Below are 57,671 nucleotides of genomic sequence, written 5' to 3' on the forward strand. Positions count from 1 at the left end.
CGCGGGGCATCAGGCGCAGGCTGTTCAAGCAGCGCTGCCGCCACCCGCCCCAGCAGCGCACCCGGCAACACGTCCTGGCCTTCCTGCACGACAATGTCCAGCACGCCGTCACACGGGGCACAGACCTCCACCATGACCTTGTCGGTTTCCAGCTCGACCACCGGTTCGTGCTGGCGCACCGGGGCGCCGGCAGCCTTGAGCCAGGTACGCAGTACCGCCTTTGTGCCTTCCTGTTGCAACGGCGCGATGACGTCCTGTGCCGGGGTGTTGAGGGTCAAGTCAGTCATGTCAGAACCCCACCATTTCGTCGATCTTCGCGCGAATTTTTGCGACCGACGGCAAGGCATGCTCCATCAGCAACGGGTGATGCGGGCTGGGAATGTCCGGCATGGTCAGGCGCGCCACCGGGGCGTCCAGGTCCATGAACGTCTGCTCGGCGACCACGGCAATGATCTCGGCGCCAAAGCCTGCGGTGCCCAGGTCTTCATGGACCACCAGGCAGCGATGGGTACGCGACACCGACGCCAGCACCGTTTCACGGTCCCAGGGCATCAAGGTCCGCAGGTCGATGACCTCGACCGAACGGCCTTCGGCGGCCTGCTCGCAGCGCTCGACCATCGCGCCCCAGGTCACCAGGGTCAGGTCGTTGCCCTGGGTGACGCAGCGGGCCTGACCGAACGGCAGCACATAGTCGTCGCCGGGGTAGCTGCGCCGGGCGCTGGCGGCGTCGAGCATGGCGCGGTGCTCAAAGAAAATCACCGGATCGTTGCCCCGCAGCGCGGTGCGCAGCAGCCCGACCGCGTCTTCGGCATTGGACGGCACCGCGACTTTCCAGCCCGGCGAATGCACGAACTGCACCTCGTTGGTCTGGCTGTGCCACGGGTCGCCGCATTTGAAGAAACCGCCCGGAATTCGCACCACCATCGGCGCGGCAAAGCGGTTATTGGTGCGCCAGCGCATGGTGCCGCAGTCGTTGATCTGCTCCATGGCCGGGTCGGCGTATTTGCGAAACTGGATTTCCGGCACCGGCATCAAGCCGCCCAGCGCCATGCCCACCGCCCGGCCGATGATGCCTTCTTCGGACAGGCTGGTGTCGAACACCCGCTCGGCACCGTACTTGTCCTGCAACCCCAGCGTCACCGCATGCACCCCGCCCTTGGGGCCGACGTCTTCGCCGAATACCACTACCCGCGGGTTGATGCTCAGCTCATGATCAAGCGTCCGGCGAATCGCCGCGACCATGTTCAGACGCGGGCCTTGCGGCTCGGCTTGCAGGGTGTCGGCCGGCGCCCGGTAGCCATCGCTCCACTGCCCGCCGCGCTGCTGCAGCGTACCTTCGAAAAATACGTTTTCGGTCACGCGCTGCGGATCGCTGACCGGGCGTGCCTCGGCCTGCTCGCAGGCCTGCTTCACGGCCTCGGCAGCCTGGTCTTCAAGCGTTTGCCACTGCGCCTCGCTGAAGCGGGTCGGCACCAGAAATTCATGCAACCGCGGCAGCGGGTCACGGGCCCACTCGGCGTCCACCTGTTCGGTCGACTTGTAGGCCTGGGTGTCCTGAAAGCTATGCCCTTGCAGGCGCGGCACGGTCAGGCGCAACAGGCACGGTCCCCGGCGCTGGCGCACATGGTCGACGGCGCGGGCGATCAGGGCGGCGCTGTGCTGCGGGTCGCAGCCGTCGCCAGAGATCACTTCCAGGCCCTGGAAACTGGCCAGGTTTCTGGCGATGTCAGCGCCCGGGGTCTGCAAGGTCGAGGGCACGGAGATGCCGAAGCCATTGTCTTCGATGTAGAACAGCATCGGCAGCTGTTGCGTGGTGGCCATGGTCAGCGCCGACCAGAAGCCGTTGGTGGCCACCGACCCGTCACCGCCCAGCACCACGCTGATGGCCCGGGCACGATCAGCCTGCGCCATCACCCGCGTGCGGTAGTTCAGGGCCTGGGCCCAGCCGGCCGTGGGCGTGTACTGCGCACCAACGCCGCCGCACATGGGCAGCGCGGTGACGCCACCGGGGTTGGGGTAATTGAACACCACGCCGATGTCGCGGCCGTCGGAATAGCCACCGGCGCGGGCCATGGACGACCCCAGCGCATCGACCAGGTCAACCCCCAGCGCCAGCAACAGCGGACGTGAACGGTAGTAACCACAGGCGGCATCGTGCGGGTCGGTCAGGTGCAGACCCAACAGGATCTGCGCCATGTCATGACCACGGGCCGAAAACTGATAGAGCACCTTTTTCTGCGGCACCAGCGTGCCCTCTTCCAGCGCGTCGAGCTGGCGCGAGACCATCATCAGGTACGCGGCGCGTTGCCAGTCCACCGAGACATCGTGGGGTGCGACCGGCGTGGCCTGGGCAGGTGTGGCACGGGCAGGTGTGCGTTGGATCACCGTCATTTTATTGTTATCCCTTACGGTTGAGCGGCATGGCGCAAATGAGTGCTTGCTGTGCTCAAAGCGTAAGGACGCCAAGGGAGAATGTGCTTCCTATTTCTTGAGCCTTTGGCCAGAATCGAGCACGTTCATTCTCCGAATAAAAACAAATGAAGAAAGATCGCCTCGACACCTACAGCATCCGCATTCTCGACGCCCTGCAAGCCGACGCCCGCCTCTCGGTGCAAGACTTGTCCGAGCGCATCGGCCTGTCCTCGACCCCGACCTGGAAGCGCCTGAAAAACCTCGAACAGGACGGCTATATCAAACGCTACACCGCCATCGTCGACCGCCAGCAGGTCGGGCTGGGCAACTGCGTACTGGCCGAGGTCAACCTGTCCAAGCACGTCGAAAATGTTGTCGAAGCCTTCGAAGAAGCAGTGCGCAATTGCCCGGCGATCATCGAGTGCAACAGCACCACCGGCCAGGCCGACTACATCATGAAGGTGCTGACCACCGACATCGCCCATTACGACGAATTTCTGCACAAGGTGATTTTCAAGCTGCCAGGCGTGAGCGAAATCCGCTCGGCGGTGGTGATACGCGAAGTCAAGGCCAACACCCCGGTACCGCTGGGGCACCTCAACTGAAGCCGGCACGACGTCAACCTGAACACTGAACGTGCGGCGACGATCCGCCAATGAGGCCAGTTAGACAGGCACATCGGCTGCGCCTGTACGGCCGCCATCGCCAGCAGAGCTGCCTCCCACAGGTCTTGTGCCAGGCCCGAAATCCAGGACGATAGCCACTGGTGCCAGGCCCGAGACCCTGGACGACATCAATCCTGTGGGAGGCGGCTTGCTGCGGGCGGCGATCCGACGATGAGGCCAGCAAGGCCCATACACAACTGGTGCCAGGCCCGAGACCCTGGACGACATCAATCCTGTGGGAGGCGGCTTGCTGCGGGCGGCGATCCGACGATGAGGCCAGCAAGGCCCATACACCTGCTGCGCCTGTCCCAYAGCCATCGCCAGCAGAGCTGCCTCCCACAGGTCTTGTGCCAGGTCCGAAATCCAGGACGATAGCCAACTGGTGCCAGGCCCGAGACCCTGGACGACATCAATCCTGTGGGAGGCGGCTNTGCCTCCCACAGGTCTTGTGCCAGGTCCGAAATCCAGGACGATAGCCAACTGGTGCCAGGCCCGAGACCCTGGACGACATCAATCCTGTGGGAGGCGGYTTGCTGCGGGCGGCGATCCGGCGATGAGGCCAGCAAGGCCCATACACCTGCTGCGCCTGTCCCATAGCCATAGCCATAGCCATAGCCAGCAGAGCCTCCCACAGCATTCGCGACCGTTGGTCGCTCTACAAGGCCGTGTGGCGCCTGGCTACGCAGCATGACGACGTGGGAGCGACCAGCGGTCGCGAAAGGGCCGGCCGGCGATCTGCTGGAGCCTGGAACCCGCCGACACTGCCAGCCGCTTGCATCACCGCTCTTTTTTTGCGAAAAAGCCGCCTCTCTTATCAACCCGAGCCCGACCATGACCGACACCCTGGAAATCACCGACCTGCACGAAGGCGACGGCAAGGCCGTGGTCAAAGGCGCCTTGATCACCACCCACTACACCGGCTGGCTGGACGACGGCAGCGTATTCGATTCCTCGGCCGGGCGCGGCAAGGCGTTCCAGTGCGTGATCGGCACCGGGCGGGTGATCAAGGGCTGGGACCAGGGCCTGATGGGCATGCGCGTCGGCGGCAAACGCAAGCTGCAGGTGCCGGCCGCCCTCGGTTATGGCGAGCGCCAGGTCGGCAGCATCCCGCCCAACGCCAACCTGACATTCGAGATCGAACTGCTCGAAGTGCTGACCCGCGACGATTGACAGTCGCCAGCACAAAAAATACAAATAACTGATGTTAAACACCAACCAAATAACAATTTTTCATAATTAGCTTAGTCCTAAAAAGACTTTCACAGCTATTTCTCATAACGGTAAGGTCATTCCCAGACCCGACCCCTTTCCTGGCGGAGGCCCTTCTCACCTGGCCATCAAGGCCCTGCCCAGGAAAGTCCCGCATGTTCCTCCGTTCCCTGCTTGCCACACTGATTGTCGGCACACTGTCGGTCGCCACCCAGGCCGCCGAGCTGGCGCCGCTGAAAGTCGCCAACCAGAAGTCATCCTACAAACTGCTGCTGGAAGCGGCCGGAGAACTCAAGGATGTGCCGTATCGCATCGAGTTCTCCGAATTTGCCGCCGCCGCACCCTTGGGTGAAGCCCTCAATGCCGGGGCCGTGGATGTCGGCGGTCTGGGAGATGCGCCCTATGTATTTGCCCTGGGCGCCGGTGCGCCGCTCAAGGTGATCAGCATCACCCACGCCGACGGGCGTTTCTCCACCTCGATCCTGGTGCCCAAGGATTCGCCGCTGCAAACCGCCGCCGACCTCAAGGGCAAGCGCGTGGTAACCAATCGTGGCTCGATCGGTCATTTCCTGGTGATCAAGGCGCTGCGTGATGCCGGCCTGAAAAGCTCGGATGTCACCTTCGTCAACCTGCTGCCCACCGACGCACGCAGTGCGCTGGAAAGCGGCAATGCCGATGCCTGGTCGACCTGGGACCCGTACACCACCATCGCCATCACCCAGAACGGCGCACGAATCCTGCGCAAGGGCGATGACCTGCTGACCAACCACCTGTACACCGCCGCCACGGCTCAGGCAATCCGTGACAAACGCGTACAGCTCGATGATTTCGTGCAACGCCTGGACCGCGCCTGGGCCTGGGTCAACCAGCACCCGCGCGAATATGCCCAAGCCCAGGCAAGGGTCACCGGCCTGCCACTGGAAGTGCACCTGGCCAGTGCCGAAAGCACCGACTTCGAAAAAGTCGCCATCACCGCCCCGGTGATCGCCAACCTGCAGCAGACCGCCAACATTTATCTGGAAGAAGGCATTCTCAACCGTCCGGTGGATGTGTCCCAAGGCTTCGACGCCACGTTCAACGCCGTTCGCGGCCTGGCCACGCAGGTGGCAGCCATCCCCGCCACAGCCTCCGAGGAGCACCCTCAATGAGCCTTTTCCAGCCCGGCCGCCTGGGCAGCCTTGATCTGGCCAACCGTGTGGTCATGGCACCGCTGGGCCGCGCCCGTTCAGATGTAGAGAACCGCCAGCCGCTGCCACGTACCGTCACCTATTATCGCCAGCGCGCCAGTGCCGGGCTGATCATCAGTGAAGCCACCCATGTTGCGCCAGAAAGCGTCAGCCGCCCGGGCGGCTCGGCGATTCATGACGCCGCGCACGTGCAGGCCTGGCAACCGGTGACCGAAGCGGTGCACACCGCTGGCGGGCGCATTTTCCAACAGCTGTTTCATCTGGGGCGCAAGGCGCATCAGTCACGCGTGCCCGATAACGCATTGCCCGTCGCACCGTCGGCCATCGCCGCTCGTGGCGAGGTGCCGACACCCGAGGGCCCGCAGCCGTTTCCGGTGCCAAGGGCGCTGCAGCGTGAAGAAATCGCCCAACGGGTCGACGATTTTCGCCGCGCGGCACGCCATGCCGGTCAGGCCGGTTTTGACGGGGTGGAAATTCATGCGGCCAACGGTTACCTGATCGACCAGTTCCTGCGCTCGGCCAGCAACCAGCGTGAAGACGACTACGGTGGCAGCGTGGAAAACCGGGCGCGCTTTCTGCTGGAAATCGTCGATGCCGCTGTCGAGGAACTGGGCACCGGGCGGGTCGGGGTGCGCGTGTCGCCGCACTTCACCGGCGACGGCAGCGGTGACCGCGATCCGGCGGCGCTGTACGCCTACGTAGCCGACCAGCTCCAGGCCAGAGGCATTGCCTACCTGCACCTGATCGAGCCAGACAGCCTGCCTGAGCCTCAACGCCTGGCGCCAGACCTGCGCCAGCGCTTCAAGGGTGCGCTGATCCTGGCTGGCGAATTCGACCGCGCCGGCGCGCTGCGGGCGATCGAACAAGGCCGGGCGGACTTCATTGCCTTTGGCCGGCTGTTCATCGCCAACCCCGATCTGGTCGAGCGCCTGCAACGACAGGCCCCGCTCAATGCGCCGGATGAAGCCAGTTTTTATGTGGGTGGCGAGGCGGGATATATCGATTACCCGTTTTTAAGCGCCTAGGGCTGCAAGACCGTAGGACCACGCCTGCATCGGGTTTCATATTCTTCAAGGAAAACGCTCCATGAATGCATTCGCTGGTTTGCAGTCAGGCCCGTGCTCGCCTGCTGTTTGCGGCCTGTTGCTGTGCGGCCTGGCCAGTGCGGTCCAGGCGGCGCAGTCCGACACGGTGCTGGGCACGGTGTCGGTGATCTCCACCGGCACCCGCGGCAACACTCTGACCGTGGCCGAAAGCCCCTCGCCGATCGATATCATCAGCGGCGAGCAGATTCGCAAGACCGGCAAGGCCAGCCTGCGTGAGGCGCTGGGCAGCATCGTCCCCTCGTTCAGTGCGCCGGCGCAGGCCGGCGGCGGTACGTCCTCGTCGGTACGGCCGGTGTCGATCCGCGGCCTGTCGGGCGATCACCTGCTGGTGCTGGTCAACGGCAAGCGTCGACACAACACCGCCGTGTACAACAACTTTGCCCGTATCGCCAGCGGCAGTGTGCCGGTGGACCTTGACCTGATTCCCACCTCGGCCATCGAGCGTATCGAACTGCTGCGCGACGGCGCTTCGGCGCAATATGGCTCGGACGCCATTGCCGGGGTGTTGAACATCATCCTCAAGCGCCAGGACAACGGCGGCAGCGCCAGCGTCACGGTCGGCCAGCAGCAAGACAAACCTGGCGACCTGACCCAGACCACCCTCAACGGCGGTTTTGCCCTGGGCGCCAACGGCGGCTTCTTCAACACCTCGCTGGACGTGCGCCTGCAAGGCCCGTCCTACACCGCAGGCGATGCACAAGGTCCGTGGTACTACCCGGTGGCGGGAGGCCAGTCGGTGCCATTCGGCACCGCAGGCAGCCAGCCCGATCCGCGCGAAGGTTCGGTCGACCGCCTGCTGGAAAAAGGCTATGGACGCTCCAACCGCGATGCGGTCTATAACGCCTCGTACAACGCCGAACTGCCGATCCACGACAACCTGACGCTCTATTCGTTTTCCACCTACAGCGACCGCCGCATCGTCGACACCCGTGGCAGCTACCGCGCCACCAGTCTGTCGTCGATCCCCGAGATCTACCCCGATGGCTTCCATGCCCAACGGCTGATAGACGAACAGGACTTTCAGCTGGCCTTCGGCGGCAAGGGTGAGGTGGCCGGCTGGGACGCCGACCTGAGCACCACCTACGGTAAGGACGATGTGCGCCTGGGCGCGCAGAACACGCTTAATGCCTCAATCGGCCCGGCCAGCAAGACCTCGTTCTACCTGGGTGCGCTGGCGTTCGAGCAATGGACCAGCAACCTGGATTTTACCCGCGCCTTCGATATCGGCCTGGCCAGGCCGCTGCAGTTTTCGACCGGTGTCGAACACCGCTGGGAAAAGTATGTACAGACCGCGGGCGAACCGGACGCTTACCGTGATGGCGGCTATGCCTACCCGGCCGGCCATCCACGGGCCGGGCAGCGCCCTACGGCAGGCTTGCAGTCGTTCACCGGCACCTCGGTGGCTGATGCCGGGTCGCTGGATCGCGACAGCTATGCGTTCTATTTCGATGCCGGCACGAACCTGACCGAGCGGCTGTACACCAGCGCCGCGTTTCGCTTCGAACACTACGACGACAGCTCGGGCAACACGGCCAGCGGCAAGCTGTCGACCCGCTACGAACTGGCGCCGGGGCTGGCCTTGCGCGGCACGTTCAATACCGGCTTTCGGGCGCCATCGCTGGCGCAACAGACCTTTTCGGTGACCCAGAACACCAGCGTGCGCCTGGCCGACGGCACCACCGAATCATTGCTGGCCCGCTACCTGCCGCCCGGCAGCGTCGCCGCCCAGGCATTGGGGGCACAGGACCTGGAGCCGGAGAAATCCACCAACTTCAGCGTCGGCGTGTCGTGGGAGCCGACAAAAGAGGCGCGCATCACCCTGGACGCCTACCGTATCGAGATCAAGGATCGCATCGTCAAGAGCGAGATCATCCGCGACACCGGCACCTCGACCCGCGTGCGCAGCACCCTGGCCTCGCTGGGCATCAACGATTTGTATTCGGCGCAGTACAACATGAACGGCGTCGACACCCGCACCGACGGGGTCGACCTGGTCAGCGAACTGAACAAGGATTACGGCCGTTTCGGCCAGGTGCGCTGGTCGGCGCTGTACAGCTACAACCGCACCACGATCCGCGACATCCAGCGCAACGGTACGGTCAACAGCCTGCTGGGCAGCGACTACGTGATTTTCGGCCACCAGGCGCAGACCGACCTGACCTCCGGCACGCCGCGCGACAAGCTGGTGCTGGGCGGCAACTGGCGGCTGGGTGATTTCATCACCGACCTGCGCACCACCCGCTATGGCAAGTACACCGAGGCCGGCACCACGGCGGCGGCTGACCAGACGTTCGGCGCCAAGTGGATCACCGACCTGGATGTGACGTACCTGCTGACCGACAACCTGTCGCTGTCGGTGGGCTCCAACAACCTGTTCGGCATTCGCCCCGACAAACAGGACCCGACCCCGTCGCTGACCGGGCTGGGCAGCGCCAACCCCAGCGAAATCAACAACCCCGACAGCTACGGCAACTTCAGCCCCTACGGCCTCAACGGCGCCTTCTATTACGCCCGGGTTTCGTATGACTGGTAGTTCTGTGCAGGAGCGCGCTTGCCGGAATGCCGGACCACCGCGACCGAGCGCAAAGCGCTCGCAAAATCTGCGAAACGCTGAAAATTTACGGCTGTAAATCTGTGAAACGCCGCAAATTTACGGCTGTAAATCTGTGAACGCCGCAAATTTACGGCTGCTAATGCAGCCGGTCGCGGTGGTCCGGCATTCCGGCAGAGCGCGCTCCTACAAGCGGTAAATTCAATATTCAATTAAATCAATAAGTTATTTTTTATTAGTGCGCTTTGCGCGAACGGTATAACAGGAGATCTACACCATGCCCGCACACAACATTGTTTCGATCACCCAGACCCTCAGTGTCAAGCCGCTGGAGCCCACCGTGGGCGCCGAAATCAGCGGTGTCGACCTGAGCCGGCCGTTGAGTGTCCAGCAACGCGATGAAATCCATGCCTTGATCCTGCGCCACAAAGTGCTGTTCTTTCGCGACCAGCACATCACCAGCGAACAGCAGATCGCCTTCGCCGCCCAGTTCGGCGAGCTGTACGAGCACCCGACTACCCGCAAGCAGGACAACGGCAAACCGCAGGCGCACCTGATCCTGGCCACAGAAGCGCGCGAAGCCTATGGCAATGCGCCCAAGGGCCGATGGCACACCGACACCAGCTGGCTGCTCAAGCCGACCTGGGGCGCGGTGCTGCGGGCGGTGTCATTGCCGGCGCTGGGCGGCGATACCGTGTGGGCCGACAGCGGCCTGGTCTATCGCAGCCTGCCCGATGAACTCAAGGCGCGCATCGACAGCCTGTTCGTGACCCATAACTTCAAGCCGGCGCTGGACAAGGTCGGTTACCCCTACCCGATCCTTGCCCACCCGCTGGTGCGCACGCACCCCGAGACTTTCGAGGACGCGTTGTTCATCAACTTTTCGATGTCGCCGCAGGTCATCGGCTGGTCGGTAGAAGAAAGCCGCTCGCTGGTGGCCGAACTGCTCAAGCACTTCAGCAACCCCGAATACCACGTGCGCTTCAAGTGGACACCGGGCACCGTCGCCTTCTGGGACAACCGCGCCCTGCTGCACTACCCGGTCTACAACTACGGCGAATTCGAGCGGGTCATGGAACGGGTGCTGATCGCCGACAACGACATTCCGCACCGTGTGCGCCAGCCTGCTGCGCCTGCGCTCGAAGGCAGCCCTGCATGAGCCGGCAACTGCACCTGGCGCTGTTCGTCAGCCATGCCGGCTCGCACCTGGCCGGCTGGCGCTTGCCCGAGGCCCAGGCCGGCCATCCGCTGGCCATCGACGACTACCGGCGCCTGGCCGAAAAGGCCGAGGCCGCCCGGCTGGACCTGCTGTTTGTCGCCGACAAGCTGGCGCTGGACGATATTCACGGTGGCTCGTTCGACGCCGCCGTGAACGGGCGCCCCAACGGCTCGCCGGAACCGCTGGCGCTGCTGTCGGCGCTCAGTGTACTGACGTCGCGCATCGGCCTGGGGGCAACGGTCTCCACCAGTTATCACCAGCCCTATCATGTGGCCCGCCAGTTCGCGACCCTTGATCACTTCAGTGGCGGCCGTGCGGCGTGGAATGCGGTGACCTCGGTCAACGATGGCGAAGCACGCAATTTCGGCCTCGACCAGCACCTGGGGCATGCCGAACGCTACGCCCGCGCGGGCGAGTTTCTCGACGTGGTGCGCGGGCTGTGGGACACCTGGGAAGCCGACGCGATCGTAGCCGACAAGGCCAGCGGGCGTTATGCCGATGCCGGCAAGCTGCACTACCTCGACCATCACGGCGCCGCGTTCAAGGTGCGCGGCCCGCTGAACCTGCCGCGCCCGCCGCAGGGCCATCCGGTGCTGATCCAGGCCGGAGTGTCTCCGGCTTTCCAGGCGCTGGCCGCACGCAATGCCGAGGTGATTTTTCCGGTGCAGTCGACCCTGGAAAAAGGCCAGGCCTTCTACCGCACCTTCAAGCAGCAGGTGGTCGAAGCCGGGCGTCAGCCCGACGACGTCAAGGTCATGCCCGGTCTCTACCCCATCGTCGCCGACACTGACGAGCAAGCCCATGAACTGGCTGCCCGACTGGACGAACTGATCCTGCCCGTGACCGGCCTGGCGTTCATGTCGGCCAGCATGAACTACGACCTGGCGCAGCACGACCCCAAGGGCCCGGTGCCGGACATCCGCGCGCGCATTCGCGGCAGCAAGGGCCGCTTCGACGCGGTGATCGGCAATGCCATCGAAGCCGGCTGGAGCCTGGAACAACTGGGCCGCTGGTACGCCTCCAGCCTGGCCTTCGCCAAGATGATCGGTTCACCGGTGACCATTGCCGACCAGATGCAGGCCTGGCTGGAACAGGGCGCGGCCGATGGCTTCGTGATCATGGCGCCGTACATGCCCGGCGGCGCCGAACGCTTTCTCGAGCAGGTGGTGCCCGAACTGCAGCGCCGCGGGCTGTTTCGTACCCAATACCAGGGCCGCACGCTACGTGAGCACCTGGGGCTGGTCGTGCCGGCCAACCGGCACACCGCGGCCCGCGCCACCGCATTGCCGCTCGTTGAACCGGCCTTAAAAGACCGGATCAGTGATCGGTCTCAGGCCTGAGGGCTTGTTTCCAGCAACTCAATGAAACTGGCCAGGCTGCGCGACACCGTGCCCTTGCGCCACACCAGCCAGGTCTGCAGATAACGAAACTGCGTCGACAGCGGCCAGACGCTGACAGTGCTGCAGCCAGGCATGCTTTCGAGCATGCTGCGCGGCATCAGCGCCAGGCCGGCGCCAGCGCTGACGCAGGCGAGCATGCCGTGATACGACTCCATTTCGGAGATCTTGCCCGGCACCGCCGCGTTATGGCTGAACCAGCTTTCGAAATGGTGGCGGTACGAGCAGTTGGCGCGAAAGGCATAGATGGGTTCGCCGTTGACGTCGCTGCCGCTGTCAATGGGCGCGTGGTTGAGCGGCGCGATCACCACCATTTCCTCTTCGAACACCGCCACCCCTTCCAGCGCCGGGTGCAGCACCGGGCCGTCGACGAAGGCCGCCGCCAGGTGCCCGGCCAGCACGCCGTCAATCATGGTGCCGGACGAACCGGTCGACAGCGCCAGCTCGACCTTGGGGTACGCCTGGTTATAGGCCGCCAGCACGGCCGGGATGCGCACTGCAGCGGTGCTTTCCAGCGACCCCAGGGCCAGCGGTCCACGCGGCTCGTCACCGGCCACGGCCTGGCGCGCCTCGCTCACCAGGTCGAGGATGCGCCGGGTGTAATCGAGAAAATTCCAGCCCGCCGGCGACAGGCGCAGGCGATGTTTTTCCCGAATGAACAGTTCGACGCCCAGGTCCTCTTCCAACTGCTTGATGCGCGTGGTGAGGTTGGACGGCACCCGATGGATGTGCTGGGCGGCGGCGCTGATGCTGCCGTGCTCGGCGACGGCCTTGAAGATTTCCAGTTGGACCAGATCCACATCATTCTCCAAACGTGAACGTATCGCTCAGTATTATTCAGTTTTCAAGACTCTAGCATGGCCCTAACCTGATCGCACTTTCCTGACACCACGATGCAGAGGCGGCCATGACCAGCGTTTCCAGCCAGACCCACGCGATTTCGATCAACCCCGCCAACGGCGAGCAGATCGGCGTCTACCCGTATGAAACCGACACGGCCCTGGACGCGGCACTGGCGCGGGCAGCCGCCGGCTTTAGTGCCTGGAAGCGCACACCCCTGGCACAGCGTGTCGAACTGATCCAGGCGCTGGCCCGCGTACTGCGCAGCAAGGCCACCGACATGGCGCGCATGGCGAGCCTGGAAATGGGCAAGCCGTCGACCCAGGCCCGTGGCGAGGTCGAGAAATGCGCGCAGTTGTGCGAGTGGTACGCCGAGCATGGCCCGACCATGCTCGCCCCGGAACCGACCCAGGTACCCGGCGGCAAGGCGCGTATCGAGTACCGGCCGCTGGGCCCGGTGCTGGCGGTGATGCCGTGGAACTTCCCGTTCTGGCAGGTGCTGCGCGGCGCGGTGCCGACCTTGCTGGCCGGCAACACCTATGTGCTCAAGCATGCGCCGAACATCATGGGCTGCGCCTACTTGCTGCGTGATGCCTTGCAGGAAGCCGGCTTTGCCGAAGGCGTGTTCGAGGTGATCAACGTCACCCCCGAGGGCGTCTCCAGGGCCATTGCCGATAACCGTATTGCCGCCGTAACCCTGACCGGCAGCGTACGGGCCGGGATCGCCATCGGCTCGCAGGCCGGGGCCGCCCTGAAAAAATGCGTGCTGGAACTGGGTGGCTCTGATCCGTTCATCGTGCTGAATGACGCCGACCTGGACGCGGCGGTCAAGGCGGCGGTGATCGGCCGTTACCAGAACACCGGCCAGGTGTGCGCAGCGGCCAAGCGCCTGATTGTCGAACAGGGGGTGGCCGAAGAATTCACCCGGCGCTTCGTCGAGGCCACCCGGCAACTGGTGGTGGGCGATCCGCTGAGTGAGGCTACCTACATCGGCCCGATGGCGCGGTTCGACCTGCGTGACGAGCTGGATCAACAAGTGCAGGCCACCCTGGGCGAAGGCGCCACCCTGCTGCTGGGCGGTGCCAAGGCCGAAGGCAACGGTAACTTCTATGCGCCGACCGTGCTGGGCGATGTCACCGACCAGATGACCTCGTTCCGCCAGGAACTGTTTGGCCCGGTGGCCTCGATCATCACGGCCCGCGATGCCGAACATGCCTTGGCGCTGGCCAACGACAGCGAATTCGGCCTGACCGCAACGATCTATACCGGTGATGTGGCGCGTGCCGAGCAAATGACCGAGCAGCTGGAAACCGGCGGCGTGTTCATCAACGGCTACAGTGCTTCCGACCCACGGGTGACCTTTGGCGGGGTGAAAAAAAGCGGGTTCGGCCGCGAGCTGTCGCACTTCGGCGTGCGCGAGTTCTGCAATGCCCAGACCGTGTGGCTGGATCGCAACTGATCCTGAAGAATCAATAGTCCTGAAAAACACCGGTCCGGGAACGCCTATGATCGGCGTGGGACCCCCTCTGTAGGAGCGCGCTCTGCCCGCGACCGAGTGCGCAGCGCTCGCAGAAATCTGTGAAGCGCTGCAAATCTACGACTGCTGGCGCAGCCGGTCGCGGTGGTCCGGCATTCCGGCAAGCGCGCGCCTACACCGGTCCCATGTGTGCTGCGCGACAGCGCTCCGCCTTGACGCGGTGCCATTAACAAGGGGTTTGTACAGGCGCTCCGGCTTCACACCACGGCCGGCTCGCCAATGGCGTAATAATGCCCGCCCGCAATGTAGTGCAGGCTGCGCCATTGCGGGTCGGCGTGTTCGAACTGCCAATGACCGTCGCTGAACACCCGATCGTCCGCCCAGGCGGCGACCACTTCACCGATGAACAGGTCGTAGGTCTGCTGGTTGTGCGGCTCGGGAAGCACTTTGCAGATCAGCCAGGCCGAGCAACCGGCCACCAAGGGCGTCTCGAACCCGTCCATATGCACTAATTCGACGCCGCAACGGGCCAGTTTGTCCGGTTCATCGGCCAGGCTCTGGCTGCCCACCGCCTGGGTCAGTTGCAGTTGCGCCAGGTTCGGCACCTGCAACGCGAAATACCCGCTGCCTTTGACCAGGCAACGGGTATGGGCAATCTTGTCCAGCACCACAGTGACTTTCGGCGGAGAAAAATCCAGGGCGCAGGCCCAGGCAGCGGCCATGACATTATCGACACCGGCATGGGTGGCCGAGACCAGTACGGTCGGGCCGTGATTAAGCAGGCGGTAGGCTTTTTCCAGCTCGACGGGGCGAATGTGCGGGTTCATCGATTCTCTCTTGGCAAATAGGCTGTGCAGCCAGGGGCAGACCTGCAAGACTGCCACAGTCTGGCCCTTGCGGTCTTAACGAGACGGGTCATCATGAGTCAACCTGCGCCGTCCCCCTTTGTGATCGCCCTGCTGCTGGCCGCCGGCAGCAGTCGCCGGTTTGGCAGTGACAAGCGCCAGGCGCGCCTGCCATGCGGGCGCACGGTGTTGCAGGCCAGCCTTGATACCGCCTTGACGGCCTTCGAAGAAGTACGCGTGGTGCTGCGTGCCACGGATGGGACCGAAGCCTTGGGCCTGCCCGCCACGGTGCAAACGGTGCGCAGTGAACAGGCCGAGTCCGGCATGGGCCATAGCCTGGCCAGCGGCATCCGCTCGCTGGCTGACACCCAAGCCCAGGCAGTGGCCATCCTGCTGGCCGACATGCCGTGGCTGCGCACCGAGACGCTGCTGCACCTGGCGGACCGGGCCGCCCCGCAACGCATCGTCATGCCGGTGTTCGAAGGCCAGCAAGGTCACCCGGTGATTATAGGCCGGGCTTTCTGGCCGCTGCTGGAAGGCCTGACCGGCGATCAGGGTGCCAGGGCGGTGATCAAGGCGCATCCAGAAGCGTGTATACGGATCACCAGCGACGACCCCGGCACCCTGCTGGATGCCGACACCCCCGCCGCATTGGCACAAGCCTTGGCTCATTGAAACCAGGGCCGTTTTCTTGAGGTGCTGCCTCAAATACACCCTTTGACCGGGATGAATCACCCTGTGGGAGGATCGTTTCGCGACCGTAGGTCGACCTCATCAAACATAAAATAACTTATTGATTTTTCTGGCTATAAAATTCCTCTGCCCGCGACCGAGTGCGCAGCGCTCGCAGAAATCTGTGAAACGCCACAATTTTACGACTGCTACGCAGCCGGTCGCGGGCAAGCGCGCTCCTACACCGGGTCCATGTTTGTTGCGCGACAGCGCGCGCCATTAGAGCTGTCGGCGGTCGATGCCATTGGCGGTGCGCAGGACATCGGCCATCACCGCCAGGGCGATTTCGGCCGGGGTCTTGCTGCCCAGATTGAGCCCGATAGGCGCCTGAATGCGCGCCAGCGTCGCCTCGTCCAGATGGCCGATGCGTACCAGGCGCTCCAGGCGCTTGCGACTGGTCTGGCGTGAACCCATGGCACCGATGTAGAACGCCTCGGTGCGCACCGCTTCAAGCAAGGTCAGGTCATCCAGGCGTGGGTCATGGGTCAGGGCTACCACGGCCGTGGACGCATGGCAGCCGCCTTCGGCAATGAACACCGCCGGCAATACCGGACAGACTTCGACGCCGGCCAGTGAAAAGCCTGCCAACACCTCGGGACGCGGGTCACACAGGATGACTTCATACCCCAACGCCAAGGCAAAGCTGGCACAGAACTCAGCCACCGGCGACAGCCCGGCCAGCAACAGACGCTGCACCGCACCGATGCGGATGCTCGCCGTCCCCGCCTCGACCTGCACCCGGGCCTGGCCCATTTCTCCGGCTTGCAGCCGCGGCGCCACCGCGCCCAGGCCGACCACACGCCGCAGCAGGCCGCGCCCGCTCAACGCCTGCTCGACCTGCGCCAGATGCGCCTGAATCTCGGCGCCAGGGGCCAGGTACTCGACCAATACATCCAGCACCCCGCCGCAGGGCAAGGCCAGGTTCGGTGCCAGGCCGCCAACGCCGTAGCGCACCTGCTGGGTTACCGGTTCAAAGCGGCCCAGCGCCAGGCGTTCAAGAAAGTCTTCCTCGATACAGCCACCCGACAGTGAGCCACGGTGCTCGCCGGTGGACAGCGCCACCAGCATCGCCCCCGGCCCGCGCGGGGCGGAGCCGTAGGTCGAAAGCACCGTGCACAACCACACCGGTTTGCCTGCCGCCAGCCAGTCGCGGGCTTGTTGCACGACCTGCAAGTCGAGCTGTTTCATCGCGTTCAAACCCCGGCCATGAGTTTTTCCTTGGTGATCGGCAGGTCACGAATGCGCTTGCCGGTGGCGTGGTACACCGCGTTGGCCACCGCCGCCGCCAGCCCGGTGATGCCGATCTCGCCAATGCCTCGCGCACCGAACTCGTTGAGGTTCAGGTCCGGGTAATCAAGCAGAATCACGTCGATGTCCGGCTGGTCGGCGTGCACCGGCACCACGTATTCGGCGTAATTGTCGTTGACCGGCAAACCGCTGCGCGGGTCGTACTCGGTGGCCTCGAACAGTGCCATGCCGATGGCCATGACAATCGCACCCTCGACCTGGTTACGCGCCGCCAGCGGATTGACCACCTTGCCAACGTCGATGGCACTGACCACCCGCGCCACGCGCAGGCGCGAAATGCCCGGGTCCCAGCGCACCTCGACAAAATGCGCGCCGAACGAGCGGAACGAATAATCCTTGGCATTGGCCTGTTCGCTGTGGTGCGTGCCGTCGGCCCGCGCCAGGCGTTGCTGTTCCAGCACCTGGGCAAAACTCACGCGGCGCTCGCCCTTGACCAGGTGGCCATCACGCACCTCCAGGCTTTCGGGTTTTTCACCGGCAAAGAAGCCTTTCTCGGTGACCGCATAGCTGCGCAGCTTTTCCAGCGCCTGGCGCGTCGCGCCTGCCAGTGCCGGCATGATGCTGGCGGTCACCCAACTGCCGCCGGACACAGGGCCCGGTACGAAGGACGAGTTGCCCAGTTGCACCTCGACCTTGTCCAGCGCCAGGCCGGTCAGTTCACTGACGGTCTGGGCGACGATGGTGTAGGTGCCGGTGCCGATGTCCTGCACGCCGCACTGCACCAGTGCCGTACCGTCGGCGCGCAGGCTGACCCGCGCTTCGGTCGGCACCTGGAAGGCTTCCCAGTTACAGGCACCGATGCCGTAGCCGATGATCTCGTCGCCGTCGCGCATCGCGCCCACTTCAGGCTGGCGCTGCGCCCAGCCAAAGCGCTTGGCGGCCTGCTCGATGGCCTCGGGCAAATGATTGCTCGACCATGGCAGGTCGCTGCTTTCATCACGTTCGGCCAGGTTCAACTGGCGGAAGGCCAAAGGGTCCATTTTTGCCGCCAACGCCATCTCATCAATGGCCGACTCCAGCGCAAACAGGCCCGGTGCCGCACCCGGTGCGCGCATCGAGGTCGGCGTGCCGCGATTGAGTGGGCTGGTGTGGTGGCTGACCAGCACGTTGGGGCAGCTGTAGAGACTCTTGGTCACGCTGCCGCAGGTTTCGATGTAGGTGTCCACAGTCGAGGTGCCGTTGTACGACTCATGGCTGAGCGACACCAGCTTGCCCTTGGCATCGGTGGCCAGGCGCAGGCGCTGTCGGGTTTCCGGACGATGGCCGACGGTGCTGAACATTTGCGCACGCGGCAGCATCAGTTGCACCGGGCGCCCGGTCACCCTGGCGGCGGCACAGGCTGCGACCGAATGCGGCCACGGCCAGAGCTTGCCGCCAAACCCCGAACCAATGAACGGCGCACGCACCTCGACCTGCTCGGGTGTCAGGTCAAAGACATTGGCCAGAAAGTTGCGGTGGTTGACCACGCCTTGGGTGCTTTCCTCGACATACAGCTTGCCGTCCTGCCAGCGCGCCGTGGTGGCGTGCATTTCCATCGGGTTATGGGTTTCGACCGGCGTGGTGTAGGTCACATCAATGCGCTGGGCGGCGGCCTTGAAGGCCTCGTCCGGCTTGCCGCGCTGATGGGTGCCGTCGGCTTCCTTGGCGCCGTTGGTTTTCAGCGCCTGCGCCAGTGACCTCACCGGCTCACTGGCCTCGTAGCGCACCTTGACCTGACGGGCGGCGGCGCGGGCCTGCTCGAAAGTGTCGGCCACCACCAGGGCCACGAACTGGCCGGGGTAATAGACGCGGTCGTCCTCGAACGGCAAGCGGTGCTCGTCGGCCTTGCTGGCACTCAAGATGCTATCGAAGCTCATGGCGGTTTCCGGCGTGCGGTGCAGGCGCGGGATATTGCCGTGGTGCAGGACCTCGACCACGCCGGGCATGGCGCGCGCAGGCGCGTCGTCAATCGCCAGGATACGACCGCTGGCAATGGTGCTGAACACGCCGTAGGCGAACAGCAGGCCGTCCTGCGGGTAGTCGGCGGCATAGCGCGCCTGGCCGCTGACTTTAAGGCGGCCGTCGACGCGTTTCTGGGCTTTACCGATGATGGACTGGCTCATGACAGCTCCTTGGCCGTGAGATCACGGAGGTTGCGAACGATGACCTGCTGGCCAAGCGGAATCTTGAAAGCGTTGTGTTCGTAGGCCTTGGCGCCCTGCATGGCGGTTTGCGCCACGCGCTCGAACAGTTGCAGCGACGCCGGCTGGCCGATCAGGGCCTTTTCGGCCTCCACGGCGCGCCACGGCTTGGTGCCGACGCCCCCCAGGGCGACACGGGCATCGACGATACGCTTGCCGTCAAGCACAACCACCACGGCGCTGGAGGCCAAAGCGAACTGGTACGAGGTACGGTCGCGCAGTTTCAGGTAGGCCGAGCGACTGCCGGCCAGTGGCGCATCCAGGGTCACATGGGTGATCAACTCACCCGGTTGCAACGCATGTTCGCGCCACGGGGTATCGCCCGGCAGCAGATGAAAGTCATTGAATGCAATGTCGCGGCTGCCTTGCCGACCCTGGACCGTCACTTGCGCACCCAGCGCGGCCATGGCCACGCACATGTCCGAGGGGTGACTGGCAATGCACTGCTCGCTGGTGCCCAGCACCGCATGCACGCTGCGGTTCAGCCCGTCGATGGCCGCACAGCCCGAGCCCGGCTCGCGTTTGTTGCAGGCCGAAATGCCGTCGCGAAAGTAGTTGCAGCGCACGCGCTGCATCAGGTTACCGCCGGTGGTGGCCTTGTTGCGCAAGGCGGTGCTGGCCCCTTGCAGAATGGCCTGGGCCAGCACCGGATAGTGCTCGCGCACTCGCGCATGGTTGGCCAGTTCGGTGTTGCTGACCAGCGTGCCGATGCGCAGGCGACCGTCGTCCAGCAGTTCGACTTTCTTGAGGTCCAGACGATTGATGTCCACCACCTGCGCCGGCTGCATCACATCCAGCTTGACCAGGTCCAGCAGCGTGGTGCCGCCGGCCAGGTAGACGCTCTGCTCGGTGGCGACGTTGACCGCCTGGGCCGGCGAGGTGGCGCGGGCGTATTCGAATGTGCGCATCAGACCACCCTCCCCAACTTGCCCCGGGCCGACTGCACGGCCGACAGGATGTTCTTGTAGGCGCCGCAGCGGCAGATATTGCCGCTCATGGCTTCACGCACGCTGGCATCATCGGCAGGAATGTTCGGGTCGTTGAGAATCGCCACCGCGCTCATGATCTGCCCGGACGTGCAATAACCGCACTGGTAGGCATCGTGCTCCCAGAAGGCTTCCTGCACCGGGTGCAACTGGCCGTCTTTGGCCAGGCCTTCGATGGTGGTGATTTCGTCACCGTCGTGCTGCACGGCAATGGACAGGCACGCGTTGATCGCCACGCCATTGACCAGCAAGGTGCAGGCACCGCACTGACCATGGTCACAGCCTTTCTTGGTGCCGGTCAGTTGCAGGCGGTCGCGCAGCACGTCGAGCAGGATGGCATTGGCCGGCACGTTCAGGCGATGGCTCTGGCCATTGACCTTGAGCACGATGGCCTGCTCACCCGCTGCCGGCTTCTCGCTGGCGGGGGCGGCAGGCGAGGCCTGGGCTGCCTGGGCATTGTTCTGTTCCGGCACCCAGGTGCCGATGCTGGCAGCGGCCAGGCCCGAGGCGCCGACTTGCAGGAAGCGGCGGCGGGAAGCTTGCAGGTGGGTGGCCTGTTGGTCAGGCGTGGAGGAAGGCTGTGGCGTGCCGTGTGGCGTAGCATCTTTCATCAGGATCACCGTTCAAGGGTGCGCTCACGGGGCGCATGGGGTCATGACGGGCTGCGATGCATGTCGCAGCCTCTCCAGTAACCGGTCCCTTGAGTCGACCCGAGTGGGGTGAATAGATTCAGCGCAATGTGCCGATGCCCTGCCAAGTGGTTTGAACCGTGCCGAAAAACGGCCTTTGCATTGATTACGCCTGGCGATTTCAGGAGGTATGAATAACGGCTCGACGCATCCTATGGGGTGGTATTAATCGCACCTTTCGTCGTGGCCGATCGCTTGACCGTCACGATCAGAATGCCGCCCAGAATCGCCATCAAGCCGACGATCAGCGCGCCGGTCAGTTGCTCGCCCATGAACAGCACTGACATCAGCAAGCCCACCACCGGCACGCCGAGCATGGCGGTGGACATGCTGGTGCTGGTCAGCCACATGCTGGCGGCATTGACCGCGCAAAAACAGAACGCGGTGGCCAGCGGCCCCATGAACAGCATGATCTGCCACAGCGTCCAGGAGCCGTCACCCGTGAACGCCCCTTCCACGCCATAGGCCAGTCCCACCAGCGGCACGGTGGCGGTCAGCATCTGCCACGGCGCCAGCTGGTAGGCGCTGGCCTCGGGACGCGAATGACGCAAGTGCAGGATGCACAGCGCCCAGCACACCGAAGCGCCGATCAACATGAGGTTGGCCTTGAGCAACGCCGTGTTGCCCCAGTCCAGGGTCAGGGGGTTGAACAGCACGCCGACCCCGATGCCGCCCAGCAAGGTGCCGGCCACCTGGCGCTTTGAAAGCCGTTCACCGAAGAAGGTCACGGCAATGGGCGTGACCCACAGCGGCGTGGTGTAGGCCAACACTGCCGAACGCCCGGCCGGAACCTCGGTCATCGCCATTGCCCCCAGCACAGTGAAGGTCAGCATTTGCAGCAGGCCGACACTGAGCATCAACGGCAGGTCGCGCCGAGTGGGCACGCGCAGCGTGCCGGTGGCCAGTTGCAAGGCAAACAGGCACAGGGCACCGGCGGCAAAGCGCAGGGCCGAGAACCAGATGGGGGTAATGTGCTGCAGGCCGGTCTTCATCACCGGCCAGTTGGCGCCCCAGATCAGGATGGCCAGTACCAGCAGGGTCACGCCCTTGACCTGCGGCGAGGCCCACAGGCGGCCGGTGGCTAGGGTCAAGGTCGCGGTGCGGGTGGCGTTGAGCATGGTGTCCCCTGAAAGGCCGAAAGCGGTCAGGGGAAATTTTATTCAAGGCCGTGCAGAATTTTTTTCCTGCTTTATCTGGGATTGGCGCCATTACAAGCATTACTCTCTGCAAAAATACGGTATTACAGAGGTTTATTCTCTTGAAAAAGCTTGATCGCACTGACATCAACCTGCTGGAGAGCCTGCAACGCGACGCCAGCATCACCAATGCCGAGCTGGGCCGCTCGGTGAACCTGTCGCCCACGCCCTGCTTCAACCGGGTCAAGTCGATGCAGGAAGCCGGGCTGATCAAGGGCCAGGTCACCCTGCTCGACCCCAAGGTGCTGGGCCTGGACCTGAACGTGTTCATTCATGTGAGCCTGGAGAAACAGGACGAAGGTGCCTTGCAGCGCTTCGAAGCCGCCGTGGCCGGACGCCCGGAAGTGATGGAGTGCTACCTGATGACGGGCGATGCCGACTACCTGTTGCGCGTTCTAGTGCCGAACATTCACGCGCTGGAGCGCTTCATTCTCGAGCACCTGACCAAGGTCCCGGGCGTGGCCAATATCCGCTCCAGCTTTGCCCTCAAGCAGGTGCTGTACAAGACCGCCCTGCCCTTGCCGCCTGACGGGCTGACGCTGGCGCGTCAGGGGCTGTTGCCGTAAGCCGGTATATGTGGTGCGCTTGCCGGAATGCGGGAATGCGGGAATGCCGGACCATCGTGACCGGCTGCGTTGGCCGTTGTAGATTTGTGGCGTTTGCGAAATTTTACGACTGCTGCGCAGCCGGTCGCGGGCAAGCGCGCTCCTACTGGGGGCACCGTGGGGGCGGAGCGGGTGTGTTGGCTGAAACGGCACCAATCCCTAGATGATGTTGAAGGCGATCAGCATCACCACCAGGTAACGCAAGCCCTTGGCCAGGGCCACGATCAGGGTAAAGCGCCACAAAGGCTCGCCCATCACCCCGGCCACCACGGTCAGGGCGTCACCGATTACCGGCACCCAGCTCAGCAAAAGCGACCAGTAGCCATAGCGGGCATAGTGCCGACGGCCCTGCGCCAGGCGCTGTTCGCTGACCGGGAACCAGCGCTTGTGACGCAGCCGTTCGACCGAGCGGCCCATCAGCCAGTTGAGCATCGCACCCAGCACATTGCCCAGGGTCGCGACCAGCCACAGCAGCCAGGCCAGGTAATGCCCGGACACCAGCATCCCGACCAACACCGCTTCCGATTGCATGGGCAGCAAGGTGGCGGCGCCGAAGGCGGCGAAAAAAAGGCCCAGGTAGCTGGTGAGTTCGAACATGCGCAAAGACTGGCCAGATGTGGGAAGACCGGCATCGTAGCGCTAAAGGCCATCATCTGCCGCACCCCGTAACCGCTTGTAATAAGCGCGCGAAATCATACACAAGGCAACCGCAGTCAAAATGACTCAAGCAAGTCATTCCGACCCCTCGCCGCTCAGTGTCTTTATGACACCTACCCCCCGAAGCCCTTGATTCACGGGCCCTGACGCCCTGGCACGGAAGTTGACTCTCTCATGGCAACTGTCCACTGCCCAGGAGCGTTTCCATGTTCACTGACTCACAACGCGCGATCATCAAGGCCACTGTCCCGCTGCTGGAATCGGGCGGTGAAGCCTTGACCACCCACTTCTACACAATGATGCTCGACGAATACCCCGACGTGCGTCCGCTGTTCAACCCGGCCAACCAGGCCAGCGGTGCCCAGCCGCGCGCCCTGGCCAATGCGGTGCTGATGTACGCCCGGCACATTGATCGGCTGGAAGCCCTCGGCCCGCTGGTGGGGCAGATCGTCAACAAGCACGTGGCCTTGCAGATCCTGCCCGAGCACTACCCGATCGTCGGCACCTGCCTGCTGCGCGCCATTCGTGAAGTGCTGGGGGCCGACATCGCCACCGATGACGTGATTGCCGCCTGGGGCGAGGCCTACGGGCAACTGGCCGGGATCCTCATCGGTGCCGAAGAAGCCGCCTACAAACAGAACGAAATCGCCCCCGGCGGCTGGCGCGGTGCGCGGGTCTTCAAGGTGGCGCGCAAGCAGCAGGAAAGCGCGCAGATCACCTCGTTCTACTTCGAGCCCGAAGATGGCAGCGCGGTGGTCGACTACGCACCGGGCCAATACCTGGGGATCAAGCTGACTATCGATGGCCAGGAAGTGCGCCGCAACTACTCGCTGTCGGCCCAGGCCAACGGCCACAGCTACCGGATCAGCGTCAAGCGCGAAGGCCAGGGCGCCGTGTCGACCTACCTGCACGACCGCGTGCAGGTCGGCGACCGCGTCGAGCTGTTCCCGCCGGCCGGGGACTTCACCTTGCAAGCTTCACCCCGTCCATTGGTGCTGATCAGCGCTGGCGTCGGCATTACCCCGACCCTGGCGATGCTGGAAGCCGCCCTGCCGACCGGCCGGCCGATCACCTTTATCCACAGCGCCCGTGACGGCAGCGCTCATGCATTTCGTCCCTGGCTGGAAAGCTTGCAGCGTGAGTACCCGCAACTGGCCTGCCACGTCTGCTACAGCCAGCCGGCCAGCGACGACCGCTTCGACGCCCAGGGCCGCTTGAACCAGGACATGCTGGGCCACTGGCTGCCGGAAAACCGCGACGTGGATGCCTACTTCCTGGGCCCGGTCGGGTTCATGGCCAACGTCAAGCGCGACCTCAAGGCGCTGGGCGTGCCTGAAGCGCAGAGCCACTACGAGTTCTTCGGGCCGGCGGGGACATTGCCCGAGTAAGCGGACAAGGCAATGACTGACTGACCCTCGGCAGGAGGCGCACGCCTGACCGTTCAGCGTTGTGCCAGGTAGTCCTGCCGTTTCAAATGCCGCACCAGCACCCTGCCTTCCGGGCCAAGGGTGGTGCCGAAGGTCACCCACTCGCCCCCCTTGAGCCGGACGTCCAGCGCGTAATGCAAATGACCGACCGGCGCACCGGGCAGCAGCTCGATCTGAAGGTCCGCAAGGCGGGGTTCGTACTTGCGCAAAGTGGCGAGCATGGTGGTCATCAGGGTGTGGGCCGAGGCCGGCAATCCTTGCAGTACCTGGCCCATGTCGGGCAAGCCGTAGTCCGGCAAGTGCGCCAGGGTGCCGGCGCGGCTGTTGAGGATACGGCGCAGATTATCCAGCACCGACAGCACCGGCTGGTGCGGCTCGGCGACGTGATGCAGGTCCAGTTCGCCATCGAAATTCTGCAGCAGCGTTTCATACAGCGATGGGTTGAGCTCGGCCATTGTTCACCCCTCGCCCAGAGGCCGCAGGTCGAGACGATTGTCCTGCAGCTCGATGACCCGGGCCCGCTCCGGGTCCAGCTCATCGCGGGTCAGCACCAAGCGCCAACTGTTGTCCTGCCTGTCGGGCTCACGGAACAGCCCCACCACTGCCACGAACTGCGCCTGCGGATGCAGCGGCCTGCTTATCTGCACGCCCTCCTCGGGGCGGATGACCACAGCGTGCTCGTCAAGCACGTCAGAACGCAATCGGACCGCGCCCTGGCGGGTCACGTTGTCGTAGTCGGTTCTCTGCACGGTCTTGTCGTCGCGCAACTGGTAGACACGCACCAGGGTCGGCACCGACAAGGCGTTCATGTCCGCCGCATCGAGGTTCATGCCCGCCCGAGCACTGAGGTCCAGATGCAGGGTCCTGACCTGTTTATGGAATATCGCCCGGCTGACCGAGGCGGTGCTTTCGCTCACGCTCTGAAACAACCCGCAGCCGCTCAGCGACAGCCCCAGCGTGGTCATCATCAGGACCTTGGAAACGGTATTCGACATGCTCTGCCTCTCGGTTGTCGGGGTTGGGGCGCAGCCCCTGATAGCGCCCCAGTTCGATGGTAAGGGTGGAAGGTGCGTGCCGGAGACTGACAGGCATGACCGCCGTCATGCCCAGCTTCAAGGGCGCCTCGCCCAGTAGCGCCCTGGGCAGGCTGTCCGGCGGCAGCACCAATTGCAGCTTCACGTTGCAGCGCCACCCCAGGTACACCCGCAGCAGCACGCCTAAATCGTTGTGCAATTGAGCACCGGGCAACCAGCCCAAGGCCTCGTGACGGTCTTGCGTGAACAGTCGCAGCCGCAACTGACTGTTGGCATCGCGTCCCACCGGCCCCAGCGGCACACCTTGCGCCAGGCTGACCGGGCGCTGGCTGCACAGGCGGGCCGGCTGCGCCAGCACGACATTGTGTGGCCAATGCGGGGTGATCTGCGCCCGCGTGCCAGGCGCCAGCAAGGTCACCAGCGCGGTGATGCCTTCGGCGTTGCGCGTCGGCAGGCGCATCACGCTCAACAATGCCAGAAACCGCGACATGGGCGTGGCGATCTGCCGGGCAGTGCCTGGAATGCCCAGGCCGATCAGCCCGAGCAGGCATTGCGAGGTGGCATCACGACCGCCGGCTTCAAAGGCCGCCGGGTACGAATACTTGCGCCAGATACGGTAGAACTGGGTAAAGATCCGGTGATTGAAAATGTCCAGAAAGGCTTCCAGCGCCTCATGGCCTTCACGGCGCTGGGCAATGTCGTCCAGGTAGCAGGTTGGCAAGGGCGAATCGACCCCGTACAGACCCAGCAACCGGGTGCGTACCGTGGCCGGACGATGGGGATGGGCGTCGTCGAATTCGACGGCCTTGAGTTCGCTGGCCGGAAACCCCATGCCCGGATCGGGCCGGAAACGCACCGGGTCATCGCCCGGATGCGCCGTGCTGCCCAAGGGCGGCTGGTCCGGCAAGGCGTGCTCAAGCACTTGGCAAAAACGATACAGGCTGGCCTCGGCCACCCGGCCTTGCAAGGCTTGCAGCACACCTGCCGCTTTCAGCCGGGAATACGCTGATTGTGGTTCTCGTTCCATCGCAGGCACTTTCCGGTGGGTTGCAGGATCAGCGTGAGCTGGTTGAACAGATGAATGTCGGCATACAGGGCGAAAAACCGGTTGAGCATTTCACCGAACAGCCGGATATCGCCCTCGCCACAGAAGCCGTTGGCGTCCAGAGTGATTTCGATGTCCACCCCGCGCAGCAGGAAGCCTTTTTCAAAGCGCTGGATCAGGTGATGGCCGACCTCGACGATGGCCTCCAGACGCCGGCGATTGAGTTCGCTGCCGGTCCATTCGTACAGCGCCAGGGTGCCGCGCAGCACTTCGGCGCTGTCGAGCATGGGCAAGAAATTGGTGCCCAGGTGGCTGAGCACCCGCCAGTGAAAGCGATCCCGGTCGGGCGGGTAGCACGGCATGCTGGGCGCGCACAGGTTGCGCACCCGCAAACCGCTGCCCTGCACCAGGGTGTCGAGCACCGTGCTTTGCAGCGCCTTGCGCGGCAACTGGCCGTGGGTGCCGGTCAGGCGCAGCGACAGGCTCTGCTGCCCCTGCACCCGGTCGCTGTCGAACCCCTCGCCGCCCAGAATCAGCCAGGTGTCGTGCAGGCCATTGGCGGCGCGCTTGAGGCGGGTATGGAAATAACGCTCGGGGGCTTCGTCACGCAGCATGCCGCCCTTGTGGCGAAAGCTGCTGAACGGCACATAGTCCAGCCGCTCGGTGCTTTTCGAGGCCGTGACATGATCGACCGAATAGATCTCGGTATGCCCGTCCTGCAGACGCATCGGGCGCAGCAGGTAGTCGGTCTGCAAGGGATCGATCATCAGCGGATCGGCCTCCAGGGCGAACAGGTTGATCACCGGCACCGCATGCAGGCGAATGTGCTCGGCGCCCGGCACCAGCCCTTCAGGCCAGGCTTCGCGTAGCACCACGTCGAGTTCGAACCACGCGGTGCCCGGCGCGAGACTCAAGCGTTCCAGCCCGCAGAGGGTCACGAACATGAACTTGTCGCGAAAGGTGAAGTACTCCAGTAGCAACTGATACCCGCTGAAGGCGCTGTCGCCCTTGGGCCATAACCGGTCCTGCTCGGCAAACCCCCTGGGTACGAAGTGCGCTTCAAGGGCCTGGCGCTCGGTGTGCCCCGGCAAGCGTACATACAGCGCCTGGGCGTGACAGGTCAGGGCCAGGTGCAAGGCACTGGCCAGCGGCAGGTCGGCGCCCAGGTACAGGGCAATGTCGCTCAGGTCGGTCGTGGGCCAGTCGGTCAGGGGCCCGCAGGCAAAGCGCAGGCGCAGCACATGGCGCCCATCGGGCTCATACCCGACCCGCACGGCCTCCAGTACCAACGGGCGCAGCATCACGTCTTGCGTGGTGGTGTAGCGACAACGGGTGCGCTGCGCGCCGATCGGTTGCGACAGCACCTCAAGGCCCTTGCCGATAAGGTCGTTGCCCTTGAGGTGTTGCAGGTCCGGGAGCAGTTCGACAATGGCCAGCGAAGGAATGGTGCGCAGGTAATGCGGCCACAGCAGGCTGACCAGCCCTTCGGTGAGTTCCGGCAGGTCATCGTCAAGCTTCTCGCGCAGGCGCCCCATCAAAAAGGCGAAGCCTTCGAACAGGCGCTCGACAAAAGGATCGTCGGCGCCCGGCTTGTCGAGGTTCAATTGCGCGGCACGGTCGGGGAAGGCTTGCGCGAACTCCTTGCCGGCTTCACGCAGGTAACGCATCTCGGCGTCGAAATAACGCAGTGTCAGGTTTTCATTCATGTCCAGTGATCCATTGAGGCGGTGTTGAGCAACCGGGGCGACAAACAGGCAACCTCACCCACACAGCACCGCCGCACGCACCGGGTCCAGGGCCACCAGCGCGGCCAGCAGGGTTTCGCTGCGGCGGGCCAGCTCGGGCTTGTCTGCATCGCCGCGCTGGGTCTTGAGGCGTAGCAGGCGCAACAGCCGGGCCTTGACCTCGAAATCCAGCGCAGGCTCCCAGTCGGCCAGGGCCTGCCGTCGCGCCGTGGTGTCCAGCTCGGTCAGCAGGTAAATGGCCAGGTCGTTCTTGCCGTATTGCTCGGCCACCCGCGCCATCAACAGGCGCAGCAGCCAGCGCTGACGCCCTGCGTGAAGGTCCGGGCGCGCGGCCAGCCAGGCCAGGGTCTGTTCGACACCCTCGCTGTCGGCCCGGGCCAGGGCCTCACCTTCCAGCGCCAGGACCGGGTCGTCGGCAAGCACAGCGGTCGTTGCGGCACTGGCCGGCCAGGACGGGGCCGTGCTGGCACCGAACTCGCGGTTGATCCACTCCACCGTGGCCGGGTCGGCAAACGGGCTGCCATCGTTCCAGCACAGGTCCTGGAGCCCAGGCAAACGCGCCAGGAAGATTTCGAAGTCGCGCTTGATGATGGCGGCCCAGCCCTCCTGCGGTGCGGGCTGGTGGCTCAGCGCCTGATAGAGGTAGCACTGCAGGTCCAGCCAGAAGTGATTCACGCCCTCGGCATACATGCGCTCGGCCTGCTCAAGCAGTTCAGGCCAGTTCTGTTGCAGGTACAGGCCCTTGAGCTGCGCCCGGTATTCGCTGCGCGGCGGCGCCAGGCGCGTCTTGCCGCTGGCATCGTGCGGGGGTACATGGTGCAGCGTGTCCCAGCGCAGGCTCTTGATCAGGCGATGCGCGGCCAGCCAGCCCAGCGGCTGCTCGCGCAGGTACGCCGCCAGTTGGCGACCGCTGTCGAGCACGTCGCGCCCGGACTTGATGGCGGCCGCAGCCTGAGGCAGCGCCTGCCCGCCCGCCTCGGGCGCGGCTTTGTTTTGCAGCGCCTGCGCCTGCGCCCCGCCCGCCTGCGTCAGCCGGGCAGACAGCGCGCCATACAGGCCGCCCAAGGCCGGACGCTGTTCCACCGGCCAGGCAAGCACTGCCTGCGCAAGCCAGGCCAGCGCCGCCACCGTGCGCTCGGCCTCGGCCATCACCACGTCCGGGTACAGCGCCAGGCTGTCGAGCACCCGGGCGCTGGTCAGCCACTCCACGGCCATGCGCCGGCCATTGCCACGCACAGGCAAGACCTGATCGGGGTAGTGCTCGACCAGCGCTGCCAGCAGTCCCAGTCCGGCGGCCAGCCCTGCCTCGCCCTGCATCTGCAAGCGGGCCCAGGCGTAATAGCTGGCCACGCGCAGGTCCTTGCAGCGCTGCTTGAGCAGTTTTTCCGCCAACAGCAACACCTGCGGCGCATCGGCGGCAGACAACTTGTTGACCTCCTCGCGCAGGCGCTGGAAATCATCGTCACACGCAGGGTCTTCACCGGCCGGCGCGGCAGCGTCGATGGGCAACAGCCAGTCGGCCCAGTGCGCGGCCTGCTCACGGCCCAGGGCCACGGCATCGCGCTCGCCCAGACAGCGTTCGATCAGCACGGGCAGGCTCACAGGTCGGCCCCGGCGGTGGCGAGAAAAACCTGCCTCGGCAACTTGAAGCCGCGCAGCTTGAGCAGTGTCAGCGGCCCTTCGCCCAGTTCGGTGCGCAGGTGCCAGGTCAGGCCCAATCCGTCCGGCGCCTTGAGGATCAGCTGGTAGCGGCTGGCGCTGTCGTCCAGGGTCGTCACCTGCGCCTGCTCCAGCAGGCGGATCAGGCCCCAGGAGCCCTGATGATCGGCCAGCAGTCGCTCGCCGCTGACCGCGCCGATCCAGCGCACGCTGACGCCCGGGTGATCGCTGCGGCCCGGCCAGATGAAGCGCTGGCCTGTTTCGCGCTGGTTGAAGTACTCGTGGGGCGTGCCATTGAGCGTGAAAGTGGTCTGCACCACATGGCGGGTGGCCTTGCCTTGCAGCTCGAAGTTCAAGCCCAGGCCGCCGTCGGTGTACAGCACGTCGCTCAGGTGGCTGAGCTGGTTGATGGCCTTGAGAAACGCCGGGTTGAAGCGCAGCCCCTGGCCGTGGGTGGGGTCCACCACCCAGCGGCTGCCTTCCTTGCGCAGCACCCCGCCCAGTTCGCGTTGCAGGAACTGCTCGATGCGCCCGGAGTCGGCCCGGATCATCTGCCCCAGTTGCGCCAGCGAAGCGTCGCTGCCGGTGGCGGCGAACGGGTAGCGGCCGTTGAAGCTGTTGTCCCAGTCGCTGACGATTGCCCGCTGCCACTGGCGGTTCAGGCCCGCCGCCGAGGGTTGTAGCACCTGCTGCCAGGCCTGCTCCAGCGGCTGCACGAACAGCGCCTGGCCGGCGCCGGCCCACTGCCCGCCCAGGCTGGCGGCGATCAGGCTGCCGTAGGCCTGGGTGTCGGTCAGGTCGATGCCGTTGCCCTGGAACACCGTCTGCGCCAGCGCCCGGGTCATGCCCTGCGGGTCGGGGGCGTGGCTGATCTGTTGCAGTTTCAGGCGCACCCGCGTGACCCGGGTCAGAAACGCCTGCAGGGTCAACCGGTCATTGCCGGCCTGGCCTTCGGCCTCCTTGCCAAGCAAGGCCAGCCACGGCCCGAACGTCGCCTCCAGCGGGGTGGCAAAACCGGGTACTGACGGCTCGATCAGGGCCGCCGTGTCCTGGCCGATCAACTGCTGCGCCGATTGCAGCAAGGCATCGCCCAGTGCCGGCGCGCGGGTCCCGGCCTGCGCCTGCCAGGCCAGTGTGTTGCCCAGGGCGATCAGCGGCGACTGGCGCACGTCGCTCATCAGGGTCAACTGGTCGATGACCTCGGCCAGGCTACCCGCCGGCTGCCAGCGCAGGCTGTTGAGCATGCCCAGCCAGGCATCGCTGTAGTCCTCGAAATAGCGCCGGGTCAGTTGCGCGGCCAGCGCCTCGGGGCTCAGCTCGGCGGCGATGTCGCCGGGCCTGTCGCTCAGCACCCAGTCGATCTGCTCGCGGCGCGCCCGGGCGATGCTCTCGATCGCCTCGCGCACCTGACCGTCCCAGGCCTGACGGGTAAACACCCCCGGCACTTCGGCGCGGGTGGTAAACAGCGAGCGGGCCTCGGTGTCGCCAACCAGCTCATCCAGGCCCAACGGCGGGTACTGCGTATCGGCGGCGTCCAGCACCTGGCGGTACAGGCTGGCCTGGGCGTTGCGCTGGCCGAGCTGGCCCAGCAGCACGCGGCGCACCTGCGCCACCTGGCGGGCGTCGACCTCGATGCCCCACTGCGGGTGCGCCGCCAGTTGCTCGGCATAGAACCCCAGCAGCCCCGGCGCCAGCGCCCGCCACAGCCCCTCGGCCACCCCGTCCGGCGGCGGTTGCTGACCCAGCACCCGGGCCAGAAACACCGGGTCGGCCTTGTCCGGACGGGCCATCATCAGCTGCGCCTTCAAGTGTTCATACGCCTGCGGCGCCTGCCGGGCGCGCTCAGGGCTGTCGGCGGGCAGTGCCGCAAAGGCCTGAAGTTCGCGTTGCAGGCGGGCCGCCGCCGGGTCACGCAACAAGCGGTTGTTGGCCTCGACATAACGCGGCCACAGCGCCTCAAGCAACGCAGCATTCTGGCTCAGGCCCAGGCGCTGGTACCAGGGCACGCCGTTTCTGGCGCGGGCGTCGAGCCGGCCCAGTTCGCACATCAGCTCGTTGAGGGCCAACAGGTGTTCATCGTCGGTGCCGGGGTGCTCGACAGCGGCCAGGGCGGTGTGTACCTGGGCGATCTGGGCGCGGTTGGTGGTGTAGGACAGCAAGAGGCCAGCGGTGCAGAGGGCGGCGAGGCTCAGAAGGGCCAGGCGGGCCATGCGCGGTGCGGCCCAACCCGTGTGTTGACCCCGCGCCCGGCTATCGCTCAACACACCGGCCCAGGCCTGGTCCAGGTACAGCCCGTGGGGCTGGAGCGTTGAATGCTCCACAGCGTGCGGCAGGCTGAACCACACCCCGCGCAGCGGCAGGGCACGGGCGAACGCACCGAACAGTGGCGCCAGCGTTTGCGGCCAGCGCACAAGCCCTTCGGCCTGCAGATCACGTGACAGGCGCAGGAGGAAGTCATGTTCCATCTGCGTGTGCATCTGATTCAGACCCTGCACGCGAAGGGGCACGAGCAGGCCCTGCAAAGCCGCCTCAAGATCGGCCCAGGCAGCCTGCTCCGGCAACATGAAGCCCACCGGCTCGACCGGGCGACCGGCTTGCGCCCAGGCGCTGTCGCCAACCTGCCACAGGTACAAAGGCGCCTGCCAGCGCAAGGTCCGCATCAGCCCTTGCAAGTGCCGGGTACCGGCGTTCATGGCCTGCAGGTCACCTATTTGTGTCGCAGGCAAGGCCCAGACCATGGCGTCCAGCGGCCGCCTGCGCCGCAGCTTCAACAAGGCTTGAGGGATGGGCTCCAACGCCTCGCTGCCGGCCGGCCCGGCCCACACCATGAGCGTACCGTTTGCTTCCAGCCACTGCTGTTGAACAAGGCCGGGCACCAGTGCCGCCACCTGCTGTTCGTCGCCAACCACCCATAACAGACGCACCTTGCGCGTCCAGAACGGACCGTAATACTCACGCAGATGCGCCTTGATCGCAGCAAAGCGATCCGGGGGCGGCATTGGCGTCAGGCCGTTGGGCTCGTGATGAACCTGGGCATGCTGCTGATAAGCCTGGCGTCCTGTCTGTCTGGCGGCTATCGAGTGGCCGACCGTCACCAGCACGGGTACCACACCGGCGAGCGAGGCCCCCAGCAGCCAGATCATTTGCTGCTCGCTGCCGGCGCTGATACCCAGCCATTCAGGGGCATACCAAAGGACGGCACAGGTGGCGACACTGAGCAGTATCAGCAGGCCAGGCCCGGGGCCAAAACCGGTCAATCGTGGAAGCGGCATTTCAGACTCCTGAGGATTCAAGCGTGATGACCGGGGTCAGCGCGGTGCACCAGAGCCCGTCATCCGGGGCGCCGGTGCCGCTGAAGATCAATTGCGGGCCGGTCCCTTGATCGATGTGTTGAGCGGCACAGGCAATGGCCAGCCAGGGTGCAGCCTGCCCGGTGCAGCCGAGGCCAGCATCCAGGTCACAGAGCGAATCCTTGTGCCTGGCGAGCAGGTCAAGGTCGCTCAGTACCCTGATGAGCATGGATGAAGCGTTCGGCGCGCCTTGCTCCTTGGCACCTGCGCACCAGACCTGTGCGACCTCGGTAACAGCCGTTGCCCCCCAATCCAGGGCCTGGCGGGCAGCACGGCAGCCAGATTCGGCGTTGGCCGGGGTCGCCTGTTCAGGCCGATGCAGGCGGGCCAGCGGTGCAAGACCGGGCGGCGAAGTTCGATGGCCCAGCAGCAGCCCGACCGCCACTTCGGCCGAACCGTCCAGCGGCTGCGGGGCGAGACGCAACGCAACCACCAGCCACAACGTCTGCTCGGCAGGCCGCCGGTCAAGCCACTCATCCACAGCCTCCAGCCCCATGCCCGTCACCGCCACGGGGGCATGGCGAATACCGCAGGCATGCCACGCCTGCTGCCAGGCTTGCTGCAATGACGGCTCGGGCAAACCGCTGTCGAAGGTCAGTAACAAGGCCAGCGGCGTTTGCTCGGGCCATGCCCGCAAGGCCGGTGCCAGATCGGCAAGCACCTGCGTCAATGCCTGCTGCAACACATCCGCAGGGCGGGCAGTCGCACGGCCCAACCGGCTATGCCGCACCGCCCTCTCACCGGCACGAGACGCTTGCGCCTTGAGTGCACGGGTTCTGCCCAGCAGCGCTCCTAGCTGCGCCGTACCCATCACGTCCGCCGGCTCGCGCAAGGCGGTGTGCACGCTCGCGGCCATCACCTCCAGGCAACGCTGGCCGCGCTCGATCCGTTGTCGCCGATCAGTCTCGCGTGCCTGGTCCCAGCCATCGGCCGTACGCTGTTCAGCCATGAACAGCAAGGCCCGCACAGAACCCAGCACACTCCACAGCAACAACGGACCACCCAGCGCCAGGCCCCAACCGCGTGCCGTAAGGGACGGCCATGCGCGCCCGGCAAACATCAGCAGCAGGCCCACGCCGAGCAGCAGCAACACCCCCAGCAGGGCCAGCCACAGCCACAAGCGCGGCGGGCTGGAGCGCGGGGCCAGAGGCGGCAATTGATCGAGTCGAACCGGCATGGCTAGCTCGCCCCGGCCGCAGGCAGCGATGAAATCAGCGCGCACCCACAGGCACACCGATGGCCTTCGAACGCGACGGGCAAGCCGTGATCCTTAAATGTCGGATGCCCTTCGGCAATCACCGTGGGGCCGTGGACCGGAATCGGGCACACGACCGGATCGCCTTGCCGGGCCACGCCGATACCGGAAAATTTCATGACGTCGGAGCCGGACAGGACCGTGCCGCCACTGCTGGTGGTGTCGCCGATGCGGATGATGCCGCGCATGGTTTATCCTTTATCGAGTTAACTGACGGCCGCGCTTGAAATACGGATACTTGCCAACTGACATTCTGGATGCCTGGCACTCTCGATTTCAGACCAAGACACTTCAAAAACATGTAAGCCAAGCCCGCACTCAAGCGACTTTAAAATCGGACATCGGAAAGTGGCTTGCCCGTGACCGGATCCAGGCCCTTTTCCCTGGCCAGTTTATGAATCAATGCTTCACTGGGTTTTTCCGGTGGGATATTGGCCAGCCGGGCTTCCAGCCATTCATTGATTTCGGGGACTTTGGGATTGGCGTAGGAGTAGTTGGCGAGGATGCGCCAGATTTTTTCGTATCGATCGGCTCGCTCTTGGTCTTCCTGAAGACGAAGATAATACGGCTCGTTGGTAGGTGATTGATCACGAAAACTCCTGTACAGAGTTGACGCAGAATTACTGTTGCCGGCAGCGACACCAAGCTGAAAAACCTCCATTGCCTCTTGGTGTTTTTTATTTATTCTTAAGTCAACCCCGAGGGTAAAAGCTGCCTCTCCTTGGCCCTGCTCAGCTGCACACAGGTACATCTGCAAGCCAATTTTCGGAGCGATATTTATTGGGTCTAATTTGTCGCCTACCAGATACTGAGCATCAGCATTACCTGTATCGGCCGCTTTCCGAAAAAAGCGCAAAGACATTTCTTGATCTGCTCGAAGTCCAGCTAATCCATCCTTAAGAAACATACCAATTAAGTAATAGCCGGTAGCCACGCCCGCATCGATCAGGTTTTGACTAAGCCTTAAGTGCTCTTCGCCATTGAGTTCAAAGTGGCCATGGATCGTGCCGTATTGCAGATTGATATTGGCTTTGTGATGATCATGCTCGGCCGCGATACGGTATAGCCGCTCAATCTCGGTATTAATCTTCGAATCGTTATTGAGTTGATTATTTTTTTGCAACCAGCGCGCATATTGGAACAGGACATCGGACTCAATGGACGGCTCAGGCTTAACCTCATGCACACAGGTAAAGTCCAGTTTCGATCCGGCGTCGGCCAACGGACCCGCATGATCACCTTGACCCGAAATGGCAGGTGCAGTACACCCCGCCAGACTTGTTCCAATCAATAAAGAAACAGTCAAAAAGCCCTTCATCCCAGCAGCCCCCATTCCACCCCTTCTTCGCGACGAGTGGCTTTATCCGACAGTGGCCAGGGGCGCAGATGGAAGCGCTCTACCGTCGTTGTGGGAAACACCTCACCTTCCTTGAGATACCGGATCACTTCGCGCCGGCAGATCATGCGTTCGTTGGTCCAGATGACTTTCCAGTAACCGCTTTCGGGGCACACCGAGCCGCTATAGGCAACCCGCAGGGGGAAATTGGCCTGGCTGAAAGCCGGTGACCCGGGCATGGGCTTGCCCGTGGCCGGGTCCAGACCTTTTTCCTTGGCGAGTTTATGAATTCATTGATTTCGGGGACTTTGGGATTGGCGTAGGAGTAGTTGGCGAGGATGCGCCAGATTTTTTCGTATCGATCGGCTCGCTCTTGGTCTTCCTGAAGGTGAAGATAATGTGGCTCATCAGGCAACTGATTACGAAAGCTTTTATATAAAATAGAAGCGGAAAGGTTATCGCCTGCTTTCACTCCCAGTTGAAACGCCTCAAGCGCCTCTCTGTATTGTTTTTTTATTGTAAGGTGAATTCCCAAACCAGATGCGGCTTCGCCATGTCCTTGCTCGGCAGCACAGCGATACATTTTTCGACCAATTTCTGGAGCCATTCCTATCGGTAATAGCTGGTCGCCCACCAAATACTGCGCTTGGGCATTACCGGTGTCTGCAGCCTTACGAAAAAAGCGCAAGGACATCTCCGTGTCTTCTCGAAGTCCGGCAGAGCCATTTCTCAGGAAAATACCGATAAAGTAATACCCTGTCGCCACACTGGCATTCATAAGGTTCTGACTCATGCGCAGGTGTTCTTTTTCATTGAGCTTGAAGTGGCCTCGCATTGTCCCGTTCTGTAGATTGATATTGGCTTTGTGATGATCATGCTCGGCCGCGATACGGTATAGCCGCTCAATCTCGACATTGACGGTGCGATCTTCTTTAAGCTGGTTATTTTTTTGTAGCCATCGCGCATATTTAAATAGCAAGTCGATTTCTGCTGAGGGTTCAGGCTTTATTTCATGCGTGCAAGTAAAATCCAATTTAGATTTGGCTTCGATCGGTGGATTCATAGGTAAATTCTTAATCGGAAAAAGAGAGGCACAACCGGTGCCACAGACAGCCAGCACCAGGCTCGACAACAAAAACATCCGGCACATTAATCGTCGTCCGTCAGTTGGGCTTGATCATAGTAAAACTCGACAAGAGGTGTACTAGGAGCTTCTTTTTCTTTTAATAAAAATCTATTTTTCTGAATGAGTTCTCCCCAAGCTGCAAACGCCAATACCTCATCATCCTGCGCCCCTCTTCCTTTCGTATGCAGATCCCACAGGCGCCGCCTTAAAGCCTTGGTCACACTGGCCCAGTCATGCGCAATGTTCAGTTCGCTGTCGACCTGCATGCTGCGGGTATTGATATTGGTCGAACCCTGCGTGGTGAACACATCGTCGACGATCATCAGCTTGGAGTGGATATACACTGGTTTCCACGGCATGCCCGCCGGGGAATCGGGGGCCACCAGTGAGCAGATGTGCATCTTCAGGCCCGGATGCGATTGCGGTACGAGCATGCTGCCCTTGATGGCATTGCGTCGTTGGGTACGTTCGTTTTCCCATTCTTCAAGCTCTTTTTGCCCTTCCAGATCATCGAAGTCTGGATTGGGCCGGGCTGGCATCGTTCTTTTCACTTGGTCGAGGCGGTGCAGTTTGGTGATATTGGGCATGGTATCGGCGCGCCCCAGGCTTTCGAGCATCCTTTGGGTATTCACGGTGCCTGGGCCAATGCCGTCTTCGGTAGCGTTGGTGATCACGAACAGGTGCAGGGCGCCATGTACACCCGGATTGCTGCCGCCACGTGTCAGAGCCGCCGCGACTTCCTTGATTTTTTCCGCCAGCACTGGCCAGCGAAAGTACTGGTTTTCGATATAGATAAACCGGGTCGCGTTATTCACGGCCTGCAGGTAGAGCCGCTCAATCTCGCGCTTGCCCTCGTACGGCTGGTCCTGTTCGGGCGGGGGCGGTTCCGTTTGCGCCTGGGTCACCAGAATTTGCGCCACCTGTCGGGTCGCCTCGGGGATGCACTGTTGCTGCGGCCCGATGTGTCCGGCATTGCGGGAGACCAGCAGGTCTTCACCGGTTTCCTTGCGCCAGGCCACTGCGAAGCTATCGTGCAGGTGCTCAAGAATCGGCCCGCTGATCTGGCAGGAAATGTCCTGACGCGGGTCTTTGCCACGCGCACCCTGATCAGGTGCAGGTTTGCTCTGCGGGGTACGGTTCTGTGACAGGTGCTCGTCGGTGTCCCAGTACTCATCGAGCAGGTTATGGCCCATGACGAACCCGGTGGCGCGGTCGGGTACTTCATAGTCCACCAGTACGGTCTTTTGATGATGGCTCGGCGCCGCGAACATTGCCGCTTTTGTCCGGCCGCGAAGGCCCGGGTCAAGACTGGCGTAGTTGAGCCAGTGCAGGATTTCGAACCGCTCCCGCCTGTCAAAGCCGCGCGTCACGAACAGGGGCAGGCCCTTGTCGAGCCGGCGAATCGCTTCATCGCCTGGGATGGCACAGGTGGCATACCAGTACTTGTCGAATGCGTACTGCTCTTCTGTGGAGTGTTGCAAGGCCCGGCTCCAGAGCCGCAATGTTCCTTTACCGGGCAGGTTGGCCTCGCCGGCGTATCCGGCGGTATTGAGAGGAGCCTCCCAGGCCAGCACCCGCACCTGAACCCCTTGCTCGGCCTTGAGCATCAGTAGTTGCCCGATGCTGGGGGCACAAAGATCGTTTTCGCGCATCAGGAACATCGACGGCTGAAATCCCCAGCAGATGATGTCGACGGTTTTGGTTGCCCTGGCAATCGCCTGATGCACGGCCCGAAAGGTTTCTTCGCCATTGACCAGCGGCTGGTAAGTCGCCAGCGCGGGACGGTATTCGGTGCCTTGCACATACCAGGGCGGGAAGCACCAGGCCTCGTTGGTGTGTTGAAACGCGACCGGCGTGACGATGTCATCCTGATTCATTTTGCACTTCCTTTCTGGTCGTTGAGCTTTTGCATGGCAAGCGCATACAGCTCGCGATGCTCGGCGGGCGACGCCCCTTCCATGGCCTGTGCCGTGTTTTTTGTCGCATGCTTGTGCAAACCCAGATTGGCCAGCCCACCCTGCTCGGGATTGCTGTACTCCGTAGGCACCGGCAATCGGTATTTCACGCCATTGGCCAGCTCCAGCCGGTATTCGCGGGTCACCACCTGGTGGTCAACCGGCAACTTGCCGCTGTCGTCGAGCACGCCTTTTTGCAGGAGGGCGCCATCGGCATACAGCGTGTACGGCATGCCCGCCCAACGGCTGGCTGTGGCATTGGCGGCCTGGCCCAGATTGATCAGCAGCGGTTGCCTGCTCAAGCTCTGCGGATACGCCGGGTGCGTGGCCGTCATGCTCGCCGCGCCGCTGTATTCGAAGTGCGCCGCCTTGACGTCGTAGTCGCCTGCGGTGCCCGATTCGATGCCGTTGCCGTCCAGGGTGATGTAGCTGCCGCCGGCGTTGATCACGATCCGCTTCTTGGCCACGATGTGGATTTCGTCTTCGCTGCTGGTGATCTGCACGGCCTGGCGGGCCAGCAGTTGCAGGCAGTCGTTCTGGGCCTGGACCTTGATCGGCCCCTGGTTGGCGATCAGCTTGATGCCCAGCGTGCGCACGAACAGGCTCAGTCCCTGGCCCACGCCCATGAACAGGCGCTTGACCACGCTCATGTCGGCGTGGCCGCCGGCGTTGAGCATCAGGTTGTCCTGCGCCGCCAGTTGCAGGTGCCGGCCGCTGGTCAGGGCGATGCCCTGGGGCGCGCTAAGCAGCAGCACCGAGGATTTGAGGTGTTCAAGGTCCTGCCTGAGCAGGTCGAGCTGGGCCTGCACGTCGGCGGCGTCGGCTTCGCTGGCCTGGGCGTCGGTACTCAGGCCTTGCAGTTGTTCGCCAGCCTGTTGCAGGTGGTCGAGGGCGGCAGCCATCTCCAGCACCGGCCCCTGCGCCTTGGCCTGTTCATCGGCGCTGATGAACAGCCCCTTGCCCGCCCGGATCGCGCCCCAGCCGTCGGTGCGCAGCTCGAAGCCTTCGCCGCGCTTGTGTTTTTCGGCATCCACCAGGTGCCCCAGGTTGAGCTGGCTCTTGCCGCTGTACTCGGTGCTGAGCTTGACGTGTTCTTCGCCGCGCCGGTCTTCCATGCGCAGCTTGTTGTTGGCCGGGGTGCGCAGCACGTTGCGGGTGTAGTCGCGCTTGCCCAGGGTCACGTGGTCGACGTGCCCGCTGTCGTGCAGGGCGTGGGCGATGTAGGGCTTGTCCGGGTCGCCCTGTTCGAAGGCCACGGCCACTTCGGTGCCCTGGATCAGCGGCAGGTGCAGCCCGTGCACGTCTCCGGCGTAGGGCCGGGCCAGGCGCAGCCACATGCTTTCCTTGCCCTGGGGCCATTCGTCGCGGTCGAACAGGAAGCTGACCTTGTAGCGGCCTTCGCGGTCGATGTGGCTGTAGGGGTCGTTGGCATGGTTGCTGGTGACCCGCGCCGGCACGGTGCCGGCCATGCGCGGCTTGTCCGGCAACGGCGGGCGAAAGCACACGGTTTCCGAGTACGGGATGGCCTCGAAGTGCGCGATCAGGCTGCTGTCGCGGGCGGCGCGGGTGATCAGGCGGGTCAGCACTGCGCCCGGCGCGAAGGCCTTCGGGGCGTCGTCGAGGATGTTCAGCACCTGCCCCGGCGCCAGGGTGGCGCTGCTGCTGGTGCCGCTCAGGCGCACCTGGTCATTGAGGTAGCGCTCATGGCGCAGCCGCGCATAGAAAAAGCCGCTTTCGCTGAGCAGGTCTTCGTCCAGCGCCAGCGGGTCGCCCAGCGCTGTGTAGGGTTCGGCGTAGTGATAGGCCTCGCCGTAGGTGGTGGTGGCCCGCCGGCTGTGGTCGACCTCGCCCTTGAGCCAGGTGTGCAGGTTGCGCGGGTCGTAGCTGCGAAAGTGAATGTTCTTTTCCACCACCTGGTGGCGGGTCTGCAAGGCCCAGACGCTGTCTTCATGGCTGGCAAAGCCCGACGGCGGGTGCTGGGCCAGCTTGACGCCACGCTGGTACTGGCGCTGGTCGTCGTGGAACTGCACCACGTCGATGCGCAGGCGGTCATCGCTGGTGACGCGGTACCAGATGCCGACCTCGGCCAGCAGCCGGTCGATGAAGGCCAGGTCGCTTTCGCCATACTGCATGACCTGCTCGCGGCGCGGGTACTCGCGTGACAGGGTGAAGATGAAGTCCTGACCGAGAAAGCCGTGCCGGCTGCGCAGGATGTGCTCGACGATCTGCGGCACCGACCGGTCCTGGTAGAGGCGGTATTGCCGGCCACGGGCCAGCAGGGCCAGACGCGGCTGCAGGGTGACTTCGTAGCGCGCCTCGTCAACGGAGCCTGACAAACGCTGCAGGCCGGTGATCGTGCCGCGCAGCGTGCGCAACGGCACCACCGCCGGCACGGGAAAACCCGGCAGCGCCCTGGGCAGGGTGTGCGCCGGTGGGTGCAGGCTGAAATGCCCGGCCCGGCCCAGGAACTGTTCGGCGGCGAGGTCCTGCTGCGGGCAGGTGAATTCGATGCGGTAGGTGAAGGGCTGGCTCAGGTGCTCTTCGCCCTCGAAGGCCAGCACGTCGAGCCGGTCCTTGACGTCGTCGACATGCAGGGTGTGGCAGCTGTGGTCGAAGATAACGGGCAGTGGGCTGGGCATGGGTCAGGCTCGACGAAGTTCGGAGACAAATAAAAGTCAGCCGGCAGGGCTGGACGCTCGACTTATTGATTGACGATATTTAATTAATTCACTGCAACTTATTGCAGAACTTAAACAAAGCGTGACAATGAATGATTCAAAAGAGCTATTCCATAGCGCCCCACCAAAACAGATATTTCCCAACACACTTCAGGAAATCTCCTACAAAAGTATTTATTTACTTTGCTGAGACACGCCACTGATCAAACTCGAAAACTAACGAAGTAAAGCCCGGATTTAATGAGTGCATAAGGCTCTCTTTCAATAATCATCCATAAACCGCACACTCACCCCCTCCTCCCCATACCCCATCACCACCCCGCAGGTCTTGACGCTGGCGGCCTGCCGTTCCAGCAACTGCTGGCTCAGCACCGGCAATATCTGCTGGTTCAGCAGGCTGTCGATGTTGCGTGCGCCGCTGTCAGGCAGCAGGCAGGCGGCGACCAGGGCGTCGTGCAAGGCGTCGTCGGTCTGGCAGTGCAGGCCGTAGTGTTCGGCCAGCCGGCGGGCGACCCTGGCGAGCTTCAGGCCGACGATGGTCTTGAGTGCCTTGGCCTGCAGCGGGCGGTAGATCAGGGTCTGGAAGCGCGCCAGCAAGGCGGGTTGAAAGTGCTCGCGCAGGATCGGCCGCAGCAGTTCCTGGAGGCCACTGTCCGGGGTGTCAGGCGCGTGGTCCAGGCGGGCTTGCAATTGATCGCTGCCCAGGTTGGAGGTCATGAGGATGACCGTGTTGCGAAAGTCGATTTCGCGGCCTTCACCGTCGCGCATGAAGCCCCGGTCGAAGACCTGGTAGAACAGGTTGATCACGTCGCGGTGGGCCTTTTCCACTTCGTCGAGCAGCACCACGCTGTAGGGGCGCTGGCGCACGGCTTCGGTCAATACACCGCCCTGGCCGTAGCCGACGTAACCGGGCGGCGAGCCCTTGAGCTGGCTGACGGTGTGGGCTTCCTGGTATTCGGACAGGTTGATGGTGATCAGCGATTTTTCGCCGCCGAACAGGCTGTCGGCCAGGGCCAGGGCGGTTTCGGTCTTGCCCACGCCGCTGCTGCCCACCAGCAGGAATACGCCTTGCGGTGCCTTGTCATCGGTCAGGCCGGTGCGGGCGGCGCGCAGGCGCTGGGCCAGGGCGCCAAGGGCCTGGGGCTGGCCGATCACGCGGTCACCCAGTTGCTGCTCCAGCGCCAGCAGGCTGGCCTGCTGGTCCTTGAGCAGGCTGCCCAGCGGCACACCGGTCCAGTCGGCAATCACTTCGGCCAGGCTGCGGGCACTGACGTCAAGCGACAGCAACGGGTGGTGGCCTTGCACCTCGTGCAGATGGCGTTGCAGGCGGGCACAGTGCTCCGCGCAGGGGGCCTGGGCCTGGCGGGCGTCGAGCAGTTGCCGGGCCAGTTCGCGTTCGCGCTGGTGCTGTTGGGTCAATACGGCTTGCTGCTGGTGCAGCCCGGCCTGCTGGCGGTCGATAAGTGCCAGGCGTTCGCGGGCATTGACCCCGTTGAGCCGGGCGTCCTGTTCGAGCGCTTCACGCTCCAGCGCCAGGCCAGTGAGGCTGGCCTTGAGCTGCACCAGCGCCTGGGGTTCGCAGTCCAGGCTCATGCGTACCCGGGCGCTGGCGGTGTCGAGCAGGTCGACAGCCTTGTCGGGCAATTGCCGGCCAGTGAGGTAGCGGCGCGACAGGCTGACCGCCGCCTGCACCGCCGCGTCCTGAATGTGCACGCCGTGGTGGCTGGCGTAGCGGGCCTTGAGGCCGCGCAGCATGAGGCAGGCATTGTGGTCATCGGGCTCGTCGACCTTGACCTGCTGGAAGCGGCGCTCCAGCGCGGCGTCGCGCTCGAAATACTGCTTGTACTCGCTCCAGGTGGTGGCGGCGATGGTGCGCAGCTCTCCACGGGCCAGGGCCGGCTTGAGCAGGTTGGCGGCATCGGCACCGCCGGCCTGGTTGCCGGCACCGACCAGGGTATGGGCTTCGTCGATGAACAGCAGGATCGGCTGGGGCGCTTGCTGCACGGCTTCGATCACGTTTTTCAGGCGCTGTTCGAACTCGCCCTTGACCCCGGCGCCGGCCTGCAACAAGCCCAGGTCCAGGGTGCGCACGCGCACCGGTTTGAGGCTGTCGGGCACATTGCCCTCGGCGATGCGCAGGGCCAGCCCTTCGACCAGTGCGGTCTTGCCGACGCCGGGCTCGCCCACCAGGATGGGGTTGTTCTTGCGTCGCCGGCTGAGAATGTCGATGACCTGACGGATTTCATCGTCACGTCCGCACACCGGGTCGATCTGGCCATTGCGGGCCTGGGCGGTCATGTCGTGGGTGAACCGGTCCAGTACGGCAGAGGGCTCTGCAGGCGCCGGGACAACGGGCAGCAGGTCGTCGACCGCGCAGGGTGCCGGAGCCTGTTGTTGCGGTTGACGCTCTTGAGAATGCTGGTCGAGAAACGGCTGCATCTGCTGCAAGCGACTTTCAGTCAGGCCCAGCAACGGCCAGGCGGCTTCGCAGGCCAACAGGCCCGGGGTCTCCAGCAACGCACCCAGCAGGTGTATGGAGCGCAGGCTGTCGTTGCCGTCTTGCAGCGATGCGCGCAGCCAAGCGTTCTTGATCAATTGCTGCAGCCTGGGGCACAGCTGGGGCTTGGCCTGTACGCTGCGCGGCAGGCTGTCGAGGTGGTCGAGCAGCCCCTGCCAGAGCGCCTCGATGTTCCACTCGCAGCGGCGGGCGACCAGCGGCAGGTCGCCCTCGCCCTGCCCCAGCAACTTGAGCAGCCAGTGCTCGACGCTGACCTGGGCATGGCCACGCTGCTGGCACAGGCTCGCCGCCTCGCTCAGCGCCTGGGCGCAGTAGGGGTTGAGGCGACGCAGCAAACGGGTGGGGCTGGGGACCATGCTCAGGATGTCCTTGCAAAATTCGGGGGTGGTTCTTGGCGTTCAATCAGAGCCGTGCGGCGCCGGACAGGCCCCGCACGACGGGCCTGCATCAGGCGGTCTTGCGTTCGGTCCAGGCGTCCGAGTGCTGGATGTTGCCGTCCTTGTAGGTCCAGGTGATCTTCTCGTAACGCAGTTCGATCTCTTCCAGGTGGTTGTGCTTGTCCTTGGTCGGGTCCTTGATGTCGTGCATCCTCGGCGCCACCATCACCACCTTGACGTTCTCCAGCAAGGTGCTGAAGTACTCGACTTCATTGCCGGCATCGTCAATGCGGTAGAACTTGAACTCGGCACTCTTGAGGGTCTGTCCGGTGCTGACCGCCTTGTAGAGATAGGGCGAGCTCGAATCGATTTCCTTGGTGAACCGGTAAGGCGCATGAAGACGCGCCCCGGCCAGCTTGCCGGTGTTGTCGTCCGTGCGGATGAACAGGCTGTGTTCTTTGGCCGTGACCTCAATGCTGCCCTCACGGCCCTCTACGTTCACGCCGCCTTTGATCTCTGCACCGCCGTCGTTGGTCAGCCACAGGTAAACGGGAATTGCCATTTGAAGCTCCTTGCTCAGTGATTGGATGTCGCTACAGGCGACGGGGGTTGCCGGCCCGGTGTCGAGGCAGAAAGCACGCAGGCTCCGGCTTCGGGTACCAGGCGGATATCGACGCGACGGTTGGCCGTGCGTCCGCTTTCGGTGTCGTTGCTGGCAATCGGCTGGCTGGCGCCAAAGCCCTGCACTGCAAAGCAGCTGTCCGGCAGGTCGCCCATGCGCTGCATCCAGTCGCGTACGGCCGCAGCGCGGGCGCGGGACAGGTGCAGGTTGTGCTCGGCATTGCCGGTGGCATCGGTGTGCCCGGCAATGACGATCAGCCAGCCGGGCTGGGCCTTGATGTCGACCAGTGCATTGATCAGCACCTTGGTGGACTCGGGCTTGAGCCGGGCGCTGGCGGTGTTGAACAGCGACAGGCTGTCAAGACGAACCGGTGCCGGCTGTGGTGCAGGCGGGGCGTACGGTGGCTGGCGATGGCTGCCAATGGCCGACTGCAACAGCGGCCTCAGGTATTCACCTTGATAAAGGCCCAGCCCCAGCGACCAGGGCGCACCGTAACGGTAATAGCCTTCCAGGCGCACGGCGTTCTGGTTCAGCACGGCCAGCGCCTCTTCGCCCAGGGCAAACTCGGGCTGGCTGCGCTGGGTGGCCTGGGGAATGGATTGGTAACGCTGCAGGTCGGCGCTGACCTGACGCAGCAACAGGGTGTTGTTGCGGGCCGAAAGACTCATGGCAGCCAGCCCGGCCAGGGCGAACAGCCACAGGGCCGTTACACAGGCCTTCTGGGTGGCGCCTGCCATGCGGCGCACGGGCAACAGGTGCAGCAAGGGGTCAGGCAGCAGCAAACGCTGTTGCGCTGTTTCATCGCTTGAACGTGCATCGATCAAAGCCGTCTTGTCACGCAGCCATTGTTGCCATAGATTGCCGGCGACCCGCTGCGGCACTGTCGGCACCAGGGTCAGGGCCCAGGCCACCGGTTGCAGGGCAGCGTGCGCGGGCCAATGGGGTTGTACGGTTTCAGCCAGCCAGGCGGCGGCGCTGTCGAGCTGCACGCAGGCCTGCAATCGCGCGGCGCGCTCACCTTCGTCATGGCCCAGGCGCTGCCACTCCATCAGGCTGCAGCAGGCGCCCGCCCCGTAGACCTGGGGCTGGGTGCGATTGGCCTGCCAGCCAAACCAGGCGTCATGGCCATGGGCGGTCTGCAGATAGCTGACCACCATCAGCGGCAGGGTCAGGCCACGGCGGCGAATGATCTTAAATTGATGCGCGAGGCTGCGCACCTGGGCGCTCAGGTCCATGCGTTCGGCATGGGCCTGTGGACTGGCAACAAACAACACGCTGAGCTGTGCTCGCCATTGCGGGTGCAAGGTCAGCAGGCTGGCCACCAGGGCAGGCAATTGCCGCAGATCAGCAGCGCGCAGGTAGCAGCCCTTGTCAGTCATGCGCAAGGCCAGTGGCGCGGTGCCCGCTGCACCGAACAGGTCGGTCAGGCCATCGCCACAGACAATGACCAGCGGTTGGCGGTAGTTCGCCGGTGGCAAGGCAACGCCTTCGGCCATGTCCAGCAAACGACCCTGTTGCGCCTGTCGCAAGCCGGCCTGCCGCCAGCCCAGCAGCACGACGCCCGCGATCATCAGCACCACCAAGGCATGCGCCTCGGCAGTCAGTGCGACCATGCCTTGCACTGCAAGGGTCAGGGCACCCGCCCACAGCCACAGGCCGCGTATCAGCTTGACGGTCATGACCGCCCTCACACCGCACCGGGCAACAGCCCGGAGATTTGTGCGGCCAGCAGATGGTCAAGCCCGTACCAGGCTGCCGCCAGCAAGACGGCCACTGCCAGGCCATGGATCAACGGCGAGCGCAGGTAATGCAGAGGGTTGAATGCCCAGCCGGCTTCAACCTGGGTGGGCAACGTGTGGCCAAGCGCCAAGGGCGCGACCTGCTCGTCGAGCATGGCCAGCAGTTGCAGGCGCTCCGGGTCGTCGAGCCGGGCGTAGCGCCCGTGAAACCCCAGCATCAGCACGCGCTGGAAAACCGTCAGCACAAGCCTGTCTGGCGCCGACTCACGCAGCACCTCACGCATTTCCTCATAGAGAAATTCACCGGCCTGATGGCGCCCGAAAAACTCGGCCTGCAAAGGCTCGGCGGCCCAACGGGAGTGGGCAGCATCCTTGGCGCAGGCCAGCACGGTTTCATCCAGCAATGCACACTGGGCATGGCTGATGTAGCTGATCGTGCGCTGGCTCAGGCTTGCACCCAGGAGTTGCTCGCGCACCTGCGTGACCTGCTGGACACAGAGGTTGCGCAACTCGGGGGTGGCCTGTACCACGCCGCCCTGGCGCAGTTCGACCACCAGCAGGAAGCTGTCCTGCAACAGGGCGTCGATGTCCAGGGCGTTGGCCGTAGGTTTTCTGAAAGCGGTCGGGTTCATGTACGCAGTACCGCAAAGAGTTCAAGGCTGACGTCGCTCAGGGTGCTCGGCACATAAAACGCGCAGGTGCCTTCATCCAGCACGGCACGTCCTGGCGCCCTGCTCATGTCGAGGACGAAGTACTGGTTTTCCAGGCGGGTCGGGATAGCGGCCGGCACATGGTTGAGCGGTTGCAGCGCAACGCCGTCGAGCGCGGCATTGACCAGCCGGTCGACCTCGTCCGGCACGCCCACCTTGCACAGCCTGGGAAACTGCTCCTGCATGTGCGCCGGCGACAACCGGCACCGTACCGACAGGTAGAAATCGGCGCCGTCAGGCTCGCGCAGGCGCGGGTCGGTCAGGCTCGCCTGCCAGCGATTGGCTTTTATTTGCTGCAATTGCAGGGCAATGACCCGCGAAGGCAGCGTTGCCTCCAGCAAGACCGAGAGGGTCCGCATCAAGGGCGCGAGCACGTTTTCAAGCTGTTCGTGCTGGTACACGGGAATCGCATCGATGTCGTGCTCGAGAGAAAAGGTGAGCAGCCCGCCTGCCAGTCGGCTCAGCACGCCGTACACCTGCTCGGGGTGGCGCGCCGGGTGGGCCAGCAGGTCGGCGATTGCCGGTTGCCAGGTGTTGAGGGTATTGAGCAGCCAGAACAGCGACACATCAGCCACGGCGAAATCGGCCATGCGCTGGTTGCTCTCGCGGCGCAGGGCCATAAGACGCTGGCGCTTGGCGGACAGCTGGGTCAGCAGGTTGTCCATCTGATTGAGCAAGCCGGCATGGGCGCCGACACTGAGCAGCGGCGGCACAAAGTCGGGATCAAGGCTCCAGGCGCCCTGCTCATCACGCATCAGGCGTACCAGCGCACAGGTCACGTAGTCGGCATTGCCATCGGTGACCAGGCGCAGGCTCAGCACATGCTCCAGCACTGCGACCGACTGTTGTTCGTCACCGTAGAGGTCCTGCACCTGACGCCAGTCCTGACGAAAGCGCAGCGGGCGCTCGGGCCTGGCAGTGCCTTGTCCGAACTCGCAGTTGTTGCCGTTGGCCTGCTCCAGCGGCAGGGCCAGCACCACGGTGGCGCTGCGGGTGTCTTCGGGCAGGCTGACGGCCAGCTCCAGCGCCGGGGGCAGCCGGTCCACGCAATCGGTGTCGATCAGTGTCCCGTCAGGCAGGCGCAAGCGCAACCGCGTGGCCTTGAGCTTACCCAGGCGTAGGGCGTGCAGGTCGAACGCCAGCGCCTGGACGCCCCAGGGATGCGCCACGGACAAATGCGCCACGGACTCGCGGCTCCAGGCTTCCCAGCGAGCCTGTTGCTGGAATTGCTGCGGCGACAACAGGGCGCCCGCAGCCCACAGGGGACGGTCGATTTTCATCAGGTCTTGGCCTTGGGCATCTGTGCGACCAGCGACAGGTTGACGTCCATGCCCTCAACCTGAAAATGCGGCACGGCATACAGCTTGACGCGGAAGAAGCCCGGGTTGTCCTCGATGTCTTCGACCGTCACCCGGGCTTCGCGCAAAGGGTGCGAGGCCTGCAGGTCATCAGACGGGTCGGTCATTTCGGTCACCAGCCCAGCGACCCAATGGTTCAACTCTTGCTCGAGCACACGGCGATCCTTGGTGGTGCCGATGTTTTCGCGCTGGATCAGCTTGAGGTAATGGGCAATGCGCGACAGCAGGAAGATATAGGGCAGTCGCGCATTGATGCGGCTGTTGGCCGTGGCATCGGCGGTGTCGTACAGGGCCGGCTTCTGCGTGGAGTTGGCCGAAAAAAAGCAGGCGTAGTCACGGTTCTTGTAATACGAGAGCGGAATGAAACCGAGGTTGGCGAATTCGAACTCGCGGGTCTCGGGAATCATCACTTCCGAAGGGATCTTTACCTGGTTGCCGGTGCCCAGGTCATACAGGTGGATCGGCAGGTCTGTGACCGCGCCGCCTGACTGCGGCCCGCGAATCTGCACGCACCAGCCGTTGGCGATGAAGCTCTTGACCATGTTGGCCGCGAAGGCAAACGAGGCATTGGTCCACAGGTATTTGCCGTGGTCGGGGCCCTTGACGCTTTCGATGTAGTTGAAACTGCGCACCGGCACTGTGTCCGGTCCATAAGGCAGGCGCCCCAGGACGCGCGGCATGGTCAGGCCGATGTAGCGCGAGTCGTCGCTGTCGCGAAAGGCTTTCCACTTGATGTATTCGGCACGATCGAAGTAGTTGCCGATGTCCTTGATGGCTGCCACCTCCTCCATGGTCTGCTTGCCGAAGAAGGCCGGCCCCACCGAACCAATGAACGGCATGTGCGCGGCGGCCGCCACCTTGGCGATATTGCGCAGCAATGCCGTGTCACGCGGGCTGCGGTCGAACTCGTAGTTGGAAATGGCCGCCGCGATCGGCTCGCCGCCCGGCGTGTCGTATTCCTGGACATAGGTCTGGATGTACAGGCCACTCTGCGCAATCTCGGGCGCATCATCGAAGTCCTGCACCAGGTGCTCCTTGCTCAGGTCAAGCAATTCGATGCGTACGTTCTGGCGGAAGTCGGTCTGGTCGATCAGCATTTTCAGGCCGCGCCAGGTCGACTCGACGCGCTGGAAATCAGGGTGATGCATGACCGCATCCAACTGGCGGCTGATTTGCCAGTCCAGCGAGGCGATGTGTTCATCCAGCAGGGTCTTGTCGAGGCGCTCGACCTTGTGCGAGGACTGCTTGAGCAGGTCGAGGAATACACTGACCGCTGCCGTGACGCGCTCATCGGTCGAGGCTTCGGACAAGGCCTCGACATTCTGAAAGGTCTCGACATCGCCCAGCGCTGTCACGGGGTTCAGATTGATACTGGAAAACAGGGTGTGATACACACTTTGGCTTTCTTCGGACAGCATTTGACCGCCGCCTGAAGAAGCGGAAGATGGCGTTGCAGACATGACAGAAACTTCCTTTCGACTGGTTTGAAGTAACACGCGGTCTTTATGGCTGGGGCGCAAGCGCCTTCAATTCGGTACGCAGTGCATCGCTGAGCGACTCATCCTTGAGGATGCGCTCCAGTTCCTGACGAAACGTGGCGTTATCCAGCAAGTTGGACTTGAGGTCACGCAGCAGGTTACGCATGGCCAATAGCGCGCGCAGTTGCGGAATCTGCCTGGCCACTTGCTCGGGTTCAAAGTCCTTGAGGCTGCGAAAGTCCAGCTCGACCGCCATGTCGGACGCATCGCCGGCCAAGGTATTGGCGGCCGTCAACTTCAGGGCCGGCGAAAATTCGGCCAGCACATTGTTGAAGTTGTTCTTGTCGACGTTGACCTTGCCTCGCTCGGAGAGTGGACGCTGCTCTCTGCCGTTACTGTAGTCGCCCATCACCATCAGCTTGAGCGGCAGCTCGACCTTTTTCGTCGCGCCGCCGGTGTGCAGATCCAGCTTGATATTGACACGCGCCTTGGGCACTTCATTTTGAAAGCTGTTTGAAGCCATGACTTCTCCGGAAACGTAAAAACAAGTATCAGACCATCACGCCACTGGGATGCGAACGCAGTTTATCCATGCACGTGCCCGATATAAGACGCCAATACAGGATTCGAACCAGACTGGTTAGTAATTATTCCTACACAGCAAGACTGTGACGCACATCAAAGTAAAACAGTATATGAACCGACCGCGCAAAGCTATCACGCAGAAAAATCTCAGAACCTTCACACATAGTCTTGGGGATAATTCCTACAAGCCTGACTTCTTTCCTGTAAGGCGCATAAACCATGAACACTCATTCATCCCTCTAATGCATATACCCTGCCGGTCATAAGTTGATGCCAACTTGTTACGAACAGACAAGCGGCCGACAGAGTTAGTCGCGTCGATCAAGACGTTGATTCATAGGCATGGGTTGTGCGCACAAGGGACTGACGCGACCGAGCGCAGCCCCTTGGCTATCAAACAGGATTCGTCCTACCGTTCCGGCATGGGCGGCAAATGATCGATCATCAGGTCGATGACGCCTTGGGCCTGGGCGATCAGATGGGTCGTCGCCATGGCCAGGGCGCGCTGCTCACCGCACAAGTTGTCTCCACATTCGTAGGCCGTCGCATTGGCGCAGCCCAGCAGTTCCGAAACGTGGTTCAACTGGTCTTCGAAGGAAATCAGGGAGGTGCCCGGGGCGGGCGTCGGGGTTGAAGCGGGTGGGTCGGGGACGATCTTTTTCATTGGGTAAGCCTCTCTCGTGGACAAGGATTACCACTCGCTCTGCGGCCAAGCAGATTGGGTGGCAACAGTACAAGGGTTGGCCGACCGGATGAGAGAGCGAATCCGGCACACCCGAAGGTGTCCCTTGCACAGCTGCCATAACAATGTGAGCACGGACAACCAGCATCCGCTAACAACATCTCAAGCGACTGCACTCTCAATCCATCCTGGGCGGCCAAGCCCTGCCGCTTTATATCAGCGACGCGAGGCAGCCTAGTGAGGGAAATGAGCAAGCGCAAGCGGTCGGCATTTTCTCGGAAATTTCCTGCAAGTTAAAGGGAGGCGTCTTGCAATCAGCAGACAATTTGACCTTGAAATGCAGTGCAGAGCGGGGCTCTCTGACAAGACGGCCGTAAGCTGGGCACAGAAAACAACCCTTCTGCCAAGCCTCAAAAAATGTAAGACCCGCACACGCCCCGCAACACTTCCGATCCGTCCTACATCCGCCTCAGACGCGGCCGGCTGTCTTCAGCCTGATGACTCGCAAGACTTCCACAGACTCGTTTCCTACCCAACCGTCAAGGAATCTCGTGGATTTCCAGCGACTCACACACATGGCGCAGATCCCCCGTCCTCTCGGGCTGGATGCGTTGTTACTCAAGGACAAAGGCAGCGCCAAGGCCTGCTTTGCCTTTGATGCCGCCATGACAAGGTTCGCCCTGGGCGCTGTCATTGAGACAGGGATGCAAGTCGGCAAACAACGACTTGGACAAATACAGGAAAAGATTAACCACAATCGCGAGATGACAGACATCAAGTGGAAGTGCATTGAAATCAATGTTAGCCACCTACTTTTATCAGGCGGATTCAGCATATTTGCACCGAGCATGCTGGCTTCAGCGAAGACACTCATTAGCTCAGGAAAAGCGCTCAAGACCTTGTCAAACCAAGCAGCCAACACGACTAATCGCGCAGCAAAACTAACAGCACGCAAAGCGGACCACTCAAACGAAATCAAAAAAACAGTAACAGTTCAAGCGACTTGGCAAACAGGAAAAATTATCGCCAAGTGCCCCGTCAAAGACGAAACACCGGAATGCAAAACCCAATGAAATACTTCCTGATAACGACCACCATCGCCATACCCTTTGCGGCACTTTATAACCTACTAGACATCTACTTTAACGGATCTTGGATTGCAGCCGTAATTGTCATCTCCATGATGGCTACTGCACGAGCCGTGCCTTTATTTTTACCGAAAATCAAAGGGCATCAAGGATAACTGGCCAGATGATTAATACAGTCCAAATCTGCGCAAGCCATCAAAAACAAACACACAGTCCCTGACTGGCTTTATTGGGTATTAAATGCCCCCTCTACAGGAGATTCCCCCGTATAGCTGACACCACACTGTCGCGCAGCAAACAGGGGACCTGGTAGGAGCGCGCTCTGCCGGAATGCTGGCCCACCGCGACCAAGTGCGAAGCGCTCGCAAGATTGATTAAACGCCACAAATTTACGACTGCTAACGCAGCCGGTCGCGGGCAGAGCGCGCTCCTACAGGGGTGAGTTTTAAATCCAATAAAATCAGTAAGTATCGTTCCTGGGCTGAAGCGGATCGCCGACCGGCCGGTCCTATGTCAAAGGCACCTGCACTGGCCACGATCCGATCGGTATCAGAATTCACATAATCGGGATGAGCCGCTCAAGCGATGGCTTCACACGCCCCCATCAATGCCCCATGTGCGCCCCATGCCCGGCATGTGCGTCATGGCCGTCGCTGTTCAGCGCCCGCACGGGTACTTGCACGTCCAGTGTCTGGCGCGTGCCCTTGGCGTCCTGCACGGTGAGGGTCAGCGGGATCTGGTCGCCCTCCTTCGCCTGGGCCGCCAGGCCGATCAGCATCACGTGGTAGCCGTTGGCGTCGAACGCCACGGGCTTGCCGGCTGGCAGCGCGACGCTGTCGACCTTGTTCATGTTCATGCGGTCGTCTTTCATCGACGTCTGGTGAATCTCGACGATTTTGGCCGCCGTGGAGGCCACGCCAACCAGTTGGCTGTCGGTGCTGGCGGTCAGTTGCATGAAGGCGCCGGTGGAGGGCTGGCCGGGGACGGTGGCGCGCACCCAGGCGTCCTGCACCTGGGTGTCGGCGTAGGCCGGCAGGCTCAGGCCGATCAGCGCCAGGGCGGCAACGGTGGTTTTGAAAGCGGTACGGGTCAGAACATTCATCAGCAGACTTCCATAAGCGTAAGCAAATCTTCGGCGCATTGTTGCGCGGTGAGCTTGTGCGACAGGCTCAGGCGCAGCACGCCCCGCGAGTCGTAGACATAGCTGGTGGCGGTGTGCGAGATCGTGTAGGTGTCGCCCAGCGGCACCTTTTCGTAGAACACGCCGAACTCCTTGGCCACCGCGGCGGTTTCTTCCAGGGTGCCGGACAGCGCCACGAAGTCAGGGTCGAAGGCCTTGACGTATTTTTCGATGATCTGCGGCGTGTCGCGCTCCGGGTCCAGGGTGATGAAGATCACCTGGAAGATCGGCGCGTCGGCGCCCAGCAGTTTCTTGATCTGCGCGGCACGCGCCAGCGCCGTGGGGCACACGGCCGGGCACTGGGTGAAGCCGAAGAACACCAGCGGCATGTAGCCGCGAAAACTCGACAGGCTCTTGTAGTTGCCTTCAGTGTCGCGCAGCTTGAAATTGCGCCCGACGATTTCGTTGCTCATGTCCTTGCCATGCTTGAACGGCAGGACGTTGGAATTGCCGCACCCGGCCAGCAGGCCGCCCATGCTCAGCAGGGACAGGCCGGCGACCACTTGGCGGCGGGATAAATGATGGTTCATGCACTACGGTCCTTTTCCAGGATCGGGACGGGACAGCGCCCGTGTCTCAGGCAGGCTCGCGGCGTGGCGGGCCGTTGGCGACTCTGCCTGGCGCTCAGGGGGCCTGGGCGACTCTGCCTGGTGAGGTGTGTCGGCCGGGCCGCCAGTCAAGGCGCTCGTGCAGGGGCACGCGGCTGAACAGCCGCCGCAGCCACCAGCCCACCGTGGCGAACGAGATCAGCGCCGTGCCCAGCTTGCCGGCAAAGGCGCAGTCGAACAGCGCCAGTTGCATGATCAGCCCGTGGCCACCGGGCAATGGGTGATGCCCGGCGTCGGCCTGGCGTTGCGCGGCCACCGTCGCGGTGGTGGTGTCGCCGCAGATTTCCAGCGCCGGCGCGGGCATGAACGTCGCCAGCATCCGCCCGTGACCCAGGCTGCACAGCACCGCGCTGAACAGCACCAGGCCGGTCAGCGTGCAGGCCACGAGGGCGCGGTGAGTGCGGACGAATTTCATGGCGGCGAATTTACCATTGCCCAGCCTGGGCGAACACCGCCATTGCAGGCGGCCCCGGCCTGACCGTGCGGCAAGCCAAGGCCCGGCGCACTCACAGCCCTGTGCGGCAAAATGGCACACGGGCGCGTTCTTTGCAAAGCGCCAGCTTTTGGCCAGGCAAATGCCGATCCTTTGCTAGGCTGTCTGGAAACAACAGGGAGTCACTGCCATGTCCGAGAACCTGCCGAACGATCCGTTGGTCACGCTGTTGGACCGGCTGGTCGAAAACAATGCGGCGCTGGTCGGCGCCGTCGAGGAAATCGCCTTGTGGATCGACCGCCAGAACGACCCGCAGACACTGGCACAGATCCAGCAGCATCTGGGTGCGATCCGCGCCAATGCCTCGGTGGTGCAAGAGACGCTGGGCGAACTGGCCGACCGGGCGGCGCTCAGGCATGAAGAGGACAACGAGGACTGAGTGTCAACGCCGGCTGGCACCGTCCAGGAAAAACTGGCGCAGCAAGCCAGGCATTGCCGCACGCGCCACCCGGCCGCGACGCTGCGATTCGACCAGGCCGAACATCAGCGAGGCAAACACTTCGGTGAGCATGGCCGCGCTGAGGTCGATGCGAAAGATGCCCTCATGCTGGCCACGCAGAAAGAAGGCGTCCATTGCGTCGGAGTATGACTGCCAACGGCGCTCCTCGGCGTCCTCGAGCAAGCAGTCCGGGTGCCACTCGGCCATCATGAACAGCAGCATTTCGCGGTTCGCCAGGTGCCCGTCGATCAGGTTCTGCAAGGCGTCCAGGACGGGAGCCTGCAGCAGGTCGGCATCCTGGATGATCTGGTTCATCTGCGTGGTGCTGTGGTCATGCAGCATGTCGATCAGGTTGGCGCGGGTGCCGCAAAAGCGATTGAGGGTGGCCTTACTGACGCCGGCAGCTTCGGCGATGTCCTTGAACGTACCGCTCTGGTGATCAACCACGGCAATGGCCAGGGCCTTGAGGAATTTTGCATCGGCGGCGGGTAAATCCATGGGGCGGTTCTTTCACTCGGCTGAACAGCATGGGCGACATTTTGCAGAAAAAGCCTACACATTCAACGAGCCTTACACAATTGCACACAAATGCTTCATATGAGTCAATATTGACTCAGATCAAACAAAACCAGATCATTGCCGGCTTTCAGGCACTGACGGGCCTTGCCCCCGGGGATGTAATGAACAACATGCACAAAAAGCGCGTCGCTTCGGTGATCGCGCTGGTGGCCCTGCTGGGCCTGACCGGCTGTGAAAAACAACCGCCAGCCGGCCCCCAAGGTGCAGCGGCCCCCAGAGAAGTCGAAGCCCTGACCGTCAAGCCCGAGTCGTTTACCGTCATCAGTGAGCTGCCAGGCCGGGTCGAACCGGTGCGGGTGGCGCAAGTCAGGGCGCGGGTGGCCGGGATCGTGCTGAGCCGCAACTTCACCGAAGGCAGCGACGTCAAGGCCGGCCAGGTGTTGTTCCAGATTGATCCGGCGCCGTTCAAGGCCGCCCTGTCCAAGGCCCAGGGCGATCTGGCGCGCACCGAAGCCACCCTGGCCGAAGCCCAGGCCACGCTCAAGCGCTATGAACCGCTGGTCAAGATCGAAGCGGTCAGCCAGCAGGCCTACGACACCGCCAAGGCCACCCAGCTCAATGCCGTGGCCGCGCGCCGTGCGGCACAGGCCGATGTCGAAACCGCCCGGCTGAACCTGGGCTATGCCACGGTCAATGCGCCGATTTCCGGGCGCATCGGCCGCGCCTCGGTGACCGAGGGCGCACTGGTCGGCCAGAACGAGACCACGCTGCTGGCCACCATCCAGCAACTGGACCCGGTGCATGTCGACTTCACCCAACCGGTGGCCGATGCCTTGCGCATGCGCGCTGCCATGCAGGACGGGCGCCTGCCCAAGGGCGGTGAAGATGCCCTGACCCTGAGCGTCGAGGGCACCGACTATAAGCGCCGCGGCACCTTGTTGTTCACCGATGTCGACGTCGAGCGCAGCACCGGCCAGGTGGCCCTGCGTGCTCGCTTCGGCAACCCCGACGGCCTGCTGCTGCCCGGCATGTACGTGCGCGTACAAACCCCGCAAAGCGTCAGTAACGAAGCGATCCTGGTGCCACAGCGCGCCGTGCAGCGCGGCAGCGACGGCAATGCCAAGGTGCTGGTGATCGGCACGGACGGCACCGTTCAGGCCCGCCCGGTGAAGACCGGTGTCATGCAGGCGTCGCGCTGGCAGATCCTTGAAGGCCTGAGTGCCGGCGAACAGGTCATCCACGGCGCCATGACCGGCCTGAACCCCGGCGACAAGGTGGTGGCCAAGGCCGCGCAGCCCCAGAACGCTGCTGCCCCCCAGCCGTCCAGCGCCCAGTAAGGCCGACCTCGAGGAACGTCCATGTCACAGTTTTTCATCAAACGGCCCAACTTTGCCTGGGTCGTTG

At 63.4% G+C, this 57,671-nt stretch carries 49 protein-coding genes (2 of these 49 cut by a window edge); 15 read left to right on the plus strand and 34 right to left on the minus strand.

Features of this window, described 5'->3' with window-relative positions; genetic code table 11:
• On the minus strand, nt 1-287 hold the 5' portion of the coding sequence (locus tag ASF84_RS16180) for a dihydrolipoamide acetyltransferase family protein (RefSeq protein WP_056839830.1). The gene continues 979 nt to the left of window position 1, outside the view; 287 of the gene's 1,266 nt are visible here — the first part of the coding sequence; the start codon lies at nt 285-287; the stop codon falls past the left edge of the window.
• Nucleotide 288: 1 nt separating this feature from the next.
• Nucleotides 289-2,391 (minus strand): alpha-ketoacid dehydrogenase subunit alpha/beta, encoded by a 2,103-nt coding sequence (locus tag ASF84_RS16185; RefSeq protein WP_056839831.1) that lies wholly within the window; start codon nt 2,389-2,391, stop codon nt 289-291.
• Between the two features lie 146 nt (nt 2,392-2,537).
• On the opposite strand from ASF84_RS16185, the gene ASF84_RS16190 reads away from it, so the two are divergent.
• The 7 genes from ASF84_RS16190 (at nt 2,538) to ASF84_RS16220 (ending at nt 11,689) form a co-directional block, all read left to right on the plus strand.
• Nucleotides 2,538-3,017, plus strand: coding sequence for an Lrp/AsnC family transcriptional regulator (locus tag ASF84_RS16190; protein WP_056839832.1), 480 nt, complete (start codon nt 2,538-2,540; stop codon nt 3,015-3,017).
• An 891-nt stretch (nt 3,018-3,908) separates the two neighbouring features.
• Entirely contained in the window at nt 3,909-4,247 is a 339-nt protein-coding gene (locus ASF84_RS16195; protein WP_056839833.1) for an FKBP-type peptidyl-prolyl cis-trans isomerase, read from the plus strand.
• 194 nt (nt 4,248-4,441) lie between these two features.
• Nucleotides 4,442-5,434, plus strand: a complete 993-nt coding sequence (locus ASF84_RS16200; protein WP_056839834.1) for an ABC transporter substrate-binding protein — start codon at nt 4,442-4,444, stop codon at nt 5,432-5,434.
• Complete coding sequence (locus ASF84_RS16205) at nt 5,431-6,498, plus strand: alkene reductase (RefSeq protein ID WP_056839835.1); 1,068 nt, start codon at nt 5,431-5,433, stop codon at nt 6,496-6,498. Before ASF84_RS16200 ends, ASF84_RS16205 begins: the two co-directional genes overlap by 4 nt.
• Nucleotides 6,499-6,559: 61 nt before the next feature.
• Nucleotides 6,560-9,112 carry a TonB-dependent receptor plug domain-containing protein gene (locus ASF84_RS16210; RefSeq protein WP_056839836.1) on the plus strand — a complete coding sequence of 851 codons (2,553 nt, stop codon included), beginning with the start codon at nt 6,560-6,562 and terminating at the stop codon, nt 9,110-9,112.
• A 295-nt stretch (nt 9,113-9,407) separates the two neighbouring features.
• Nucleotides 9,408-10,289, plus strand: coding sequence for a TauD/TfdA dioxygenase family protein (locus ASF84_RS16215; RefSeq protein WP_056839837.1), 882 nt, complete (start codon nt 9,408-9,410; stop codon nt 10,287-10,289).
• Complete coding sequence (locus tag ASF84_RS16220; protein WP_201783680.1) at nt 10,286-11,689, plus strand: LLM class flavin-dependent oxidoreductase; 1,404 nt, start codon at nt 10,286-10,288, stop codon at nt 11,687-11,689. The genes ASF84_RS16215 and ASF84_RS16220 overlap by 4 nt, the downstream gene beginning before the upstream one ends.
• Here ASF84_RS16220 and ptrR read toward each other — a convergent pair.
• Nucleotides 11,680-12,546 carry a putrescine utilization regulator PtrR gene (gene ptrR, locus ASF84_RS16225; protein ID WP_056840175.1) on the minus strand — a complete coding sequence of 289 codons (867 nt, stop codon included), beginning with the start codon at nt 12,544-12,546 and terminating at the stop codon, nt 11,680-11,682. The genes ASF84_RS16220 and ptrR overlap by 10 nt on opposite strands.
• 107 nt (nt 12,547-12,653) lie before the next feature.
• Here ptrR and ASF84_RS16230 point away from each other — a divergent pair, with 107 nt between their 5' ends.
• Nucleotides 12,654-14,045 carry an aldehyde dehydrogenase family protein gene (locus tag ASF84_RS16230; RefSeq protein WP_056839838.1) on the plus strand — a complete coding sequence of 464 codons (1,392 nt, stop codon included), beginning with the start codon at nt 12,654-12,656 and terminating at the stop codon, nt 14,043-14,045.
• Between the two features lie 275 nt (nt 14,046-14,320).
• Here the strand turns inward: ASF84_RS16230 and ASF84_RS16235 are convergent, their stop codons facing one another.
• Nucleotides 14,321-14,890 carry a flavin reductase family protein gene (locus tag ASF84_RS16235; RefSeq protein WP_056839839.1) on the minus strand — a complete coding sequence of 190 codons (570 nt, stop codon included), beginning with the start codon at nt 14,888-14,890 and terminating at the stop codon, nt 14,321-14,323.
• Nucleotides 14,891-14,980: 90 nt separating this feature from the next.
• Between ASF84_RS16235 and ASF84_RS16240 the strand changes: the two genes are divergently transcribed.
• Nucleotides 14,981-15,583: a nucleotidyltransferase family protein gene (locus ASF84_RS16240; protein WP_442963067.1), complete on the plus strand. Its 603-nt coding sequence runs from the start codon at nt 14,981-14,983 to the stop codon at nt 15,581-15,583.
• A gap of 276 nt (nt 15,584-15,859) precedes the next feature.
• Here the strand turns inward: ASF84_RS16240 and ASF84_RS16245 are convergent, their stop codons facing one another.
• The 5 genes from ASF84_RS16245 to ASF84_RS16265 form a co-directional block, all read right to left on the minus strand.
• A complete protein-coding gene (locus tag ASF84_RS16245) occupies nt 15,860-16,828 on the minus strand; it encodes an XdhC family protein (protein ID WP_056839841.1) in 969 nt (322 codons plus the stop codon).
• A 5-nt stretch (nt 16,829-16,833) separates the two neighbouring features.
• Complete coding sequence (locus ASF84_RS16250) at nt 16,834-19,050, minus strand: xanthine dehydrogenase family protein molybdopterin-binding subunit (protein WP_056839842.1); 2,217 nt, start codon at nt 19,048-19,050, stop codon at nt 16,834-16,836.
• Nucleotides 19,047-20,036 (minus strand): FAD binding domain-containing protein, encoded by a 990-nt coding sequence (locus ASF84_RS16255; RefSeq protein ID WP_056839843.1) that lies wholly within the window; start codon nt 20,034-20,036, stop codon nt 19,047-19,049. Before ASF84_RS16255 ends, ASF84_RS16250 begins: the two co-directional genes overlap by 4 nt.
• Nucleotides 20,036-20,734 carry a (2Fe-2S)-binding protein gene (locus ASF84_RS16260; RefSeq protein ID WP_442963059.1) on the minus strand — a complete coding sequence of 233 codons (699 nt, stop codon included), beginning with the start codon at nt 20,732-20,734 and terminating at the stop codon, nt 20,036-20,038. The genes ASF84_RS16255 and ASF84_RS16260 overlap by 1 nt, the downstream gene beginning before the upstream one ends.
• Nucleotides 20,735-20,955: 221 nt before the next feature.
• Complete coding sequence (locus ASF84_RS16265; RefSeq protein WP_056839845.1) at nt 20,956-21,921, minus strand: DMT family transporter; 966 nt, start codon at nt 21,919-21,921, stop codon at nt 20,956-20,958.
• 140 nt (nt 21,922-22,061) lie between these two features.
• Here ASF84_RS16265 and ASF84_RS16270 point away from each other — a divergent pair, with 140 nt between their 5' ends.
• Nucleotides 22,062-22,565, plus strand: a complete 504-nt coding sequence (locus ASF84_RS16270; RefSeq protein ID WP_056839846.1) for an Lrp/AsnC family transcriptional regulator — start codon at nt 22,062-22,064, stop codon at nt 22,563-22,565.
• A 198-nt stretch (nt 22,566-22,763) separates the two neighbouring features.
• Here the strand turns inward: ASF84_RS16270 and ASF84_RS16275 are convergent, their stop codons facing one another.
• Nucleotides 22,764-23,201: a YqaA family protein gene (locus ASF84_RS16275; RefSeq protein ID WP_056839847.1), complete on the minus strand. Its 438-nt coding sequence runs from the start codon at nt 23,199-23,201 to the stop codon at nt 22,764-22,766.
• A gap of 266 nt (nt 23,202-23,467) precedes the next feature.
• Between ASF84_RS16275 and hmpA the strand changes: the two genes are divergently transcribed.
• Nucleotides 23,468-24,649 carry an NO-inducible flavohemoprotein gene (hmpA, locus tag ASF84_RS16280; protein WP_056839848.1) on the plus strand — a complete coding sequence of 394 codons (1,182 nt, stop codon included), beginning with the start codon at nt 23,468-23,470 and terminating at the stop codon, nt 24,647-24,649.
• Between the two features lie 53 nt (nt 24,650-24,702).
• On the opposite strand, the gene tssE is transcribed toward hmpA, so the two are convergent.
• The 20 genes from tssE to ASF84_RS16380 form a co-directional block, all read right to left on the minus strand.
• A complete protein-coding gene (gene tssE, locus ASF84_RS16285; protein WP_056839849.1) occupies nt 24,703-25,143 on the minus strand; it encodes a type VI secretion system baseplate subunit TssE in 441 nt (146 codons plus the stop codon).
• A 3-nt stretch (nt 25,144-25,146) separates the two neighbouring features.
• Nucleotides 25,147-25,656 (minus strand): type VI secretion system lipoprotein TssJ, encoded by a 510-nt coding sequence (gene tssJ / locus ASF84_RS16290; RefSeq protein ID WP_082481638.1) that lies wholly within the window; start codon nt 25,654-25,656, stop codon nt 25,147-25,149.
• Nucleotides 25,562-26,749 (minus strand): type VI secretion system baseplate subunit TssG, encoded by a 1,188-nt coding sequence (gene tssG / locus ASF84_RS16295; RefSeq protein ID WP_082481640.1) that lies wholly within the window; start codon nt 26,747-26,749, stop codon nt 25,562-25,564. The genes tssJ and tssG overlap by 95 nt, the downstream gene beginning before the upstream one ends.
• Complete coding sequence (tssF, locus tag ASF84_RS16300; RefSeq protein WP_177339470.1) at nt 26,713-28,473, minus strand: type VI secretion system baseplate subunit TssF; 1,761 nt, start codon at nt 28,471-28,473, stop codon at nt 26,713-26,715. Before tssF ends, tssG begins: the two co-directional genes overlap by 37 nt.
• Before the next feature lie 54 nt (nt 28,474-28,527).
• The gene (gene tssA / locus ASF84_RS16305) at nt 28,528-30,114 is read right to left on the minus strand and encodes a type VI secretion system protein TssA (protein ID WP_056839852.1); all 1,587 of its coding nucleotides are present in this window, start codon (nt 30,112-30,114) and stop codon (nt 28,528-28,530) included.
• Nucleotides 30,111-33,443, minus strand: a complete 3,333-nt coding sequence (locus tag ASF84_RS16310) for an ImcF-related family protein (protein WP_056839853.1) — start codon at nt 33,441-33,443, stop codon at nt 30,111-30,113. Before ASF84_RS16310 ends, tssA begins: the two co-directional genes overlap by 4 nt.
• A 1-nt stretch (nt 33,444) precedes the next feature.
• Complete coding sequence (locus ASF84_RS29155; RefSeq protein WP_056839854.1) at nt 33,445-34,698, minus strand: hypothetical protein; 1,254 nt, start codon at nt 34,696-34,698, stop codon at nt 33,445-33,447.
• Between the two features lie 2 nt (nt 34,699-34,700).
• A complete protein-coding gene (locus ASF84_RS16320) occupies nt 34,701-34,964 on the minus strand; it encodes a PAAR domain-containing protein (protein ID WP_056839855.1) in 264 nt (87 codons plus the stop codon).
• A 140-nt stretch (nt 34,965-35,104) separates the two neighbouring features.
• Nucleotides 35,105-36,094, minus strand: a complete 990-nt coding sequence (locus ASF84_RS16325) for an SEL1-like repeat protein (protein ID WP_082481681.1) — start codon at nt 36,092-36,094, stop codon at nt 35,105-35,107.
• A gap of 142 nt (nt 36,095-36,236) precedes the next feature.
• Nucleotides 36,237-37,175, minus strand: coding sequence for a tetratricopeptide repeat protein (locus tag ASF84_RS16330; RefSeq protein WP_236709435.1), 939 nt, complete (start codon nt 37,173-37,175; stop codon nt 36,237-36,239).
• An 86-nt stretch (nt 37,176-37,261) separates the two neighbouring features.
• Nucleotides 37,262-39,115 carry a phospholipase D-like domain-containing protein gene (locus ASF84_RS16335; RefSeq protein WP_056839857.1) on the minus strand — a complete coding sequence of 618 codons (1,854 nt, stop codon included), beginning with the start codon at nt 39,113-39,115 and terminating at the stop codon, nt 37,262-37,264.
• Nucleotides 39,112-41,832 (minus strand): type VI secretion system Vgr family protein, encoded by a 2,721-nt coding sequence (locus ASF84_RS16340; RefSeq protein WP_056839858.1) that lies wholly within the window; start codon nt 41,830-41,832, stop codon nt 39,112-39,114. The genes ASF84_RS16335 and ASF84_RS16340 overlap by 4 nt, the downstream gene beginning before the upstream one ends.
• Before the next feature lie 300 nt (nt 41,833-42,132).
• On the minus strand, nt 42,133-44,745 hold the full coding sequence (tssH, locus tag ASF84_RS16345) for a type VI secretion system ATPase TssH (protein ID WP_056839859.1): 2,613 nt from the start codon (nt 44,743-44,745) through the stop codon (nt 42,133-42,135).
• 91 nt (nt 44,746-44,836) lie between these two features.
• The gene (locus ASF84_RS16350; protein ID WP_056839860.1) at nt 44,837-45,328 is read right to left on the minus strand and encodes an Hcp family type VI secretion system effector; all 492 of its coding nucleotides are present in this window, start codon (nt 45,326-45,328) and stop codon (nt 44,837-44,839) included.
• Nucleotides 45,329-45,342: 14 nt separating this feature from the next.
• Nucleotides 45,343-47,067 carry an OmpA family protein gene (locus ASF84_RS16355; protein WP_056839861.1) on the minus strand — a complete coding sequence of 575 codons (1,725 nt, stop codon included), beginning with the start codon at nt 47,065-47,067 and terminating at the stop codon, nt 45,343-45,345.
• Nucleotides 47,068-47,075: 8 nt separating this feature from the next.
• Complete coding sequence (gene tssL / locus ASF84_RS16360; protein WP_056839862.1) at nt 47,076-47,759, minus strand: type VI secretion system protein TssL, short form; 684 nt, start codon at nt 47,757-47,759, stop codon at nt 47,076-47,078.
• On the minus strand, nt 47,756-49,117 hold the full coding sequence (gene tssK / locus ASF84_RS16365) for a type VI secretion system baseplate subunit TssK (RefSeq protein ID WP_056839863.1): 1,362 nt from the start codon (nt 49,115-49,117) through the stop codon (nt 47,756-47,758). The genes tssL and tssK overlap by 4 nt, the downstream gene beginning before the upstream one ends.
• The gene (tssC, locus tag ASF84_RS16370; RefSeq protein WP_442963060.1) at nt 49,117-50,613 is read right to left on the minus strand and encodes a type VI secretion system contractile sheath large subunit; all 1,497 of its coding nucleotides are present in this window, start codon (nt 50,611-50,613) and stop codon (nt 49,117-49,119) included. The genes tssK and tssC overlap by 1 nt, the downstream gene beginning before the upstream one ends.
• An 85-nt stretch (nt 50,614-50,698) precedes the next feature.
• Nucleotides 50,699-51,196 (minus strand): type VI secretion system contractile sheath small subunit, encoded by a 498-nt coding sequence (gene tssB / locus ASF84_RS16375; protein ID WP_056839865.1) that lies wholly within the window; start codon nt 51,194-51,196, stop codon nt 50,699-50,701.
• A 471-nt stretch (nt 51,197-51,667) separates the two neighbouring features.
• The gene (locus ASF84_RS16380; protein WP_236709436.1) at nt 51,668-51,922 is read right to left on the minus strand and encodes a DUF6124 family protein; all 255 of its coding nucleotides are present in this window, start codon (nt 51,920-51,922) and stop codon (nt 51,668-51,670) included.
• Between the two features lie 593 nt (nt 51,923-52,515).
• Here ASF84_RS16380 and ASF84_RS16385 point away from each other — a divergent pair.
• A complete protein-coding gene (locus tag ASF84_RS16385; protein ID WP_056839866.1) occupies nt 52,516-53,013 on the plus strand; it encodes a hypothetical protein in 498 nt (165 codons plus the stop codon).
• 619 nt (nt 53,014-53,632) lie between these two features.
• On the opposite strand, the gene ASF84_RS16390 is transcribed toward ASF84_RS16385, so the two are convergent.
• The 3 genes from ASF84_RS16390 to ASF84_RS16400 form a co-directional block, all read right to left on the minus strand.
• Entirely contained in the window at nt 53,633-54,130 is a 498-nt protein-coding gene (locus ASF84_RS16390; protein ID WP_056839867.1) for a copper chaperone PCu(A)C, read from the minus strand.
• Nucleotides 54,130-54,738: an SCO family protein gene (locus ASF84_RS16395; protein WP_056839868.1), complete on the minus strand. Its 609-nt coding sequence runs from the start codon at nt 54,736-54,738 to the stop codon at nt 54,130-54,132. The genes ASF84_RS16390 and ASF84_RS16395 overlap by 1 nt, the downstream gene beginning before the upstream one ends.
• A 94-nt stretch (nt 54,739-54,832) precedes the next feature.
• Entirely contained in the window at nt 54,833-55,231 is a 399-nt protein-coding gene (locus ASF84_RS16400; protein WP_056839869.1) for a hypothetical protein, read from the minus strand.
• 208 nt (nt 55,232-55,439) lie between these two features.
• Here ASF84_RS16400 and ASF84_RS16405 point away from each other — a divergent pair, with 208 nt between their 5' ends.
• Complete coding sequence (locus tag ASF84_RS16405) at nt 55,440-55,688, plus strand: hypothetical protein (protein WP_056839870.1); 249 nt, start codon at nt 55,440-55,442, stop codon at nt 55,686-55,688.
• A 3-nt stretch (nt 55,689-55,691) separates the two neighbouring features.
• Here the strand turns inward: ASF84_RS16405 and ASF84_RS16410 are convergent, their stop codons facing one another.
• Entirely contained in the window at nt 55,692-56,246 is a 555-nt protein-coding gene (locus ASF84_RS16410; RefSeq protein ID WP_056839871.1) for a TetR/AcrR family transcriptional regulator, read from the minus strand.
• A gap of 191 nt (nt 56,247-56,437) precedes the next feature.
• Between ASF84_RS16410 and ASF84_RS16415 the strand changes: the two genes are divergently transcribed.
• Together ASF84_RS16415 and ASF84_RS16420 are read left to right on the plus strand one after the other, a co-directional pair.
• Nucleotides 56,438-57,604, plus strand: a complete 1,167-nt coding sequence (locus ASF84_RS16415; protein WP_056840177.1) for an efflux RND transporter periplasmic adaptor subunit — start codon at nt 56,438-56,440, stop codon at nt 57,602-57,604.
• A gap of 21 nt (nt 57,605-57,625) precedes the next feature.
• A protein-coding gene (locus ASF84_RS16420; RefSeq protein ID WP_056839872.1) for an efflux RND transporter permease subunit crosses the window boundary here: on the plus strand, nt 57,626-57,671 show its 5' portion. Its footprint extends 3,056 nt past the window's final position; the window shows 46 of its 3,102 coding nt (coding positions 1-46); it begins with the start codon at nt 57,626-57,628; its stop codon lies beyond the right edge, outside the window.

Source organism: Pseudomonas sp. Leaf127 (assembly GCF_001423155.1).
Lineage (GTDB): Bacteria > Pseudomonadota > Gammaproteobacteria > Pseudomonadales > Pseudomonadaceae > Aquipseudomonas > Aquipseudomonas ovata.

Bases quoted from the DNA above. Each gene is read 5' to 3' on its own strand.
- ASF84_RS16185 (WP_056839831.1), bottom strand. From the start codon at position 2,391: ATGACGGTGATCCAACGCACACCTGCCCGTGCCACACCTGCCCAGGCC.
- ASF84_RS16190 (WP_056839832.1), top strand. From the start codon at position 2,538: ATGAAGAAAGATCGCCTCGACACCTACAGCATCCGCATTCTCGACGCC.
- ASF84_RS16195 (WP_056839833.1), top strand. From the start codon at position 3,909: ATGACCGACACCCTGGAAATCACCGACCTGCACGAAGGCGACGGCAAG.
- ASF84_RS16200 (WP_056839834.1), top strand. From the start codon at position 4,442: ATGTTCCTCCGTTCCCTGCTTGCCACACTGATTGTCGGCACACTGTCG.
- ASF84_RS16205 (WP_056839835.1), top strand. From the start codon at position 5,431: ATGAGCCTTTTCCAGCCCGGCCGCCTGGGCAGCCTTGATCTGGCCAAC.
- ASF84_RS16210 (WP_056839836.1), top strand. From the start codon at position 6,560: ATGAATGCATTCGCTGGTTTGCAGTCAGGCCCGTGCTCGCCTGCTGTT.
- ASF84_RS16215 (WP_056839837.1), top strand. From the start codon at position 9,408: ATGCCCGCACACAACATTGTTTCGATCACCCAGACCCTCAGTGTCAAG.
- ASF84_RS16220 (WP_201783680.1), top strand. From the start codon at position 10,286: ATGAGCCGGCAACTGCACCTGGCGCTGTTCGTCAGCCATGCCGGCTCG.
- ASF84_RS16230 (WP_056839838.1), top strand. From the start codon at position 12,654: ATGACCAGCGTTTCCAGCCAGACCCACGCGATTTCGATCAACCCCGCC.
- ASF84_RS16235 (WP_056839839.1), bottom strand. From the start codon at position 14,890: ATGAACCCGCACATTCGCCCCGTCGAGCTGGAAAAAGCCTACCGCCTG.
- ASF84_RS16245 (WP_056839841.1), bottom strand. From the start codon at position 16,828: ATGAAACAGCTCGACTTGCAGGTCGTGCAACAAGCCCGCGACTGGCTG.
- ASF84_RS16250 (WP_056839842.1), bottom strand. From the start codon at position 19,050: ATGAGCCAGTCCATCATCGGTAAAGCCCAGAAACGCGTCGACGGCCGC.
- ASF84_RS16255 (WP_056839843.1), bottom strand. From the start codon at position 20,036: ATGCGCACATTCGAATACGCCCGCGCCACCTCGCCGGCCCAGGCGGTC.
- ASF84_RS16265 (WP_056839845.1), bottom strand. From the start codon at position 21,921: ATGCTCAACGCCACCCGCACCGCGACCTTGACCCTAGCCACCGGCCGC.
- ASF84_RS16275 (WP_056839847.1), bottom strand. From the start codon at position 23,201: ATGTTCGAACTCACCAGCTACCTGGGCCTTTTTTTCGCCGCCTTCGGC.
- hmpA (WP_056839848.1), top strand. From the start codon at position 23,468: ATGTTCACTGACTCACAACGCGCGATCATCAAGGCCACTGTCCCGCTG.
- tssE (WP_056839849.1), bottom strand. From the start codon at position 25,143: ATGGCCGAGCTCAACCCATCGCTGTATGAAACGCTGCTGCAGAATTTC.
- tssJ (WP_082481638.1), bottom strand. From the start codon at position 25,656: ATGATGACCACGCTGGGGCTGTCGCTGAGCGGCTGCGGGTTGTTTCAG.
- tssG (WP_082481640.1), bottom strand. From the start codon at position 26,749: ATGGAACGAGAACCACAATCAGCGTATTCCCGGCTGAAAGCGGCAGGT.
- tssF (WP_177339470.1), bottom strand. From the start codon at position 28,473: ATGAATGAAAACCTGACACTGCGTTATTTCGACGCCGAGATGCGTTAC.
- ASF84_RS16310 (WP_056839853.1), bottom strand. From the start codon at position 33,443: ATGCCGCTTCCACGATTGACCGGTTTTGGCCCCGGGCCTGGCCTGCTG.
- ASF84_RS29155 (WP_056839854.1), bottom strand. From the start codon at position 34,698: ATGCCGGTTCGACTCGATCAATTGCCGCCTCTGGCCCCGCGCTCCAGC.
- ASF84_RS16320 (WP_056839855.1), bottom strand. From the start codon at position 34,964: ATGCGCGGCATCATCCGCATCGGCGACACCACCAGCAGTGGCGGCACG.
- ASF84_RS16325 (WP_082481681.1), bottom strand. From the start codon at position 36,094: ATGAAGGGCTTTTTGACTGTTTCTTTATTGATTGGAACAAGTCTGGCG.
- ASF84_RS16330 (WP_236709435.1), bottom strand. From the start codon at position 37,175: ATGAATCCACCGATCGAAGCCAAATCTAAATTGGATTTTACTTGCACG.
- ASF84_RS16335 (WP_056839857.1), bottom strand. From the start codon at position 39,115: ATGAATCAGGATGACATCGTCACGCCGGTCGCGTTTCAACACACCAAC.
- ASF84_RS16340 (WP_056839858.1), bottom strand. From the start codon at position 41,832: ATGCCCAGCCCACTGCCCGTTATCTTCGACCACAGCTGCCACACCCTG.
- tssH (WP_056839859.1), bottom strand. From the start codon at position 44,745: ATGGTCCCCAGCCCCACCCGTTTGCTGCGTCGCCTCAACCCCTACTGC.
- ASF84_RS16350 (WP_056839860.1), bottom strand. From the start codon at position 45,328: ATGGCAATTCCCGTTTACCTGTGGCTGACCAACGACGGCGGTGCAGAG.
- ASF84_RS16355 (WP_056839861.1), bottom strand. From the start codon at position 47,067: ATGACCGTCAAGCTGATACGCGGCCTGTGGCTGTGGGCGGGTGCCCTG.
- tssL (WP_056839862.1), bottom strand. From the start codon at position 47,759: ATGAACCCGACCGCTTTCAGAAAACCTACGGCCAACGCCCTGGACATC.
- tssK (WP_056839863.1), bottom strand. From the start codon at position 49,117: ATGAAAATCGACCGTCCCCTGTGGGCTGCGGGCGCCCTGTTGTCGCCG.
- tssC (WP_442963060.1), bottom strand. From the start codon at position 50,613: ATGCTGTCCGAAGAAAGCCAAAGTGTGTATCACACCCTGTTTTCCAGT.
- tssB (WP_056839865.1), bottom strand. From the start codon at position 51,196: ATGGCTTCAAACAGCTTTCAAAATGAAGTGCCCAAGGCGCGTGTCAAT.
- ASF84_RS16380 (WP_236709436.1), bottom strand. From the start codon at position 51,922: ATGAAAAAGATCGTCCCCGACCCACCCGCTTCAACCCCGACGCCCGCC.
- ASF84_RS16385 (WP_056839866.1), top strand. From the start codon at position 52,516: ATGGCGCAGATCCCCCGTCCTCTCGGGCTGGATGCGTTGTTACTCAAG.
- ASF84_RS16390 (WP_056839867.1), bottom strand. From the start codon at position 54,130: ATGAATGTTCTGACCCGTACCGCTTTCAAAACCACCGTTGCCGCCCTG.
- ASF84_RS16395 (WP_056839868.1), bottom strand. From the start codon at position 54,738: ATGAACCATCATTTATCCCGCCGCCAAGTGGTCGCCGGCCTGTCCCTG.
- ASF84_RS16400 (WP_056839869.1), bottom strand. From the start codon at position 55,231: ATGAAATTCGTCCGCACTCACCGCGCCCTCGTGGCCTGCACGCTGACC.
- ASF84_RS16405 (WP_056839870.1), top strand. From the start codon at position 55,440: ATGTCCGAGAACCTGCCGAACGATCCGTTGGTCACGCTGTTGGACCGG.
- ASF84_RS16410 (WP_056839871.1), bottom strand. From the start codon at position 56,246: ATGGATTTACCCGCCGCCGATGCAAAATTCCTCAAGGCCCTGGCCATT.
- ASF84_RS16415 (WP_056840177.1), top strand. From the start codon at position 56,438: ATGCACAAAAAGCGCGTCGCTTCGGTGATCGCGCTGGTGGCCCTGCTG.